Origin of the sequence: Micromonospora sp. CA-244673, assembly GCF_050948395.1 — a bacterium.
Classification (GTDB): domain Bacteria; phylum Actinomycetota; class Actinomycetes; order Mycobacteriales; family Micromonosporaceae; genus Micromonospora.
In genome coordinates this window covers 3,398,591-3,456,261 of the sequence record NZ_CP192019.1, presented here as the reverse complement: position 1 = coordinate 3,456,261, position 57,671 = coordinate 3,398,591, and the positions used below count along the sequence as shown (strand labels likewise).

The 57,671-nt window shown below is 69.5% G+C and carries 51 protein-coding genes and 1 pseudogene (2 of these 52 running past the window's edge); 25 read left to right on the top strand and 27 right to left on the bottom strand.

From position 1 onward, the window contains the following. Window positions 1-101, bottom strand: the 5' end (the start) of a protein-coding gene (locus ACQP12_RS16080; protein ID WP_433288830.1) for a hypothetical protein. Its footprint begins 148 nt before the window's first position; only the first 101 of its 249 coding nucleotides appear in the window; its start codon is at window positions 99-101; its stop codon lies off the left edge, out of view. A 252-nt stretch (window positions 102-353) separates the two neighbouring features. Between ACQP12_RS16080 and ACQP12_RS16075 the strand changes: the two genes are divergently transcribed. The 5 genes from ACQP12_RS16075 (at window position 354) to ACQP12_RS16055 (ending at window position 3,001) form a co-directional block, all read left to right on the top strand. Next, complete coding sequence (locus ACQP12_RS16075; protein WP_357949184.1) at window positions 354-737, top strand: ArsR/SmtB family transcription factor; 384 nt, start codon at window positions 354-356, stop codon at window positions 735-737. A 221-nt stretch (window positions 738-958) separates the two neighbouring features. Then, entirely contained in the window at window positions 959-1,702 is a 744-nt protein-coding gene (locus ACQP12_RS16070; protein WP_433288827.1) for an aquaporin, read from the top strand. Continuing rightward, window positions 1,699-1,887 (top strand): hypothetical protein, encoded by a 189-nt coding sequence (locus tag ACQP12_RS16065; protein ID WP_433288825.1) that lies wholly within the window; start codon window positions 1,699-1,701, stop codon window positions 1,885-1,887. Before ACQP12_RS16070 ends, ACQP12_RS16065 begins: the two co-directional genes overlap by 4 nt. Further along, a complete protein-coding gene (locus ACQP12_RS16060; protein ID WP_433288823.1) occupies window positions 1,884-2,291 on the top strand; it encodes an arsenate reductase ArsC in 408 nt (135 codons plus the stop codon). Before ACQP12_RS16065 ends, ACQP12_RS16060 begins: the two co-directional genes overlap by 4 nt. Before the next feature lie 347 nt (window positions 2,292-2,638). Further along, window positions 2,639-3,001 carry an ArsR/SmtB family transcription factor gene (locus ACQP12_RS16055; protein ID WP_433288821.1) on the top strand — a complete coding sequence of 121 codons (363 nt, stop codon included), beginning with the start codon at window positions 2,639-2,641 and terminating at the stop codon, window positions 2,999-3,001. A 388-nt stretch (window positions 3,002-3,389) separates the two neighbouring features. On the opposite strand, the gene nhaA is transcribed toward ACQP12_RS16055, so the two are convergent. From nhaA to ACQP12_RS16030, 5 genes are all read right to left on the bottom strand, one after another. Then, window positions 3,390-5,282, bottom strand: coding sequence for a Na+/H+ antiporter NhaA (nhaA, locus tag ACQP12_RS16050; protein ID WP_433288819.1), 1,893 nt, complete (start codon window positions 5,280-5,282; stop codon window positions 3,390-3,392). 428 nt (window positions 5,283-5,710) lie between these two features. Next, window positions 5,711-6,139: an OsmC family protein gene (locus tag ACQP12_RS16045; protein WP_357949211.1), complete on the bottom strand. Its 429-nt coding sequence runs from the start codon at window positions 6,137-6,139 to the stop codon at window positions 5,711-5,713. Between the two features lie 483 nt (window positions 6,140-6,622). Beyond that, window positions 6,623-7,279 (bottom strand): TetR/AcrR family transcriptional regulator, encoded by a 657-nt coding sequence (locus ACQP12_RS16040; protein WP_357949214.1) that lies wholly within the window; start codon window positions 7,277-7,279, stop codon window positions 6,623-6,625. Window positions 7,280-7,661: 382 nt separating this feature from the next. Continuing rightward, window positions 7,662-8,168 carry a peptide-methionine (S)-S-oxide reductase MsrA gene (gene msrA / locus ACQP12_RS16035; RefSeq protein ID WP_433288816.1) on the bottom strand — a complete coding sequence of 169 codons (507 nt, stop codon included), beginning with the start codon at window positions 8,166-8,168 and terminating at the stop codon, window positions 7,662-7,664. A 9-nt stretch (window positions 8,169-8,177) separates the two neighbouring features. After that, window positions 8,178-8,402, bottom strand: a complete 225-nt coding sequence (locus tag ACQP12_RS16030) for a hypothetical protein (RefSeq protein WP_433288814.1) — start codon at window positions 8,400-8,402, stop codon at window positions 8,178-8,180. A 349-nt stretch (window positions 8,403-8,751) separates the two neighbouring features. On the opposite strand from ACQP12_RS16030, the gene ACQP12_RS16025 reads away from it, so the two are divergent. The 5 genes from ACQP12_RS16025 (at window position 8,752) to ACQP12_RS16005 (ending at window position 13,263) form a co-directional block, all read left to right on the top strand. Continuing rightward, window positions 8,752-9,669 (top strand): NADP-dependent oxidoreductase, encoded by a 918-nt coding sequence (locus ACQP12_RS16025; RefSeq protein ID WP_433288812.1) that lies wholly within the window; start codon window positions 8,752-8,754, stop codon window positions 9,667-9,669. A 159-nt stretch (window positions 9,670-9,828) separates the two neighbouring features. Beyond that, window positions 9,829-10,272, top strand: coding sequence for a GNAT family N-acetyltransferase (locus tag ACQP12_RS16020; RefSeq protein ID WP_433288810.1), 444 nt, complete (start codon window positions 9,829-9,831; stop codon window positions 10,270-10,272). 358 nt (window positions 10,273-10,630) lie between these two features. After that, a complete protein-coding gene (locus tag ACQP12_RS16015; protein WP_433288808.1) occupies window positions 10,631-11,575 on the top strand; it encodes an NADP-dependent oxidoreductase in 945 nt (314 codons plus the stop codon). 141 nt (window positions 11,576-11,716) lie between these two features. Beyond that, entirely contained in the window at window positions 11,717-12,898 is a 1,182-nt protein-coding gene (locus tag ACQP12_RS16010; RefSeq protein ID WP_433288806.1) for an MFS transporter, read from the top strand. Further along, complete coding sequence (locus ACQP12_RS16005) at window positions 12,895-13,263, top strand: GNAT family N-acetyltransferase (protein WP_433288803.1); 369 nt, start codon at window positions 12,895-12,897, stop codon at window positions 13,261-13,263. Before ACQP12_RS16010 ends, ACQP12_RS16005 begins: the two co-directional genes overlap by 4 nt. Before the next feature lie 78 nt (window positions 13,264-13,341). On the opposite strand, the gene ACQP12_RS16000 is transcribed toward ACQP12_RS16005, so the two are convergent. Next, the gene (locus tag ACQP12_RS16000) at window positions 13,342-14,526 is read right to left on the bottom strand and encodes a low temperature requirement protein A (protein WP_433288801.1); all 1,185 of its coding nucleotides are present in this window, start codon (window positions 14,524-14,526) and stop codon (window positions 13,342-13,344) included. Window positions 14,527-14,797: 271 nt separating this feature from the next. Continuing rightward, window positions 14,798-15,265 carry a YkgB family protein gene (locus ACQP12_RS15995; protein ID WP_357949239.1) on the bottom strand — a complete coding sequence of 156 codons (468 nt, stop codon included), beginning with the start codon at window positions 15,263-15,265 and terminating at the stop codon, window positions 14,798-14,800. A 372-nt stretch (window positions 15,266-15,637) separates the two neighbouring features. On the opposite strand from ACQP12_RS15995, the gene ACQP12_RS15990 reads away from it, so the two are divergent. The 6 genes from ACQP12_RS15990 to ACQP12_RS15965 all read left to right on the top strand — a co-directional run bounded on the left by ACQP12_RS15990 (window position 15,638) and on the right by ACQP12_RS15965 (window position 23,641). Continuing rightward, on the top strand, window positions 15,638-16,588 hold the full coding sequence (locus ACQP12_RS15990; RefSeq protein ID WP_433288799.1) for an NADP-dependent oxidoreductase: 951 nt from the start codon (window positions 15,638-15,640) through the stop codon (window positions 16,586-16,588). A 120-nt stretch (window positions 16,589-16,708) separates the two neighbouring features. Beyond that, window positions 16,709-18,136: a cytochrome ubiquinol oxidase subunit I gene (locus ACQP12_RS15985; RefSeq protein WP_433288797.1), complete on the top strand. Its 1,428-nt coding sequence runs from the start codon at window positions 16,709-16,711 to the stop codon at window positions 18,134-18,136. After that, window positions 18,133-19,128 (top strand): cytochrome d ubiquinol oxidase subunit II, encoded by a 996-nt coding sequence (locus tag ACQP12_RS15980; protein WP_433288795.1) that lies wholly within the window; start codon window positions 18,133-18,135, stop codon window positions 19,126-19,128. Before ACQP12_RS15985 ends, ACQP12_RS15980 begins: the two co-directional genes overlap by 4 nt. A 303-nt stretch (window positions 19,129-19,431) precedes the next feature. Beyond that, window positions 19,432-20,340 (top strand): ferritin-like domain-containing protein, encoded by a 909-nt coding sequence (locus ACQP12_RS15975; protein ID WP_433288793.1) that lies wholly within the window; start codon window positions 19,432-19,434, stop codon window positions 20,338-20,340. Between the two features lie 488 nt (window positions 20,341-20,828). Then, window positions 20,829-23,000, top strand: a complete 2,172-nt coding sequence (locus tag ACQP12_RS15970) for a HelD family protein (RefSeq protein ID WP_433288791.1) — start codon at window positions 20,829-20,831, stop codon at window positions 22,998-23,000. A gap of 128 nt (window positions 23,001-23,128) precedes the next feature. Then, the gene (locus tag ACQP12_RS15965; protein ID WP_433288789.1) at window positions 23,129-23,641 is read left to right on the top strand and encodes a DUF402 domain-containing protein; all 513 of its coding nucleotides are present in this window, start codon (window positions 23,129-23,131) and stop codon (window positions 23,639-23,641) included. Window positions 23,642-23,659: 18 nt separating this feature from the next. Here ACQP12_RS15965 and ACQP12_RS15960 read toward each other — a convergent pair. Both ACQP12_RS15960 and ACQP12_RS15955 read right to left on the bottom strand, forming a co-directional pair. After that, window positions 23,660-23,915, bottom strand: a pseudogene (locus tag ACQP12_RS15960) (IS630 family transposase); the annotation flags it as partial. Between the two features lie 36 nt (window positions 23,916-23,951). Further along, complete coding sequence (locus tag ACQP12_RS15955) at window positions 23,952-24,986, bottom strand: questin oxidase family protein (protein WP_433288787.1); 1,035 nt, start codon at window positions 24,984-24,986, stop codon at window positions 23,952-23,954. Between the two features lie 142 nt (window positions 24,987-25,128). Here ACQP12_RS15955 and ACQP12_RS15950 point away from each other — a divergent pair, with 142 nt between their 5' ends. Continuing rightward, complete coding sequence (locus tag ACQP12_RS15950; protein WP_433288785.1) at window positions 25,129-26,310, top strand: DUF4241 domain-containing protein; 1,182 nt, start codon at window positions 25,129-25,131, stop codon at window positions 26,308-26,310. A 217-nt stretch (window positions 26,311-26,527) separates the two neighbouring features. Here ACQP12_RS15950 and ACQP12_RS15945 read toward each other — a convergent pair whose 3' ends face one another. Then, entirely contained in the window at window positions 26,528-27,391 is an 864-nt protein-coding gene (locus ACQP12_RS15945) for a hypothetical protein (protein WP_433288783.1), read from the bottom strand. After that, window positions 27,391-27,705, bottom strand: coding sequence for a PadR family transcriptional regulator (locus tag ACQP12_RS15940; protein WP_433288781.1), 315 nt, complete (start codon window positions 27,703-27,705; stop codon window positions 27,391-27,393). The genes ACQP12_RS15945 and ACQP12_RS15940 overlap by 1 nt, the downstream gene beginning before the upstream one ends. Window positions 27,706-28,372: 667 nt before the next feature. Here ACQP12_RS15940 and ACQP12_RS15935 point away from each other — a divergent pair. Further along, window positions 28,373-29,404, top strand: a complete 1,032-nt coding sequence (locus tag ACQP12_RS15935) for a glycoside hydrolase family 3 N-terminal domain-containing protein (protein ID WP_433288779.1) — start codon at window positions 28,373-28,375, stop codon at window positions 29,402-29,404. A gap of 615 nt (window positions 29,405-30,019) precedes the next feature. Here ACQP12_RS15935 and ACQP12_RS15930 read toward each other — a convergent pair. Beyond that, a complete protein-coding gene (locus tag ACQP12_RS15930; RefSeq protein WP_433288777.1) occupies window positions 30,020-31,114 on the bottom strand; it encodes a winged helix DNA-binding domain-containing protein in 1,095 nt (364 codons plus the stop codon). Window positions 31,115-31,489: 375 nt separating this feature from the next. Here ACQP12_RS15930 and ACQP12_RS15925 point away from each other — a divergent pair, with 375 nt between their 5' ends. Next, window positions 31,490-34,210, top strand: a complete 2,721-nt coding sequence (locus ACQP12_RS15925; RefSeq protein WP_433288775.1) for a hypothetical protein — start codon at window positions 31,490-31,492, stop codon at window positions 34,208-34,210. A gap of 210 nt (window positions 34,211-34,420) precedes the next feature. On the opposite strand, the gene ACQP12_RS15920 is transcribed toward ACQP12_RS15925, so the two are convergent. After that, a complete protein-coding gene (locus ACQP12_RS15920) occupies window positions 34,421-35,500 on the bottom strand; it encodes a DUF5937 family protein (RefSeq protein ID WP_433288773.1) in 1,080 nt (359 codons plus the stop codon). A gap of 129 nt (window positions 35,501-35,629) precedes the next feature. On the opposite strand from ACQP12_RS15920, the gene ACQP12_RS15915 reads away from it, so the two are divergent. Continuing rightward, window positions 35,630-36,961, top strand: coding sequence for an MFS transporter (locus tag ACQP12_RS15915; protein WP_433288771.1), 1,332 nt, complete (start codon window positions 35,630-35,632; stop codon window positions 36,959-36,961). Window positions 36,962-37,229: 268 nt separating this feature from the next. Here the strand turns inward: ACQP12_RS15915 and ACQP12_RS15910 are convergent, their stop codons facing one another. After that, a complete protein-coding gene (locus ACQP12_RS15910) occupies window positions 37,230-38,210 on the bottom strand; it encodes an MBL fold metallo-hydrolase (RefSeq protein ID WP_433288769.1) in 981 nt (326 codons plus the stop codon). 263 nt (window positions 38,211-38,473) lie between these two features. On the opposite strand from ACQP12_RS15910, the gene ACQP12_RS15905 reads away from it, so the two are divergent. The 4 genes from ACQP12_RS15905 to ACQP12_RS15890 all read left to right on the top strand — a co-directional run bounded on the left by ACQP12_RS15905 (window position 38,474) and on the right by ACQP12_RS15890 (window position 43,265). After that, a complete protein-coding gene (locus ACQP12_RS15905) occupies window positions 38,474-39,445 on the top strand; it encodes a helix-turn-helix domain-containing protein (protein WP_433288767.1) in 972 nt (323 codons plus the stop codon). Window positions 39,446-39,907: 462 nt separating this feature from the next. Continuing rightward, window positions 39,908-41,365 (top strand): SDR family NAD(P)-dependent oxidoreductase, encoded by a 1,458-nt coding sequence (locus tag ACQP12_RS15900; RefSeq protein ID WP_433288765.1) that lies wholly within the window; start codon window positions 39,908-39,910, stop codon window positions 41,363-41,365. A 769-nt stretch (window positions 41,366-42,134) separates the two neighbouring features. Beyond that, window positions 42,135-42,482, top strand: a complete 348-nt coding sequence (locus tag ACQP12_RS15895) for a hypothetical protein (RefSeq protein WP_433288763.1) — start codon at window positions 42,135-42,137, stop codon at window positions 42,480-42,482. Window positions 42,483-42,575: 93 nt separating this feature from the next. Then, on the top strand, window positions 42,576-43,265 hold the full coding sequence (locus ACQP12_RS15890) for a sulfotransferase domain-containing protein (protein WP_433288761.1): 690 nt from the start codon (window positions 42,576-42,578) through the stop codon (window positions 43,263-43,265). 164 nt (window positions 43,266-43,429) lie between these two features. On the opposite strand, the gene ACQP12_RS15885 is transcribed toward ACQP12_RS15890, so the two are convergent. Next, on the bottom strand, window positions 43,430-44,146 hold the full coding sequence (locus tag ACQP12_RS15885; protein ID WP_433288759.1) for a YoaK family protein: 717 nt from the start codon (window positions 44,144-44,146) through the stop codon (window positions 43,430-43,432). A 70-nt stretch (window positions 44,147-44,216) separates the two neighbouring features. Between ACQP12_RS15885 and ACQP12_RS15880 the strand changes: the two genes are divergently transcribed. Then, entirely contained in the window at window positions 44,217-44,897 is a 681-nt protein-coding gene (locus ACQP12_RS15880) for a GntR family transcriptional regulator (protein WP_433288757.1), read from the top strand. Window positions 44,898-44,901: 4 nt separating this feature from the next. Here the strand turns inward: ACQP12_RS15880 and ACQP12_RS15875 are convergent, their stop codons facing one another. The 11 genes from ACQP12_RS15875 to ACQP12_RS15825 all read right to left on the bottom strand — a co-directional run. Then, entirely contained in the window at window positions 44,902-46,689 is a 1,788-nt protein-coding gene (locus ACQP12_RS15875) for a gamma-glutamyltransferase family protein (protein WP_433288755.1), read from the bottom strand. Continuing rightward, entirely contained in the window at window positions 46,686-47,687 is a 1,002-nt protein-coding gene (locus ACQP12_RS15870; protein WP_433288752.1) for an ABC transporter ATP-binding protein, read from the bottom strand. Before ACQP12_RS15870 ends, ACQP12_RS15875 begins: the two co-directional genes overlap by 4 nt. Continuing rightward, window positions 47,684-48,748: an ABC transporter ATP-binding protein gene (locus ACQP12_RS15865; RefSeq protein WP_357945455.1), complete on the bottom strand. Its 1,065-nt coding sequence runs from the start codon at window positions 48,746-48,748 to the stop codon at window positions 47,684-47,686. The genes ACQP12_RS15870 and ACQP12_RS15865 overlap by 4 nt, the downstream gene beginning before the upstream one ends. Next, window positions 48,745-49,632, bottom strand: coding sequence for an ABC transporter permease (locus ACQP12_RS15860; protein ID WP_433288749.1), 888 nt, complete (start codon window positions 49,630-49,632; stop codon window positions 48,745-48,747). Before ACQP12_RS15860 ends, ACQP12_RS15865 begins: the two co-directional genes overlap by 4 nt. Further along, window positions 49,629-50,546 carry an ABC transporter permease gene (locus ACQP12_RS15855; protein ID WP_433288747.1) on the bottom strand — a complete coding sequence of 306 codons (918 nt, stop codon included), beginning with the start codon at window positions 50,544-50,546 and terminating at the stop codon, window positions 49,629-49,631. Before ACQP12_RS15855 ends, ACQP12_RS15860 begins: the two co-directional genes overlap by 4 nt. 47 nt (window positions 50,547-50,593) lie before the next feature. Further along, the gene (locus ACQP12_RS15850; RefSeq protein ID WP_433288745.1) at window positions 50,594-52,210 is read right to left on the bottom strand and encodes an ABC transporter substrate-binding protein; all 1,617 of its coding nucleotides are present in this window, start codon (window positions 52,208-52,210) and stop codon (window positions 50,594-50,596) included. Window positions 52,211-52,989: 779 nt separating this feature from the next. After that, entirely contained in the window at window positions 52,990-53,169 is a 180-nt protein-coding gene (locus ACQP12_RS15845; protein ID WP_433288743.1) for a hypothetical protein, read from the bottom strand. Between the two features lie 617 nt (window positions 53,170-53,786). Beyond that, entirely contained in the window at window positions 53,787-54,203 is a 417-nt protein-coding gene (locus ACQP12_RS15840; protein WP_357945466.1) for a YeeE/YedE thiosulfate transporter family protein, read from the bottom strand. Beyond that, window positions 54,203-54,859 carry a YeeE/YedE family protein gene (locus ACQP12_RS15835; RefSeq protein ID WP_433288741.1) on the bottom strand — a complete coding sequence of 219 codons (657 nt, stop codon included), beginning with the start codon at window positions 54,857-54,859 and terminating at the stop codon, window positions 54,203-54,205. Before ACQP12_RS15835 ends, ACQP12_RS15840 begins: the two co-directional genes overlap by 1 nt. Window positions 54,860-55,708: 849 nt before the next feature. Next, window positions 55,709-56,242, bottom strand: coding sequence for a hypothetical protein (locus tag ACQP12_RS15830; protein ID WP_433288739.1), 534 nt, complete (start codon window positions 56,240-56,242; stop codon window positions 55,709-55,711). Between the two features lie 946 nt (window positions 56,243-57,188). Then, window positions 57,189-57,671 carry the 3' portion of a mechanosensitive ion channel family protein gene (locus ACQP12_RS15825; RefSeq protein ID WP_433288737.1) on the bottom strand. The gene runs 147 nt beyond the window's last position, so the window shows 483 of its 630 coding nt (coding positions 148-630); its start codon lies beyond the right edge, outside the window; its stop codon occupies window positions 57,189-57,191.

Here is a 57,671-nt window from a genome sequence, read left to right as displayed (position 1 = left end):
CCCTGGGCGGGGCTGCCGCAGCAGGCGCCGGAGCCGGTGACCTGCAGGGCGGCGGCGGGGTCGCCGGCGAAGCCGCCGACGGTGGGGGTGTTCTCGGACATGTCGGGTCCTCTCCTCAGCGGGGGCTGACCAGCGTGTAGGCGGCTGTGCGGGCACGGTCGTAGAGGCGATCGACTCGCTGGTCAGGAGTGGACACCCGAGCACAGGAGTCGCAGAACCGGACCCCAGCCACGGCTGAGGGCCGGCGACGCGTAAAGCCGAACATGACGAGCCTCATTTCCACGGGACGCCTGTCTTGACGTCCGTCTAACCAGAGACTTGCACGCTGATTAGAGAGATGTCAACCTAGAGGCATGTCGAAGCAACAGGCCCCGCTCCCCCTCGTCGACCTCAACGCCGACACGCCGTGCTGCCCCCCGCTGGCGCAGCGCCGGGTACCGGCCGAGACGGCCGCTGTGCTCGCGCCCGCGTTCAAGGCCCTCGGCGACCCGGTACGGCTGCAGCTGATGTCGATGATCGCTTCCGCCGAGAACGGCGAGGCGTGCGTGTGCGACCTGACGCCGGCGTTCGACCTGACCGGGCCGACGATCTCCCACCATCTCAAGACGCTGCGCGAGGCGGGCCTGGTGGACGCCGAGCGGCGGGGCACCTGGGTCTACTACCGGGCCCGGCCGCAGATCCTGCGCCAGCTCGCCGGCCTGCTGTCGATCGAGCCGACGGCCGCCTCGCAGCGGTAGGCCGCCGCCGCATCGCGCGGCGCCTTGTGCTTTCGCGCGGCCATCCTGTCAATGCCGGCCCGCGATGTCGGGCCACTGTTGAGCGGCTGCCCGCCCGTGGCCGTGCGGGGCGAGGACGGTCGCTCGCCTGTGCGGCGAGTGCCTCCACGACGTGCGCGGCGTGGTGGCCGACGCCGCGCCCGACCATCCTGGACAGCAACACCATGGGAGAGAACAGACTGATGGCCATCGCACTTCGACGGCGCCTGCTGGCCGAGTTCACCGGCACCGCCCTGCTGGTCACCGCCGTGGTCGGCTCCGGCATCATGGCCACCACCCTCTCCCCCGACGACGTGGGCCTGCAGTTGCTGGAGAACTCCACCGCCACCGCGTTCGCCCTCGGCGCGCTGATCCTGATCTTCGGCCCGGTGTCCGGAGCGCATCTCAACCCGGTCGTGTCCGCCGCCGACTGGTTCCTCGGCCGCCGCGCCGGTACCGGGCTCACCGCCCGCGACCTGGGCGGTTACGTCCTGGCCCAGGTCCTCGGCGCGATCGCGGGGTCGGTGTTGGCGAACCTGATGTTCAACTTGGCCGCCGTCGACTTCGCCAGCAAGGACCGGTCGGCCGGCAACCTGTGGCTCGGGGAGGTCGTCGCCACCACCGGGTTGATCCTGCTGATCTTCGCCCTCGCCCGCTCCGGCCGCGCCGCGGTCGCCCCCGCGGCCGTCGGCGCCTACATCGGGGCCGCGTACTGGTTCACCTCGTCGACCTCGTTCGCCAACCCGGCGGTCACCATCGGTCGCGCCTTCACCGACACCTTCGCCGGAATCGCCCCCACGTCCGTGCCCGGCTTCGTCGTGGCGCAGCTCGTCGGCCTCGCGGTCGGTGTCGGCCTGCTCGCCGCCCTCTACCCCGACGCCGGCGCCGCCGCCGACCAGGTCGTCGTCCCCGCCGACGAGGACGCCACCGTCAACCACCGCTCATGACAGAGAACCCACACGACCCCAGCGCGGCCCAGGTTTCGCCCGGCTTGTTCAACCGCCGCCACGACCCGGGCCGCTACCGGACGCTCGACCGCGACAGCAACCCGGACCACCATCTGTTCCTCGACCTCAACGACGTGCCGGTCAACCGGCCCCGCGACTCGGACTGCACGGAAGGCACCTCATGAACGACAAGCCCAGCGTCCTGTTCGTCTGCGTCCACAACGCCGGCCGCTCCCAGATGGCCGCCGGGTGGCTGCGCCACCTCGCCGGCGACAGCGTCGAGGTCCGCTCCGCCGGCTCCGCCCCGGCCGCGACCGTGAACCCGGCCGCCGTCGAGGCCATGCGGGAGGTCGGCATCGACATCACCGACCAGACCCCCAAGCTCCTCGAGTACGAGACGGCGGAATCCTCGGACATCATCGTCACGATGGGCTGCGGCGACGCCTGCCCCGTCTTCCCTGGGAAGCGGTACGAGGACTGGAAGCTCGAAGACCCCGCCGGCAAGGGCGTCGACGCGGTACGCCCCATCCGGGACGAGATCCGCAACCGGGTGGAGACGCTGCTCGCCGAGCTGCACCCCACCGCCTGACACCCGCCCGCACGGTCGCCCGCCGGCGCCTGCCGGTGGGCGGCTCACCCGCCCTCGACGCCGAGCGGTACCTGGCCGCCCTGCCCTGACCGACGCCGCCCGAGGCCGGCCGAGCCGGCGGGGGCTCGGGTCTACGGCTGTCCGCGCAGTCGGGCGGCGATGTCGGTGACCGTCGCCTTGGCTGTGCGCCGAGTGGTCCAAGATCCGCGACGCGCTGGGCCGGTGCCGACACCGGCACGGCCACGGACATGGCCGGTATGGGCCACCATGGCTCCCTGCCGGCAACTGATGATGACCCGGTCCTGGTTGTACCGGCATGTCCCCGGCGTTGGTGCAACGATGGGAGCGTGGGAACTGCGAAAACTGCCACCCCTGCCATCTCGCCGCTTGCCGGCGAGCCGATCAAGCGTGCGGATGCCGAGCGGCTCGCGGGAGTGCTGAAGGCCTTCGCCGACCCGGCCCGGCTGCGACTGCTCAGTCTGATCCAGTCATCCCCGGAGGGCGAGGCGTCCGTGAGTGACCTCACCGCGCCGCTTGGTCTGTCCCAGCCGACCGTCAGTCATCACCTTCGGATCCTCACCGAAGCGGGCCTGCTCGAGCGCGAGAAGCGGGGCGTGTGGGCGTACTACCGCCTGGTGCCGTCCGCGATCTCGGCGATCGCCGAGCTGTTGACGCCGCCTCGCAAACGGGCGACGAAGAAGGCCCGCTGAGCAGGGGACGGTGGGGCCGCCGGCACCCGATCCTGCGGGTGCCGACGAGCGGCCAGCACCAGGGGCCGCACCGGGTAATGATCGACGAATCACACGGTCGGCGTCGTCTGCCAGCCGCAGCCCACGATCCGCCACCTGGCCCCTGAGGGCCGGCGCTGCCACTGTGGCGCGGGCCCTGGCCTCTCCCCCGGGCTGTCGGCAGCGCAACGGCGTGCCGATCAGTGAGGCGGGGGCCCAGGTGCGGGACGTGGCGGGGCGGCAAGCCCGCGGTTGAGCCCGCCGCTCGTTCCCCACGTCGATCCGACCTGGTGCGTCGCCCGCTCGCCTCGGACACGGGCACGTGTTTCCAACGGCTGCCGATGCCTGAGCGAGAGTCAACGGAACGCGCCTATTTACGGGTCGCTGGTGCCTCGCGGCCGAGGTGGGCGCGGGCTCGGGCCATACGAATGGCGGCGGCCAAGGTCGTGATGTCGTAGGCGCCGTAGTGGCGGCGGCCGTTGATGAAGAACGTCGGGGTGCCGGACACTCCGCTGTTGTCGGCGGAGTCGATGTCGCTTTCGATGCGGGCGGCGTGGGCGTGACTTGTCAGATCGTCGTGGAAACGTTCCTGATCCAGACCGAGGTCGCCGGCGTATCTGATCAGGTCAGTGATGTTCAGCTTGTCCTGGTGGTCGAGCAGCAGGTCGTGCATCTGCCAGAACTTGCCCTGGGCGGCCGCTGCTTCGGCGGCCTCGGCTGCGAGCCGGGCTTGCGGGTGCACGTCTGGCAGCGGCAGGTGACGCCACACGAAACGCAGGTCGGCGTGGCCCAGCAACTGCCGGACGGCTGGCTCGGCCTTCCCGCAGTACGGGCACTGGAAGTCGCCGTACTGCACCAGCGTCACCGACGCATTGGCTGGGCCGCGGACGTGGTCCTGCTTCTCATCGACCTCCGGGATGAGGTCGATCAGCTCCGTCATGTCGCCGAAGAGCGCCCGGATGTGCTTGTCCCTGGGCAACATGTTGGTGACACGGAACGCGGTCCAGGTCAGCGCTGAGCATACGATCGCGGCGCTGAGCACCCCGACTTTGGCCTCGGCCAGTTGGTCGCCGGTGAAGGCCAGGCTCGCGATCAGCAGCGACACCGTGAAACTGACACCGGCGATCGTGCCGCTGCCGAGCACGCCCGCCCAGCCCACGGCCGGACGGATCCGACCGCGGGAGATCCAGGTGAGCCCGGCCGAGGTGCCGATCACGGCGAGCGGCTTGCCGACGACATACCCGAGCAGTACGCCCCAGGTGACCGGCGACGTGAACGCCTGGGCCAGGAACGGGCCGTCGATCCTGATGCCAGCGTTGGCCAGGCCGAACAGCGGCACGATGGCGTAGCTGGACCAGGGGTGGTAGATCCGCTGAAGGCGGTCGTTGGGCGACAGCGTGTTCGCGAGGCCGATCGATGCCGTACGCGCGAGCTTGGGCGTCGGCTGCTCACGGAACGACCGGAACAGCCCGCTGACCTGCTCGAGCTCAGCTCGGCCGGGAGAGTAGGCGAACGCAGTCAACCCGATGGCCAGCCCAGCCACGACCGGGTCGACTCCGCTGACCAACAGCGCGCCCCACATCACGGCGGCGAGCGGCACGTACGCAGCGCCACGTCGGACGCCGGCTGCGCGGATGGCCAGCATGACCGCGAACGCCGCCACGGCCACCACGATCGGCATCATCTTGATGTCGTCGCTGTAGACCAGGGCGATGACGATGAGGGCAATCAAGTCGTCGACCACGAACACGGTGAGCAGGAAAATCCGGACCCGGTCGGGCACGCCCCGGCCGAGCAGTGCCAGCAGGCCCAACGCGAGGGCGGTGTCGGTCGACATAGCCACGCCCCAGCCATGCGCGCCCGGCCCGCCGTGGTTGATCATCAGGAAGATCAGCACCGGGATCAGCATGCCGATCACGCCGGCCACGCTGGGCAGCACGAAACGTCGCCGGTCGCGTAGGTCGCCGAGGTCGAACTCGCGCCGCGTCTCAAGGCCGACGACCAGGAAGAACAGAGTCATCAAACCGCTGTTGATCCAGGTGTGCAGGTCGCGGGAGAGCTCGAGGTGCCCGAGGCGTAGGGACAGTTGGGTACGCCAGACGGCTTCGTAGGAGCCGGGGTCGATGTTGGCCCAGAGCAGTGCGGCGACGATGGCGGCCACGAGCACGCCGGCGCTGCCGGACTCAGTCCGCAGGAAGGCTCGCAGCGGTGCCGCTAGTTCCGGCTTCCAGACCGTTCGGCCGCTCATCTTGGTTTCGGTCACACGTCACCTTCCGGCGCGCTGGCCGGGCCAGCGTGGATAGCTAGATCACGTGCAGCGATGCGGGCACGCGACCCCTCGGTTCAGTACTGATCGCGCTGCCCCGGCCGGGGCCAGCTGCGGACGGTGCGACGAGGCCCGCCGGTCCCTGCAGGCTGCGGACGACTACCCGTGAGCTCATGGTCGGGACGACCGCGCACATCGCCCTGCTCGGCAGACGCTCAAGCGTTACCGAGCCGACCGCACCGGCCCTGTTCTGAGCTGACGGCACGAGTCCGCCGCAGTCCGCCAGGACTCAGGAGCTACGCCGCATGTAAGGCGCCGCATCGCGTTCGAGCTGTCGCCGTCGACGGAAACACCGTCGCCGCCCGGGCGGGAACGACCACTGCTTGCTGCTCGGCCGTGATCGCCGAGCAGCAAGCGGCCTGATTTCAGCGCGGCCCGACGAACTCGGTCCTGACGCTCCAGGCGAACTGGATCAACAGGGTCACCGGGGACTTCTCGGCAATGTCATGCATCACCTTCAAATCGTCGGGGTCAGGTTCTTCGCTCAGCGTGATCGTGCGCTGCAGGTAACGCTCCGCGCCTTCCTGCTCGGGCTCGTGGTAGTCGATCTCGACGGTGATGTCACCGGCGGTGTCGTACTTGTAGTCGACGTACTGCCTGAGCGTCTGAGCAGTGCACGACGCGAGCGCCATCAACAGGTACTCCGTCGGCGTCGGGCCTTCGCCGAGTGCGCCGTTGTGCGGTTCATCGGCGACGAACGTGAAGCCGCGGGTGGTGATGTCCGTGCGCCGGCGCTCAGTGGCCGGAAGGACAGCTCGGGCGGATGCGACGACACGATCCTGATCGGTTTCCATGAGCCGCGCCTTCCTGTAGATCCTGGTAATGACGGTCCAGGTACGCGGATCCAGCAGCAGCCGAGCCGCCGTTTGAGCGGGGGCTGTGGCTGGGCGCATCACCCCGCGACCAAGTACCTCCGCAGGCTAGCTCGCATGGACTCAGTAGTCCAGATAACCGCTAGTTGCCGGAGCCGCTAGGCCCTCACGGACCCATCACCCAGGGTCGCTTTAGCTGCATTGATGGGCGGTTGAGACCATCGAGACACGGCTGGGACCAATCAGCGCCAGGAACCCGATGATGGACCCATCAGTCCGTTAAGGCTGGGATACGCAGTCGTAGTACGAGGCGATCCAACGATGCGTGGAGCGACTTGATGACCGCTTTCTCACCGCGGGTGAAGACGGCCGGCACCTACTGTCGGCCATCGTGTCGCGTTGTCATCGATATCCAGGCTGCTCGCACCCGCCGTGACCAGCCTGATCACGATGACGAGGGCTCGATTAGCGGGTCGGCTCGCCGGACGGCTGCGAGAGGAACGACTTGATGTGTTCCAGTGCCATGTCCAGCGCGACTTCCATGGGTGCGACGTTGTGCGCGGCGTTCGCCAGCAGGTAGCCGCCTTGCAACGCTGCCATCAACCCCGTGGCCAACTTCTCCGGGTCGGCGTCCTGGCGCAGTGCACCGCTGTCCCGCATCCGGTGCAGACCATCACTGATCAGCTTTTCCCATGCCGCGAACGTCTCCAGCAGCATCGATCGAGCCTGCTCATCTTGATCGGACAGCTCGACGGCCATTGACCCGAGGCCGCACCCGTATCTGCCGTTGTTCAGCGAGTTGGCCTGGACCAGCGCGTTACGCCACCGGACCAACCCTGAAAACGATCTCAGTCGTTCGAGCCCTCCGCGCTCGCGCTGAAGCACAAGCGCGCCTCGATATTTGACCAACGCCCGCACGAGTTCCTGCTTGTCGGCGAAGTGGTGGTAGAGCTGAGACTTGCTGGTCTGGCTTGCCTCGCGGACGTCGTCAAGGGTCGTCGCGTTCACTCCGCGCACGAACATCAGCCGGTTCGCCGCCTCGAGGATCCGCTCTCGGGTCGCGATGCCCCGTTGACTGATCCTCCGCCTATTCGTCGGCGCAGCCACCTGCTCGTCGCTCATCGGCCAAGTCTATCCAGCGAGCCAGATCATCTCTGGATAATGAGACTACGGAGTCCATTCGTCGTCATGTCGCTTTCGCGGGATGACGAAGGACGAACGCGTGTGCCGCCAGCCTGGTGGAACGGATGCCATGTCCGCGAGATCATCGACGGGCGGACCTTTCCTGGACCTGTCGGTCCCCGCTGCGCCAGCGCTGCTGCTCAGGAGCTACCCGACGATGGGTCGTGAGCGGCGCGCCGGAGGTCAGCGGGGACCAGCCCGGCCGCACTGAACGGTTGAGATGATCTTCAGGGCGCCACTCTCGGCGTCACGACCCGGCACGGGTATCGCTGACACATCACCGGGGCCGGCGCGCGGACCCGGGGTCCGCGCGCCGGAGGTGTCAGGCCGTCGTCCGCCTGGGGAGCTTCCACCCGGGACGGGGGAAGTGGCAGGTGTAACCGTCGGGGTAGGTCTGCAGGTAATTCTGGTGCTCGGGCTCAGCCTCCCAGAAGTCGCCTGCCGGGGTGACCTCGGTGACGACCTTGCCGGGCCACAGGCCCGAGGCGTCGACATCGGCGATCGTGTCCTCGGCGACCCGCTTCTGCTCGTCGCTGGTGTAGAAGATCGCCGAGCGGTAGCTGCTGCCGATGTCGTTGCCCTGGCGGTTCTTCGTCGAGGGGTCATGGATCTGGAAGAAGAACTCGAGCAGCGCACGGAAGTCGGTCTTCTCGGTGTCGTAGACGACCTCGATGGACTCCGCATGGGTTCCGTGGTTGCGGTAGGTGGCGTTCGGGACGTCGCCGCCGCTGTAGCCGACGCGCGTGGACACGACGCCGGGCTGGCGGCGGAACAGCTCCTCCATTCCCCAGAAGCAGCCGCCGGCGAGGATCGCCTTTTCGGTGGTCACGTCGTCTCCCTAGTTGTCGTCGGTGTCAGTGCTGGTGCCGTCGTTGAAGACGTGTTCGCGCTCGACGACGGTCGTCGTGGCGATCGCCCTCGTGAAGCGGCTTTCGGTTCCTGTGGCACTGGGCACAGCTCTCCCTTCCCGGCCTTCCGGCGCGAAGCTGGGGAACCAGGCGAAACGCACCTGTTCGCGCAAGAGTGCAGACACCCGACGGGCCGGTTTCATTCCCGCGGGCACACTCCACAACCTTACTGGACCATAAGGTCCGGATTAGGAGTTCGGAAGCGGTCCTCCAAGCACCGCCCTCACGGCGGCTGAACTGCTTTAGATTGCTGCTACAGTAGCAGCCGCTTGACCGCGAGATTGGACTTGACAGACCAGTTTAGCCGCGATTAGCTTCGGGGCGTCCGGCGGGGAAGACGGTCATCCGCGTTCGTCGTGAGCGCGCCCATCGATGCACGTAGCGGGTCAGCGCTGTCCGGATCGACCGGCTGCGTCCCATGCCCCCTCACATCAGCTGTCGTAACGGGCTTTCCCATGCCCGCAGCTTTCCGCCAAGGCACACATGACCGAGGAGACAATTCCCATGAAAGCGATCGTGGTGAAGGACCAGGCTGCGGGAATGGCCGGGATGACGCTGGTGGAGCGGCCTGAGCCGACACCGGCGCTGAACGACGTCGTGGTTCAGGTCCATGCATCGGGATTCACTCCGGGTGAGCTGACGTGGCCTTCGACCTGGACCGATCGACTCGGCCGTGACCGGACACCGTCGATCCCCGGACACGAGCTGGCCGGGGTGGTCAGCGCCCTCGGGTATGGCACGACGGGACTGTCGGTGGGACAGCGGGTGTTCGGCCTGACGGACTGGACTCGCGACGGCACCCTCGCGGAGTACGCGGCCGTCGAGGCACGCAACCTCGCGCCGCTGCCCGGCGACGTCGACTTCACGGTGGGCGCGAGCCTCCCGATCTCAGGCCTGACCGCGTGGCAGGGACTGTTCGTGCACGGCCGTTTCCAGGCGGGGCAGAGCGTCCTCGTACACGGTGCGGCCGGTGGGGTCGGTTCGCTGGTGACTCAGCTGGCCAGAGAGGCCGGCGCCTACGTCATCGGCACCGGACGTGCCGCGGACCGCCAGACCGCGCTCGACTTCGGCGCGCAGGAGTTCGTCGACCTCGGCGACGACGCCCTGGAGGACATCGCCGGCGTGGATCTGGTTTTTGACGTGATCGGCGGCGACATCCAGAAGCGTTCTGCGGGTCTGGTCCGAGCCGGAGGAACGCTCGTGACCATTGCCGGCCCGCCCGAAGCACAGCCGGCGGACGGCCTGACGGTTGATTTCGTTGTCGAGGCCGATCGCGCGCAGCTCGGTGAGGTCGTCCAGCGGATCAGGGATGGTCGGCTGCGGACTCACATCGGCAACGTCGCGACCCTCGACGACGCCGTCGCCGCCTTCAACTCGACCGAGCGGATCAAGGGAAAGACGATCATCCGCGTTCGCTCGTGAGGGCTCGGCACACCCCACCACGAGAACGACCCCTGCAGGAGCGCGAAGTACGTCGGTGGCTGGGCCTTGGCCTCCCATCGACGACATGCGACTGGGCGAGTACGACCACCGCCACGACCCGGGAGTGACCTGATGGCCATCAACGAAGGCGCGCCACGCGTGACCGACGCAACCGATCCGACCCGCTACGCCTTCGAGTACCCCGGCGAGAGCGGCACCCTCAGCCGGGACCAGACCGTCCTCATCGACGAGGTGATCGACGATCCCCACGTCCCCGCGTTCGACTTCCAAGTCGTCAACGACGAGAAGCTCGGCATCTACGACGCCATTGCCGGGGGCCAGGAGGTGGCCGGCCTGACCTACAACGTCGCCGGAGACAACCGACTCGTGCTGCTGGCCACCGCGGTGTCCCCCGAGTTCCGCAGACAGGGCATCGCCACCGAGCTGATCCGACGCGTCCTCGACGACGTGCGCGTGCAGGGCAAGAGGGTCACCATCATGTGCCCGATCGTGCGCACCTTCATCGATCACCACCCCGAGTACGCCGACCTCATCGACCCCGAGCACCCGGGAGCAAGCCAGGGTCGCCCCCATTTGTCCTGAATCCAGCTGGGAGCTCGGTGTCATCAACGACGCAGAGCGCGGTCGCTGTTCCGCCGCCCTAGGCGCCGAAGCGATCACTGAGCTCTCGTACCGATTCGTGGGCGGCCGTGTCGTGCTGCTGACGACCTGGGTTGACCCGCCTACCGACGCGATCGGGTGGCCACGGAGCTCGTCGCTCGCGTGCGTCGTGCGGACGAACAGCAGCGGCCTCGCGGCCCTCGACGACGTCGTTGCCGCCTTCAACCCGACCGGGCCGGTCGGGAGCAAGACCATCATCAGCGGCCGCAAGGACGCGGACCCAGCAGACCCCGTTACGTCGTAGCGGGGTAGGCGAGGACTGATACGGAGAGGCATTCAGATGAGAGCGATCGTGGCGACGGACCGGACCGCGGGAACGGCTGGGTTGACGCTGGCGGAGCGGCCCGACCCCGACGCAGCTAGGCTCGCGAGTTTGGAGGGCGCGAACTACGGCGATGTCGTCGTTGACGTTCATGCGTCGGGGTTCACCGGGAACGAGCTGGAGTGGCCGTCGACCTGGATCGAGCGCCGCGGCTTCGACCGCACGCCGTCGATCCCCGGACACGAGGTGGCCGGTGTGGTCACCGCCCTCAGCTATGGCACAACCGGCCTGTCCGTGGGACAGCGGGTGTTCGGCATCACGGACTGGACACGCGACGGCACCCTCGCCGAGTACACAGTCGTCGAGGCACGCAACCTCGCGCCGCTGCCGGGCGACGTCGACTTCACGGTGGGTGCTGGCATCGCGATGGCGGGCCTGACCGCGTGGCAGGGGCTGTTCGATCACGGCCACCTCCTGGCGGGACAGAGCGTTCTGGTGCACGGCGCGGCCGGCGCAGTCGGTTCGATGGCGACCCAGCTCGCCCGTCAGGCCGGCGCCCACGTCATCGGCACCGGACGTGCCAGTGTCCGGCAGATCGCGGTCGATCTCGGCGCGCACGAGTTCGTCGACCTCGACAACGACACCCTGGAAGACGTCGGCGGAGTCGATCTGGTCTTCGATGTCATCGGCGGTGACATCCAGAAGCGGTCCGCGGGTCTGGTTCGAGCCGGAGGAACGCTGGTGACCGTCACCGGGCCGCCGGAGGCACGGCCGGTTGACGGCCTGGCGATCGACTTCGTTGTCGTGTCCGACCGCGCCCAGCTGGGTGAGGTCGTCCGGCGGGTCCGGGACGGACGCGTGCGGGCGAACATCGGCACCGTCGCGGCCCTCGACGACGCCGTCGCCGCCCTCAACCCGACCGAGCGGACCAGTGGGAAGACGGTCATCCGCGTTCGTCCATAGGGGCTCGACGGCTTCCTGAGGCCTCCGGAAACTCCGGGCCGGTTCACGCCACGAGAAGGGCACGTATCGATGCAAAAGACGGCGCCAGTGATCAACCAGGCTCGCCGGGGCCGAACGCTCCGGCTGGCATTCTTGGCTGCGGTGGTCTCCCTGGTGGCCTCGTTTGCCGCGTCGGCCGCGCCGATCCCCCTGTTCAACGTCTATCGGGCTGAGGACAAGTTCACCAACGCCGGCATCTCGATGGCCGTCGTCACCACCTCCGTCGGCACTATTGCCGCACTGTTGGTGCTGGGGCGACTGTCCAATCATCTGGGCCGGCGACTCACCGCGATCGCCAGCCTCGGCCTGCTCCTGGTGGGCTGTCTGCTGCTGCTGAACGTGCACGACATCGGCACCCTGCTGGCCGGTCGGCTACTGATGGGCGTCGGTACCGGCTTGGCCAGCAGCAGCCTCACCTCCTACATCGTTGACGCCGCACCCACCAGGCCGGAGTGGTTGGCCGCCGTCGCCTCCAGCCAGGGACCCATGCTCGGCCTCACCCTCGGTGCCGTCGCCTCCGGCGCCCTGGTCCAGTTCGGCCCCTGGCCACGCAACCTCATCTACCTGGTGTGCGCCGGTCTCCTCGTACTGTCTGCCGCACTCATCGCCATCAGCCCGGAAACCGCCGGGCCGACGCCGGGTGCTTGGCGATCACTGCTGCCGCGGGTCCGCGTACCGGCGCGGGTCAGGCATCTGCTCCCTGTCGCAGCAGCGGTGTTCCTGGCCACCTGGGCGACCGGGGCCTTCTACCAGGCCTTCGTGCCCGCGCTGGTCGAAGATCAGCTCCACACTCATAGCCCGCTCACCCTCGGACTGGTGTTCGCCGCCTACATGGCCTCCAGCGTTCTCGGCGCTCCCCTCGGCGGCCGGGTCACCTCCGCGGCGGCCCAACGCATCGGGATGATCGTCTTCCTGGCTGGCTGGATCGGCATCATCACAGCGATCGCCATCGGCACCCTGGCGTTGTTCATCGCCGCAACCATCGTCGCCGGCGCCGGTCAAGGTATCGCCATCAGCGCCGCCACCCGCGGCCTGCTGCACGACAGCACCCTGGCCGACCGGGCAGCGATCTTCAGCGTCATCTACGTCCTCTGCTACAGCGGCGCCGCCTTCCCCAGCCTCATCTCCGGGGAACTCTCGAACACCTTCTCGCTGCCGCAGATCGTCCTCGGATACGGCGGACTTGCCGTCGTCGCCACCCTGCTCACTGTCCTCGCTGCGCGCAACCCGCACAGCGACACGGGCACGAACAGCCTAACTACACGTGGAAGGGTGAGCCGATGAGCAGTGAAGGACGGGCACTGGTAGCCGAGGAGCTGATCGACAGCCCTGATCATGGCCGCTTTGAGCTCTACCGCGACAGCAAGCTGGTCGGCTGGCTCTACTACACCCACCTGAGGCCCAACCGATACGCCCTCCGGCACACCGAAGTCGAGTCGAGTCATCGACACCAGGGCGTGGCGGGCGCGATGGTCCGGCGAGTACTCGACGAGATCCGCGCACGCGAGGGCACGATCACCGCAATCTGCCCCTTCGTGGTCGACTACCTCTCGCGAACGACCGCCTATGCCGATCTGATCGACGCCCGACACCCCGGCTACTCCGATCGTGCTGCTGCCGAGTCGGCGCGGAGGAAGGCCGGTGGCTGAGACTACGGGCCGCCTGCCGGAAACCCGCGAGTCCTAGGAGGTCGCTGTCGATGCCCCGCTCTTGATCGCGGGCGGCGGTCAGCCGGGCGGCGACGGGACCTCCGGTGGCTTGCCCGCGGCGTTGCGCCAGTCCAGCACGGCGATGAGCAGCAGCACTGCGGCGGCGGTGGTCGCGGTGGCCAGCGGCGAGGCCTGCCCCATCAGCGGTGACGCTGCGGCCAGCAGGGCGATGCCGACGATCCTGCGCCGCGAGACCCGGGCGAAGACCAGGTGCTCCAGGCGGGCCCGGCCGACGAGGAACAGTGCCGGGCCGCCCAGGATTGCCGCCAGCCACGATGGGTGTGTCACCCGGGTGTGGCTGTGCTGCACAATCTCGTATCCAATTGCGGTGGTGACGATGCCCAGCACCATCAGCGCATGCGCGAACGCGACTCGTCGACCCCACACCGCGGGATCGCCTGCCGCGTCGAGGGCCTTGGGCAGCAGCTCTCCGGCCTTGTGGAAGTACACCCGCCACAGCAGTGTCGTGGTGGCGAAAGCGATCACCAGGCCAGCAGTCTTGTAGAGGTCGTGCGGGTGGCTGCTGTAGCTGATCCCGACGGCGAGGATGCTCTCACCGAGGGCGATCATCAACAGCTGTTCGTTGCGGTTCGTCAGGTAGTGCCCGGCGAGCTGCCAGATGGTGTTCTGATGCCGACCCAGCCCGGGCGCTGGCCAGCCCAACCTCGCCGATCCCAGATCCACCACCGCCGCCGCCGTCCACCACACCAGTTGGGCGGCGCCGACGGCCATCCCGCCGCCTACCCAAAACACCCCGGCGAGGCATAACCACGCCGTTACGCGCCAGTACAACCGGCGCAACCGGTGCGACCGAAGACCCAGCGAGATCACGGCCGGGCGGGCCACCCGCGTCGTCACGAACACCACCGCGAACACCAGACCTTCACCGGCGAATGCCCCCGGCACCGCGGTCCCCATGATCATCATGGCGAAGGTGCTGAACAGCAGCATCACCTGGATGCCCGCTCGGTATGGCTCGAACCGGCCGGTGATGTACGCGGTGGTGGTCCACAGGTACATCACCGTTATGAACAGCAACAGCGTCCGGCCGGCATTGCCCCACCGCTGCACCGGGTCGTCGCTGAAGAAGCCGGGCAACGACCCCGCGACCACACGGTCGAGCGCGAACACCACCGCCAGATCGAAGAACAACTCCACGAACGTCGCCTGCTGCGCGCTGCCGCTCATCCGCAGCAAACCCACCGCCCGACCCGCGGCCCGCCGTTGCCCCCCAAACCGGCTGCCCACTGATCCATTCAACTGCCCGGCATGCCCGAACACACCCGATACCGCCAAGTCAACCGCGGCGGCCCGTTACCCCAGGCGGCGCCCCAAGCGCGGGCATGACCCGTGCACGCCAGGCACCAGTGCCGGCGGCAGCCTCGTCCGGTCGCGAGCGCAGCGCTGAACGCGTCGTGGAGGGACGCTCAACGCGACGCAGAACCTCGCGCACCGAGCGCCCTGCCGAACGGGATTATCGGTGGCGGGCGGTGTGCAGCGAGTCGGCAGCTGTCAGGAGGGCGGCACCGAGAAGCACTGTGTCCTTCAAGAGGAATTGCCCCAGCAGAGAAAGGCTCAAGATCCCCTGCCTCTCCTGCCGAGCCTTGGGCGTCGTGGCCAGGAAGCTGAGCGTGGTGAGGAACATCCCGACCGCCGCGACGCTACCGATCGCCGACGCTCTGGGCGCAAGCGGCTTCGCGGCGATCAGAGAGCCCACGGTGATCTCGGTGACCCCGATGAGTCGGTTGAGCCTTTGGGCGCCCAGCTTCTCGCGGATCCGCGAGAACAGCGGACTCGAGGTGACGAGGGGCTCGTCATTCTCGACCTCGTACTGCTTGAACTTGAGCGCACCGATCCACAGGATGTTCGTCGCCAGTGCGGAGCGCAGGACCGAGAGGCCTACGGATGCGAGGTCATCGGCCGAGGCGTGTCGTGTGCCCATCGCTCGCTCCTAGTCGCGGTGTCGACGGTCGGCGTGCTGGGGACCATTACCCGCTTGGGCCCGCCACACGCACCGAGGGCGGGCGCGCTCGTCACCACGTTGACGTCTCATCGGCCGGGGCGGCGGGTGCCTCGTCTTTGAACGTTGATCGGGTAATCCGCACATGCTGGCTTCGGCGGTCGCCGCCGGACGACCGTCGCGTGCTGCCCCGGAGCCCGTGATTCAGCGCGCATCTGAGCCGAAGGGGCAAGGGTTACGGAAGTCCCGCAGGCGCGCTGCCGAACCGCCAGATAATGCGGGAGTTGGCCCGCGGTCTGTCCAGGCGCGGCCGGCGCGCTGATCGACATGCCGTCGGGAGGGAGCAGCAGTCGGATGAGCACGATGCACGCCGTGAGAGCTCACACCAGAGGCGGGCCGGAGCAGCTCGTGTACGAGGAGGCGCCGCGGCCTGAGCCGGGGCCTGGTGAGGTGTTGGTGGCCGTGAAGGCTGCTTCCATGACACCCACTGAGCTCACGTGGCCGCAGACCTGGACGTACAGCTCGGACGGGTCAGGGCCTGAGCGCACGCCGATCATCCCGTCGCACGAGTTCTCCGGAGTCGTCGCCTCGTGCGGGACGGGGGTGCAGAGCCCCGCCGAGGGGGAGGCCGTCTACGGCTTGATCCCTTTCACCCGCGATGGCGCGGCCGCCGAGTACGTCACCCTGCCCGCGGCCGTCCTGGCGGCCAAACCCGCCACCGTTGACCACGACCAGGCCGCAGCGCTCCCACTGGCCGCGTTGAGTGCCTGGCAGGCCCTGGTGGACCACGCCGACCTGCAGGCCGGCCAGCACGTGCTGGTGCAGGGCGGCGCCGGCGGCGTGGGGATCTACGTGGTGCAACTTGCGGCCGGTCTCGGTGCTCGCGTGAGCGCCACGGCGGCCGCGGCCGACCTGGAATTCGTCAAGGGTCTGGGCGCCGAGCAGGTCATCGACTATGCGCACGACCGCTTCGAGGATCACGTCAGCGACGTCGACGTGGTCGTTGACCTTGTCGGAGGAGCCACGCAGTCGCGGTCCTGGTCAGTCCTGAAACCAGGCGGTGTCCTGGTCACCCTCGTCACCCCACCCGACCCGCAGGAAGCAGCCCGGCACGGCGCCCGCGGGGTGTATTTCATCGTCGAGCCCAACCAGGACGCGTTGCGTTCCATCGCCGAGCTCGTCGACAGCGGCCGGTTGAGGCCGGTACTGGACCGCGTGCTGCCTCTCACTGAGACGCGCTCAGGTTACGAGGCGCTCGAGACGGCCAAACGCCGCGGTAAGATCGTCATCCACGTCGCTGACTAGTCACTGCCGCTGCGGGCACCTGCGGCCGCTGTTCGGTGACGGGCTCCGGTCGCTTCCCACTTTGCCTGATCCTCACCCCATCGGTACGTTTCCGGCCGCCGTGACCGGGAAGCACGGGCCATGCCTGGTCTGTCACTGATGACGGTCGGCGCCAGTCTGGCGCCGGCGGATCCGGCGCAGTTGCTGCCGGCGCGCGAGCAGATGGCCTTCACTCTCGGCTTCCACATCATCCTGGTGCCGTTCGGGGTGGCCTTCACCTTCCTGATGCTGATCGCGAACGCCCGGGGCATTCGTCGGAACGACGAGACCGCGCTGCTGCTGGCCCGCCGCTGGTCGCAGGTGGCGGCGGTGCTGTTCGCCGTCGGCGCGGTGTCCGGGACGGTGCTGTCGTTCGAGCTCGGGCTGCTCTGGCCGCGGCTGATGGGCACCTACGGCGCGGCGTTCGGCATCCCGTTCGCGATCGAGGGTCTGTTCTTCTTCCTGGAGGCGATCTTCGTCGCCATCTACGTCTTCGGGTGGCAGCGGATGCGACCATGGCCGCACTTCTGGACCGGTGTGCCGGTGGTGCTGTCCGGGATCGGCGGCACGCTGTCGGTGGTCGCGGCGAACGCGTGGATGAACCAGCCGGGCGGATTCACCATGCGGGACGGCAAGATCGTGGAGGTCCGCCCGCTGGAGGTGATCTTCAACGGGGCATTCTGGTTCGAGGCCATCCACATGCTGCTGGCCGCGTACATGGTCGCCGGGTTCGTCGTCGCCGGCGTGTACGCCGCCGGGATGCTGCGCGGCCGCCGCGACCGGTACCACCGGCTCGGCCTGGCGATACCGCTGACCGTCGCGGCGCTGGTCACCCCGCTGCAGATCTTCGTCGGGGACATCGTCGCGCGCGAGGTCTTCCGGAACGAACCGGCGAAGTTCGCCGCGATCGAGGCCGTCCGGACCACGGGCACCCACGTGCCGGAGGTGCTGGGCGGCTACTACGCGAACGGGGAAGTGCACGGCGGCATCAAGATTCCGTCGGGGGCGTCGCTGTTGTCCGGCTACTCGCCGTCCACCCGTATCCAGGGCCTGGACGCCATACCCGCCGAGGTGCGACCACCGGACCGGCTGGTCGCGATCGTCCACCTGAGCTTCGACGTCATGGTCGGTATCGGCACGGCGCTGCTGGGCCTCTCCGCCTGGTACGCCCTGGCCTGGTGGCGCCGCCGTGACCTGCCGCGCAGCAGGTGGTTCCTGCGGGCGACCGCGTTGAGTGGGGTGCTCGCGGTGGTGGCGCTGGAGGCGGGCTGGGTGGTCACCGAGGTCGGCCGGCAGCCGTGGACGGTCGTGGGTCACCTCCTCACCCGGGACGCGGTCACCACGTCCGGCAACCTGTGGCTGTTCTTCGCCGCCACCGTCGCGCTGTACGTCGCGGTCGGCGCCACCACCGTGTACGTCCTGCGGCTACTGCGCCGCCGCTGGCGCGATCAGGGCGGGGCGACCGAGACGGACGTGCCCTACGGCCCGCCCCGGGACTCGGAGGGCACGCCGGCAGCAGGTCAGGCATGAGTACGTTCGCCGCCGTCGTGTTGTTCATCGGCGTCACCGCCTACGCCGTGCTCGGCGGCGCGGACTACGGTGCCGGCTTCTGGGATCTCACCGCTGGTGGCGCCCGACGAGGGCAGGCTCCCCGACACCTGATCGACCACACGTTGGCGCCGGTGTGGGAGGCCAACCACGTGTGGCTGATCTTCTGCCTGGTGATGCTCTGGACCGGCTTCCCGTCCGCGTTCGCCGCGATCATGACCACGCTCTACGTTCCGCTGGGCCTCGCCGCCCTGGGCATCGTGGTCAGGGGCAGCGGGTTCGCGTTCCGGAAGGTGGTGGTGAAGACCGGCCAGCAGCGGGCGACCGGCGCGGCGTTCGCCACCTCGTCGGTGATCACGCCGTTCTTCCTCGGCACGGTCGCCGGCGGAATCGCCTCCGGGCGGGTGCCCGCCGACGGGCACGGCGATCCCGTGACCAGCTGGGTCAACCCGACATCGCTGCTCGGTGGAGTGCTCGCGGTCGGGGTGTGCGCGTTCGTCGCCGCGGTGTTCCTCACCGCCGAGGCCCGCACCCTCGCCGACACCGGCCTGGAACGCTGGTTCCGCCGTCGAGCCCGGGCCAGCGCCGTGGCGACCGGCGCCGTGGCGCTGGCGGGGATCGCCGTCCTGCACGCAGACGCCGGGCGCCTGTTCGACGGGCTGACCGGCCGCGGCCTGCCGCTGGTGCTGGTCTCCGCGGCATGCGGGCTGGCCAGCATCGCCCTGCTGCACCGGGCGGCGCCCCGGTTGCTGCAGGCGCTCGCCGTCAGCGCGGCCGGCACGGTGGTGGTCGGCTGGGGCGTCGCGCAGTACCCGTACCTGCTGGGCACCCACCTCCGCATCGACGAGGCCGCCGCTCCCGACGCCACCCTGGCGTCGCTCACCCTCGTCGCCGCCGCGGCGCTCCTGCTCGTCGTGCCGGCCATGGCGCTGCTGTTCGTTCTGCACCAGCGCGGTCGTCTGGACACCACCTGATTCGGTTCACGCTGCGCCGTGCCGAACCTCGGTCGGCGTGCCGTCTCATCCGTCGGTCAGCCGAGCGCCCTACGCCCCACCCCGTGGCGGCGTCGACCTCTCGGCCACATCGACGGCCGCCCCATGCATGAGGTGGTGCGGCTGTCCCTGCCGTGCGCCTCCCGCGGATGAACGTTCGGCAAAGGAGTACGGCCGAGACACCGCCGCGCCTAGCGTGAGCACCGACGGCATCAGCGCGCGGCGCACCGGCGACATATCGATGGAGTACCCGGTGGTCGTGGATCGGAACGGGGGTCGACGTCCATGGTGAAGAAGTTCATCAAAGAGGCGGTGTCGCGCAGCGCGGAGTCGGATGACGATCGACGGAAGCTCACGTCGATGACGGACCCGACCAATCCCGCAGCGCAATCGTCGGACGGCTCGGGGCCGAGTGACGCGACGATTCTGAACTTCGCCCTCAACCTCGAATATCTCGAAGCCGAGTTCTACCTTCGCGCCACCACAGGGCAGGGACTGCCGGACGAGATGACCACCGGTACCGGCACCCGGGGTGAGGTGAGCGGCGGGGGCATGGTCAACTTCAGCAACTCGGTGGTGCGCAAGTTCGCCCGGGAAATCGCCTCGGACGAGCAGCAGCATGTGGCCTTCCTGCGGTCCGCCCTCGGTGAGCACGCCGTTTCCCGTCCGGCGATCTCTCTCGACACGAGTTTCACCGCGGCGGCCACCGCCGCCGGGCTCATCAAGTCGGGCGAGGTGTTCGACCCGTACGCCAACGATCTCAACTTCCTGTTCGCCGCGTTCCTGTTCGAGGACGTCGGCGTCTCCGCTTTCAAGGGAGCGGCACCGCTGCTGTCCAACAAGACGTACCTGGACGCTGCCGCGGGTCTGCTCGCCACGGAGGCGTACCACGCCGGGATCGTCCGCTCCGCGCTCTACAACGAAGGCATGATCGACGATGCCGTCTTCGCGGGTGTGCAGAAACTCTCCGACGCCCGCAACAGTCTCGACGGACCGGTCGACGACGACCAGGGTATCGGCACCAGCGCCGAGGCGAACCTCGTTCCCACGGACGCCAACGGCATCGCCTACGGCCGCTCGGCCCAGTCGGTGCTGAACATCGTGTACCTCAACGCGAGGCCGGCGAACTCCGGCGGCTTCTATCCCTCCGGCCTCAACGGCGACCTCGCGATGAGCGGCGGGGCTGCCGGCTGATTCACCCACTTCGCGTGCAGTTCTGGGTGCCGGAGGTCGGCGGACCCACCGACCCGACAACGAGGCTCACGATCTCGTCATGACCGTCTTCGGCCGGATGAGCAAGGGCGAGCGAGATCGGGTCAAGGTGCGGGCCCGCACGGCGATGGATCCCAGACCCGGTTGGAGGGCCGCTCCTCGGGCGGGCGCCCACCGTATGCCCCCATGCTGAAGGACCTCGGACCGCACCCCGAACCCGGGCGAAGGCCGCCGACGGCAACGTCTCGCAGGACCGGCTCACGCTGGCTCGATAGCCGGATCACGGACAAGGACCGAACTTTCGATAGGCGAATCAAGATTGGGTGAGGCCACATTCGGCACCGAACTGCAAGGCATTGAGATTCCCATCTCCGCCGACAGGGTTCCTGGCCGTCGAGGAGAAACCAGCTCTATGCTTGCCGCCGCTGCGGCTCATCCGGGCCGAGGGACACCAGTGCAAGGATTTGCGAATGCGCCGGAATTCTGCTCTGAAAAACGGCATTGCTGGCGTCAGCGAGGTAACAACAGACGGCGAACCGCCATCCTCTACCGCGGAGGGCGTCGCGCGCCGATCCGCGGTCGCCGAGGAACAAGAGTTTCTCGACTTGGCCACGGCCCGGCGCGACAGGCTCGCCGACCACCTACAGGCCGAGCTTTCGTCAGACGCCCTGGATCCGTTGGAACAGGCACGGCGGCGCATGCTCCGCCAGCAGTACGAGGAGCTACGGCGAGCACGGGAAGGGCTGGTCTTCGGCCGCCTCGACGGCCTTGATGGCACCGTGCGACACATCGGCCGTGTCGGTCTCCGCGACGACGGCGAGGACAGTGAGCCGCTGCTGGTGGACTGGCGCGCTCCCGCAGCTCGGCCGTTCTACACCGCGACGGCTGTCGACCCACAGGGTCAGGCTCGGCGCCGTCACATACGCACGACGGGATCGGCCGTTGTCGGCGTGGATGACGAGCCACTGGACGGGACCATGACGGCGGAACTCGTCGGTGAAGGCGCCCTACTGGCCGCCTTGGACCAGCGGCGCACCGGCCGCATGTCGACGGCGATCTCCACGCTGCAACGCGAGCAGGACGACATCATCCGGGCCGAGGCGACCGGCCCGCTGATCGTTCAGGGCGGTCCTGGCACCGGCAAGACCGTCGTTGCCCTGCATCGCGTCGCCTACCTGCTGTTCGCCCACCCGAAGATGGCCGACCAGGCGGTACTGGTCCTCGGCCCCTCGCCGCGGTTCCTCCAGTACATCGCCCAGGTGCTGCCCGCGCTCGGTGAGACCGCCGTCGTCTCGGCGACCTGCGACACTCTGCTGCCCAAGATTCGCGTGGGCCGGGACGAGAGCCGGCGTCTCGCCGAAATCAAGGGCCGCGCCCTCTGGCAACCCGCGCTCGAAAACTACGTCACGTCGCTGCTCCCCCGGCCCCGTGAGCTGAAGCTGCGCTGGGAGGGCGAGTTCTACGTCATCACCGCCGCAACAGTGGCACAGGCGCTCGCCTCGGCGGTGCAGGGACGCCCGTACCACCGCGCCCGCCAGGCGTTCGCCGAGCAGCTGCACCACATCCTCGCCGAAGCCGTCGTCGAGCAGCGCGAGGCGCTGATGAACGAGATGGAGGAGGGCTTCGAGGACATCCTCGCCCGCGTCGACAGGAGCATGCAGCACGACCACCACTTCTGCAGGAGGTCCACCGGCAGTGACGTCGACGGATTGCTCTCCGAGGGGGAGATAGAGGGCCTTCGTTCTCGTATCGCCGAGAGCACGGCCATCGCCCGGTTCATCGAGGCATGGTGGCCCACCCTCGATGCCGAAACCCTACTGGTTGATCTCCTGACCGACCGCACCCTGCTGGCCCGGTTCGCCCCGCAGTTGTCCACGGAGGAGATCACCGCCGTCTCGGCCGAGCCCGCACTGTGGGCATCGAGCGACATCCCCCTGCTCGACGCCCTCGCCGACCTGCTGGGCGAGATCGAGACCCCGCAACCACAGGGCGAGTTCGTCGCCGACCACGCTCGCCGGCAGCGCGACTGGGTGTACGGCCACGTCGTCATCGACGAGGCGCAGGAGCTGTCCGAGATGCAGTGGCAGATGGTCCTACGGCGCTGTCCCAGCCGCTCCATCACCGCCGTCGGCGACATCGACCAGGCGGAGGCAGCACATCGGCACACCAGCTGGGCACAAGCGGTGCAGGCTGTTTTCAGAGACCGCTGGGCCGCTGCGGAACTGACCATCTGCTACCGGACCCCGCGTGAGGTCATGGACCTCACCGAACCCGTCTTGAAAAAAGCTGGCAGCCACAACGCGCCGCCACGGGCGGTACGCTCCGCCGGCATCGCCCCCTGGGTACTCACGGTGACGCCCGCCGAGCTTGCCGGCGCCGCCGCCCAGGCCGTGCGACAGCTACAGCAACGGTGGCATGGCGGCACGGTTGGCGTCATCGCCCCCGCCGACCGCATCGCCGAACTCCTGACCGTGCTGAGCGATGTGCCGGTGCTCACCGCGACCCAGTCCAAGGGACTGGAATGGGACGCGACGCTACTCATTGACCCCCAGGGCATCGCCGCTGAACCGCGCGGCTGGAACGGGCTCTACGTCGCGCTCACCCGATGCACCCAGGAACTCGGACAGCTGGTGCTCAGGTAGCAACCGCCACACCCATGGAGAGAATCGCCGGATGCTGGGCGCGCCCTCGGGACGTGAGGATCGTTCTGTCCGGAGGTGAGCAGGGTGGGCAGCCGTCGCGTTTGCCCGGCCGCCAATAGCCTCCCGTCATGGGAGAAGCCGAGGTCCGGGTCGTGGTCCGTAAGTTCGATGGCAGCCTGCACCGGCACCACTCGATGGTGTGGTTGGGCGAGGATGAGTTCGGGGTCTGGCTCGGCGCTCCGATCGGGACGATCTACAGCAAGGGCGGGGAGGGCGAGGTCTACGCAACCAAGGAGCGACGAGTCATGCTCTTTCCCCGCAACGCCTGGTGGACGGCTCTGTTCCAGGCAGCTCCAGCCCACCTGGACGTCTACTGCGACGTGACCACTCCCTCCGATTGGCCGCATAAGGGGGAAGTGACCACGGTCGACCTGGATCTGGATGTCTGCCGGATACGGCAGGACGGGTCCGTCTTTATGGACGACGAGGATGAGTTCGCCAGTCATCAGAGGCAGTACGGCTATCCACGAGACATCATCACGCGCGCGGAGAGTACCGCCGAGTGGCTGTCAACTGCGCTGCGCGACGGCGCGGAACCCTTCGGACGCCGCTACCGCACATGGCTGGACCAGGTCGATTGAGCTTGGCTCTGGTATTGGTCAGGCTGCGGAAGCGAGGGGGCGTCCGCCCCAGCGGATGCCCTTCTCGCAGCGGATGCGAGCGCGTTCGCGGCGCTCGGCGGCCAGGACGTCCCGGTGGCGGGCGTTGGCGTTGCGCCAGCGCAGGTAGGGCGTGCAGGGCCCGGGTCTGCATCGGGTGGTTGGGGTGGTTCGAGTTCGCGATGGTGAACTGTCGCAGAGGCCCGAAGTGGGCCTCGATCGGGTTGGCCCAGCACGCGTACGTCGGGGTGAAGCACACGTCGCGCCTGGCGCGGCAGAGGGCACATGTTCGTCAGTCGGCGGCGATCTGCTCGATGGATTGCGCGGCGATGGCGAGCAGCGCGGGATCTCCGGAGCGGGTGTACGTGTCGCCTACGGCATCAACGAACTTGATCGCGTGCGCGTCTCCGGTGTCTGTTGCACGGCGCATGACTTCGTCGAGGCTCAGCTCGGTGCCGGCGGGCGGGACCGGCCGCGCCTCGGCCGGGGCGTAGGCGGCGGTAACCGCGGCTGTCGCCGCCCAGGCGGCGGCGAGGCTCGGCGCCCAGAGCGTCGGCGGTAGAGCCGGCAAGGCACGCAGGACCGCGTTCGGCGCGGTGGCGGCGTGGACGAGCATGACAGGGCTGGCGTACCCGTGGGTGCCGTGCCGGATGACCGCGGCGTCGACGATGCCCGCGAGCCGTGTTGGGACGTCGTCCTTGGCGTTGCCGGGCACTGCGCCGGCTAGCGAAGGCCACAGGGCCAGGTCGGCCAGTTGAGCGAGGCGGGCTCGGATGCCGGACCGCTGGTCGGGTATGCGGGGTACTGCGTCGAGCGCGGACCGGGCGTCGGTGGTCGGGTATGGTCCGGCGCCGGGCGGTGCGAGGGGCTGCCACCGGGCGGCCCAGTAGGCCAGCCCCTGACCGAGTTCGGCGACGCGCGGCTGGGTCTCCTCGTCGAGCAGCGCGCGTATGGCGTGGCCGACCCGGATGACTCCGTGGGTCGCGCCAGCGGCTATGCCAGGTAGCAGGCGTGGCCACCACCGGACCAGCACTTCCCGCCACGGTTCGCCGGCCAACTCGCGGTCGAAATAGTTCAGCCAGTCGCCGGTACGGACCGGGTCGCCGAGCGGGTCACGCCACTCATCCCTTGGGATGGGCCGAATACCCCGTGGTCGCTCTTCCAGCTTGTCCGCGTAGCCATCAATCCATCGGTGAACTGCCCGCTCGTGGCCGCGGTGGACCAGGGCCTCCACCGCCATGGGGGCGTGGTTGGACAGCCAACCGTTCCGCTCCGGGCCAGTGTGGCGCACCCGTTCGTATGCCTCGTCGAGGACGGAACTCGTCATGCGCTCGAGTCTTCAATCTGAAGTTCGGTTGAAGTCAATCCAGCAACTTCCCTCGGATCCCGCGACGCTCTGTCCGCGGCGGAAGCGTGGACATGATCTTGGCGCAAGGATGTCGACCGGCGATGATCTGTATGGTCACGGCGTGATCGCGAGGCTTGAGGTCGTGTACTGCGATGGCTGGGACGACGGCGTGGTCAATCCGTTGACCGCGACTGCCGCGCAGGCCCGTGACGCCGCGGGTGAGCCGTACACGGCCGTGCTGTTGATCGATGGTCGACGGCACGCGGTGATGGACGTTACCTGGGCCGACGAGTACTGCCGTGTGTCGCGCTTCGACGCCGCTGGCCGACAGGTGTCCTGCCACGAGCTGCGCGGCACGGGGAGCGGCGACCTGTTCCTGCGCCGGGCCGCTACCTGGGACGGCCCGCCGGATGTGGGCAAACACGAGTTTCCGCATGTCGCGGCGCGGACCAGCACCACCTATCGACTCTCCGGGCAGCGCAGCGACGTCGTCGAGCCGCGTGGCGATCGGGGCGATCGGCACGAGTCCCGTTCGATACAGCCGCCGCCCCGCCTGCCGATTCCGGGCTTTCGCCGATGGCGGGAACTGCTGAGTCTCGCCGGGGACCCGCCCGTGGAGGTCATCGACGCGGTGCACCATCCGCTTCCGGTACGCACCGCGCCCCGGCCACCCTGGCGTCCGCCCCGGCCGCTGCGGCCACACGGCATCGAACTCCTGTTCACCCCCGGTGCGCAGGTCGAGTACAACGATCGGCATCTTCGCCTGTCGGCCCACAGCGCGGGGCGGCTGCAGGTGCCGTCCGGCCGCCTGATCGCCGCTGATCCTTCCTCGTTGGACTTCGACGCCGAGCCCTTCAACGTCACCGTGCCGCCCGGCACGTACCCGGTCTCCATCAGCCTCGCGACCTTCGTCGATGATCCGCGGCATACCCGGGTCGCCGCCGCCCGCCTCGACATCAGCGACCGTCCCGCGGTGCGATGGGAGCTGGCGTTACGCGACGGGCAGGACCCGCTCGACCTGGGCTACCAGCAGTTCTTCGGCTTCGGCGTCGATGCTGGCATGGCCTGCTTCGTCGACGCCGACTCCGCTGACCGCCTGGTGGACGTCTGGCGCACACTCGACGGCCTGGTCGAGCCGCGCTACCGCACGACCGGTTCGGGAGACATGGTCGCCTGGTCCAGCGGCTGGGGCGACGGCGCCTACCCCACGTGGATCGGCTACGACGCCTCCGGTTCCGTGGCGTGCTTCGTCGCGGACATGTTGCTCTTTTCCACCGACTCGGAAGACGAGGACGAGGAGTGACGACACGCCGCAGACGATTTGGGCAGAGTCGGACGACGAGCGCTGACGAACTGTTCGCGGCGCGTCTCGCCTTCCCGGTGGGCCATCGGGTGCGAGGAACCGTGAGCGGCCGAGCGCCTCCGGGTCGACGGCAGGTCGAGGCACTCAACCCGGCAGTTGAGGGGAAAGCGGGCCAGCAGACAGGTTCGACGCTGCCGTCAGGTGACAGTCACACCGATCACGCGGCCAGTCGCGGCCGACGCGCGGTGACGCCGACCACGGCTAGCAGGAACACCGTGCACATAGTCAGCACCGGCGGCAGCATCTTGATCGAGTCCTCGAGCTGCCGGTACGCGCCGTCGACCAGGCCCGGATCCCACCAGCTCATGGCCGACAGGTACCACAGCGGCGCATTGTGCCGTGGGGCACGGTCAGGCGGCAGCGCGGTGAACACATACACGGCGGTGACCGCGTCGAGCAACAGCAGCGCCCCCATCCCGCTGCCGAGCCAGGCAGCGGCGCGGCGGCCGCGGCGCAGCAGGACGCTCACCGCCCAGCCGAGACCGGTAGCGCCGACCGCCCAGCAGGCCACGGCCGCCAGCGAGCCGGCACGGACCTCGCCGAGGACGTCACCGAGATGCGGTACGGCGCTGATGCCCGCGACGCCCAGCGCGAGCGCCGCAGGAACCACGACGGCGGCCCCGACGATCGGCTCGGAGCGTGCCATCCACCGGCCGAACCACCACATCGAGGTCGCGGCGAGCGCCACCGCCAGCGCGTACCCGTAGGGCGCGGCCTCGTGCGCGCCGGTCATGTCGGCCAGCAGACCCGCCGTGGTCAGAAGTAGCAGTAGCAGCACGCCGAACGCGAACGGCGCGACGACCAGCTTGATCAAAGTGATGCCAGCGGTACGCGCCCGAGCCACGGTCATCGTCTCCGCCTGTTGCGTGAGCCGGTCGCGCAGCGCGCAGCGGACGGTGTCGGCCAGGTCCCGGGCCGGGGTGTCACTGGCGGCGAGCAGTTCGGCGATCTCATCGCCGTAGCGCTCGCGGATCGCGGCCGGGTACAGCGCCAGCACGGCGCGGATGATCCGGGCGCGCATCAGGCCACCGCCAGCCGGCGCAGCCCGGTCGCGGCGAGGGACCGCATGCGCTGCAGCTCGGCGCCCAGGGCTGCGCGGCCGGCGTCGGTCAGCCGGTACGGCTTGCGCCGGTCCTGCTCGGGCAGGGCCTCGATGTAGGCGTGCTCCTCCAGTCGCCGGATCGCGCCGTAGAGCGTGCCGGGTCCGGGGCGGGTGCCGGTGAGCTCGCCGATGTCGTCCTGCATGGCGTAGCCGTGCTTGGGCCCCGCGGCGAGGCTGATCAGGATGTGCAGTGCCGGTTCGGAGAACCGGCCGAGGTCGGCGAGCCCGGCCACGAGAACCTCCCTTGCTACGTCCCGCGTAGCATCGCAGTACGTAGCAACTCCGTCAAGCCTGACCGTTCCCTGCCAGATGGACACCGACAGGTCAGGCGTCCCGAGCCGCGGCGCCGGACGCCGAGACGGTGCCCGCCCGCTGAACCGCTGGCGTGCGAAGGCTTAGCCGAATGGCCGCTCAGGGTGATGATGTGGGCGACTATCCACCGACGAATCTCCCGCACATACTGCTGATAGAGCCGCCGCCGCACGGGGTCCGGTGACACCGGGAGACACCCATAGCGGCAGGCGCAGCGCTGGCGATCCCCGCCGGAGCGGCTGCCTTTCCTCAGTGCTGGCGGATGAGATGGGCGCACCGCAGACCGGTCACCGTCGACCGATCGTCGGGTCCCGTCAGGCGCACCGGGATCGGTGCGGCTACCTGGAGGTGGTCATGTACTCAGCGGCGAAGCTTCGCATCGTTCTGGCGGCCGGGACTCTCGGCCTTGCCATGGTCGCCTGCCAGTCCCCGCACGCCCCCACGCTCGGGCCGTCCGCCCCTGATGCGGCGCGCTCGACTTGGTCCGCGCCCGGTGGGTCGGGTGGCGGACGGGTGGCATCGCCGTCCATATCGACCGCGCCGCCGCCCACGAGGTTCCCGGGCACGTCACCCGCGCCGGTGCCGTCCGTGCCGGCGCCGACCATGTCGGCCGGCCTGACCAAGCGGCAACTGGCCGGGCAGCGGATCATCTACTCCTATCCCGGGTTGACACCACCGGCGAGCCTGTTGAGGATCATCCGCGCCGGTGAGGCCGCCGGGGTGATCTTCTTCGGGGAGAACATCGCCGACACCGCCCAGATCCGCTCGGTGATCACCCAGTTGCGACGAGCCCAGGCACAAAGCCCGATCCACGTGCCGCTGCTGCTGATGGTCGACCAGGAGGGTGGCCTGATCCGACGGCTGCCGGGGGCGCCCGCGCTCTCGGAGAAGCGGATCGGCCAGTCCGGCGACCCGGTGGCCGCGGCGGCCGCAGCGGGCACCGGAGCCGGCCGCACCCTCGCCGCAGTTGGCGTGAACGTCAACCTCGCCCCGGTTCTCGACGTCTACTCCACCGCGGGCAACTTCATCGACCAGTACCAGCGCTCCTACAGCGCGGACCCCGGCACCGTCGCGCCCCTGGCGCGGGCGTTCATCACCGCCCAGCAGCGCACCGGCGTAGCCGCCACCGCCAAGCACTTCCCCGGACTGGGACGGGCCGCAACGGACCAGAACACCGACACCCGGCCGGTCACCCTGTCCCAGTCGCTGGCCACGCTGCGCGGCGCCGACGAGTTCCCGTACTCAGCCGCCGTCGCCACCGGCGTCGACCTCGTCATGCTGTCCTGGGCCATCTACCCCGCGCTGGACCCGAACCACCCAGCCGGCCTGTCGCCGACCGTGGTCAGGCAGGAACTGCGCGGGCGCATCGGGTTCACCGGAGTGACCGTCACCGACGCCCTGGAAGCCGGTGCGCTGGCCCACTACGGCAGCACCGGCCAGCGCACGGTCGCCGCCGCAACCGCCGGCATGGACCTCATCCTGTGCTCCGCCCGCGACGTCGGCCAGGGCGAAGCCGCCACCGCTGCCCTGGTCAACGCCCAGACCGCGGGCCAGCTCGACTCCGCCGGCTTCATCGCCGCAGTGGATCGGATCGCCGGCCTGCGGGCCCGTCTCCACTGACCGTCCAGTGCGGCGGCGGTCCGACGCGGCTTCGCTCGCCCGAACCGGCCCGTGAACGACCCGAACACCCTCAGGTCAGCTTGCAGTGCGGGTTATCAGAGGGCAACCAACGGCAGTGCCACGTGCCGAACATCGCCGTCTCGTAACTGGCGGCCAGCAGCAACGACGACAGGGTCGGATGGTCTGCGGGGATCCTGTTGCCTCCGCACGCGTGGTCAACGGCTCCTACACGCCCGCCGGCAGCCGGGAGGGTACCGCCCGGTTGTTCCGCGTCCGGCTGCGTTCGGTGCCATTGGATGCAGTCCAACGGCGTTCATGCTCTCAACCTGCTCCCCCGATCCCCTTCCCCCATGGACCGACCCAACGGTTCGTGACCAGCGTGCCGTCGTCGCTGGAGTGCATGATCAGGTTGATCACCCCTGTTGCGACATGTCCGGTGCGGGTTTCGGCGGCCGCGGTCGCAACGTCGGGCAGCCTGAGATCGGCGAGTATTTGCCGCACCACGACCTGCGCCCTACAGGGTCATCCGGCACCTTCGAAACCGGGCCTGACCTGGCCGGCTTCGACGCTCAGGGCGGAAAGCTCCGCACCCTTGCTACGGCGCCCACACCTTGGTCAAGCGTCCGTGATCGTGACGTGGTTGGCGCGTTGCGGCTCGGGCTGGAACATGGTCAGCAGACTCTCGCCCTCGGCGACGACGGCGTCGCGCTCGTGCTTCGCGAGCGCGCGTAGCGACGTGATCTGCAACGTCGCCGCGCCGTCGTCGAGCGTGATCGCCCAGGTGCCCACGACCCGGCCATCGACCAGCAGGAAGCGGGCGCCCGTGACACTCAGACCGCGATGTTCCGGGTCGATGATGCGGCTGCGGTCGTCGTAGCCGAGCACCGCGTTGTCGAACGCCGGCAGGAAACGCGGCGGCACCGGGGTTTCCGGGTCGGGCAGCGCGCCGTCGGGAACGTCGAGCAACTCGCGGCCGCGCTCGTCGCGGAACGTCCGCAACGACGGTCGCAGCCGTTGGACGGACTCGCGCAGCCCGCTCAGGCCGGACCAGGCCCGGATGTCAGCGCTGGCCGCCGGGCCGTAGGCGGCGAGGTAGCGCAGGACCAACGCGTCGACGGTGACCGGCGACTGCGGCTCCAGCGGGCGGCCCAGCCACGTCTCGATGGTGGTGTTGTACGCGGCGCCGCGCTCGCCCCAGACACCGCGGGGCGGCACCTGCACGAGCGGCACGAGCGTGCTGAGCGCGTCACCCAGCGAGCGCGGCTCCACTCCCGGCCAGCGGTCGGCGATGGCGCGCGCCGCCTCGGTCAGCATGCGCGGCCGCTCCTCGAACAGTGGCCGGCCCAGTCTCGCCAGGTCGTCGAGGTCGACGCCGGGCAGCACCCGGCGCAGGGTCGACCACATGCGTGAGACCAGCATTGCCTGGTGCACGGGCCGCAGCGCGAGGCAGTCGCGCGCGGTCACCAGATGGAGGGTGCGGCGCATCAGCAGTGTGCGGACCGCCCCTCGGCTCAGCAGCAGCTCCACCAGCGCCGGCGGCTGGAAACCCGCCAGCCGGCTCCACAACCCGACGTACGGTTCCAGGGGTTCCTGGGCCTGCAACCCCACCAAGTGCTCAAGGGCGTCAGCGACCGGCATGTCGTGCCGCTGCAGCAGGAGCTGGCGGGCTAGAAGCGCCCGGTTGAGGGCGCGGGGGTTGAGCACGCTCACGGCGATGACCCTATCGCCCACCCGTTTTCCGAGCCGTTGATTGCTTTCGAGGTGGTGCCACCGGCGCGACTGCCACCTTGCTGGTCGTCGCCGGGTCGGAAATCGCCCGACTGTTCGCGAGAACGGTCGTGCGCACGCCACCAGATGGTCCCCCAGCACTCGTCCGAGCGGATCTCGTCCGCGTCGGTGGAGCCGCTTACCGTGAGGACAGGCGACGATGCGGGGGGTAACGTGGGAAAGCCTCACCAGCAAGGGGAATTCGTCGAGCCGGCCCAGGCTGCCCCCACTGATCCTGTCTTGCCGGGCGAGGTCTCGTCGTCACCGCCGCCACCTGAGCCGGCGCCAACGAGCACCCGGGCGGACGCATTTCAGCCCGTGACGGCGGAGGCCTCTGGGGGCGGCGGCTCGGGGCGGCAGGAACGCTCGAAGCCGCGGACGGGCGGCGACCGCGATGGTGCGCTCAACCGCCTGATCATGGTCCGTACCTCGGCCTGGCGCATTCCGGAGGTCGAGCTGCTGCGGCGGGATCCGGACTGCTCCCCGGACGGTCTCACCACCGAGCCAGGCGGTGTGGACTTCGCCGCCCATCGTCGCCTGCTCGACGCCCTGCTCCGACCGGACGGGGTGCTGGACGGCACGGCCTGGCTGGGGCGGGTCCGCCGTGGAGAGGACGCTGTCGACTACAAACGTGCCAACAGTGATGCGGGCCGGTCACTCATGGCCGAGCTGGTCGACGAGGTGCGGCAGGGGTGCCTGGCCGCATTGGACAAGGATCGACAGGCCTGGCGTCAGTTGGCCGAGCTGCGGCATCAGATCTTCCTGGAGCCGCGGCGGATGGGGTCACTGCGCATTCCGGCGGATCCGGATCTGCCCCTGTATGCGGTGGTCGACATTTCTTTCTCCTACCTTGTCGAGCGGCCGCTGTGCCGAGCCAGCATTTCGGTGTGGACGTCGCTGCCTCGTAGCCGTCGGCACGTCCCTGCGGAGCTGCTGGTCCCGGCGGTGGACGGCGCGCAGGACGTGCGGATCCCGGCCGAGCAGGTGCCCGCCTACCGCAGCTATCTGCTGCGGGTCGGGGAGAGCCTGCAGCGGTTGCTCGCCGCGCAGCTCCTGCCGGTCCAGTTCCGGATCTTCGATTGGCAGTACGACTTCCCGACGTTCTGGGTGGCCGTTCCGGCGTCTCTGCGCAGCGACGCCTACCGCTATCTGCAGCGGAGCGAGCGGGTAGGTGATCGGCTCGCGCGCGAGCTGCTGTTGACCGGCACCGCTCGGGATTCGGTGGTGAGCCGCGCCGTGCTCAACGGTGATTTCATGGTGCTGCGCCGGTTTCGGCGGGAGGGCGAGACCTACACCCCGCACTACCTGATCCTGCCGTCCCGCAATGGCTACCCGGCCCGTGACGCCGACGGCCAGCGGGACCCGGACCGGCAGGCGGCCGCGATCCGCCGCCAGGAGGAGGACGCGGCGGGGATCGTCGTCGCCCTCAGTGAACTAGAGGCGAGCAGCGGTAGCGAGCTGTACACGGTGGAGCGTGACCTGGAAATCTGGAAAAACCATCTTCAGGTCTACACCGCGATGGCCGAGCGCGGCGCGTTTCTGTGGGACGCGCTCTCGACCCACCTGCCGATGCGACGCGGTCGAGCGCTCAACGAAGCGCACCGCGCCGTGCAGTTGCTGCACCAGATCCTGCTCCAAGGGGTAGCCGACCTCGGCCACCTGCGCGCGCTGACGCGGGCCTCCAGTGCAAGCATCGACGCGGCGGCCGAGCGGTTGCAGGACGACTTCGACGCGAAACTCACCGAGTTGCACGGGCGGAGTGTGCGCGGACTGCGCGGCGCGATCACCGAGACCGGACTGTTCGCCCGGGTACGCCAGCACGGCGCGGAGATCGTCGAGCAGTCCTCGTGGGTCAAGTCCCGCTACGACGACCTCGTGGCCGCGATCACCTCCGCCTTCGACGAGCGGCGGGTCCGCGAGGCAGACGTGATCCAGAAGGGCGGCGTGGTGATCAGCCTCGCGGTTGGCCTGGTCAGCCTGGTGACGGTGCTGGACGCCACGACGGACATGAGGACCAAGCTGGAGGTGGCGCCGACCCCCGGCGCGCCGGGAGATGCCAACCGGCTGCGCTGGCTGCATGACCAGGCACTGGGGTTGCTGTCCCGGCACGCCAACGAGGCGGCCCTGTTCAGCCTTGCCTGCGGAGTCGCCGTGCTCGGCGTTGCGCTGTACGTCTGGGTCAGGTTCAGGTCCTCGGGCCGGCTGAGCTCGCGGCAGTTTCGCCGGCTCTACGACGGGTCACGCGGCCGGCTCGTCATGCGTAACGGCCACGGGGTGTGGCACTTCCTGAGAGACGCGTCGACCGACAGTCTCGAGGATTTCCTCGGCAGCGCGCGGCGCCAGCCAGCCAAACCCGAGGACGCCCGGGGAAACCGGCAGCGTTGGGCGGAGCTCGATGACGCGCTGGCCGGACGCTTCGCCGACCTGTGGGATCGGGCGGCTCCGATGGGGGTGCGGCGGCAGGGCCGCGTCCGTTCCGACATCAAGGCACTGGCCCGGCGAATCGAGCACTGGGGAATTCACGGCCTGTTACTCACCGAGCGCCCTCGCCAACTACATGAGTACGTGCTGCCCCGGCTCATCTGCCTCTACCGGTTCTGCATCCAGTGGCCGGACTCGTTCATCGAGAAGGTGGGCCGGCAGAACCGCCCGAAGAGCCTTGTGCCGGACAGCGAATTTGTGCGGGCCATGCAGTGGCTCGGCTTTCAGCGCGACCAGGCACTGGAGTTCGACAGGCACCTGCACACCTGGCAGAAGCGCCAGATCGCCGAGAACCAGGGCGCCGGCGGATCCGCCGGTGCCGTACCTGCCCAGTACGCTCGGCGACTACTCGATCTCTTGAACGAGTTGGAACTCTCGGCGCACTGCACGGCGGAGGACGTCGAGCGGCTGCTTGTCCTTTCGGAAGCGGCGGCGGCCGGGAATCCCGTTGCGGCGCCGGAGGCGCCCCCACCCCCACGGGTATGGACCCAGGTCGTGGTGCAGCCGGACGATCTCCGTCCGAACGGCGAGCCGACCGACGAGGCGCTGGAACGCTAGCGCGTACCGGCTCGTGCGTAGTGGCTCCACGCCGAGGGCGCTCCGGAGGGAAGGAAGGGCGAGGGGCGGTGAGCTCGACGACCCGGGGACTGTCGACGGCATCGCACTCCCGCGACACTGCCACCGGCCGCTTCACGCGCGAGCGCCGTGAAACCGGGCGCGAGGGCAGCCAGGTGCTGCGTGGCACAGCTCGCTTCTCATCTTGGCTGGTCAGCGCCCGAGGACGTCCACCAGTTGCTGTCCCAGGCCGGTGCACGCCTCCATGTCCAGGCGGTACGTCACGTAGCGGCCGCGGCGCGCCGAGATCAGCAGCCCGGCCGCCTTCAGCACCGCGAGGTGCCTGGACACCTCCGGCGCCGTCACCTGCCAATAGTCGGCCAGCTCGCCGGTCGTGTGCGGACCTCGGGCGAGCGTACGGCAGAAACGCAGCCGCAGTGGGTGCGCAAGCGCGGTCAGCCGTGCATCCAGCTCGTCCGCCCGCAACACCGGGCGCGGGTTCCAGCCCGGTGCCGGGTACTGCAGCACGGGCAGCCAGCCGGGGGCGTAGACGACGGTCATGTGCGGTGCGCCGTACGCGCTCGGGATGAGCGTCATCCCGTTGCCGCGACCGTCTGCGGTCTGGTCCTGCAGCTTGTCGATCGTCAGAATGCCGCGCTCGGTGTCGACCCCGATTGCGTGCGAGATCCGGCCGAGGGCGCCGATACCCTCGCGGGTCAGGTCGAAGCGTCGACGGTCGGCTTCCTCGGCGAGCGCTGGGCGGACGCGTTTCCAGACCGTGCCGAAGAAGGCGGACTCGCAGGCGAGCAGAAAGCGTCGTACCCGCTCGCGCTCGGCGGTCGGATCGGCGAGCACCCGCTCGGCCCACGCCGCCTGCCGCGGCCCTCGGGCGCGGGCCGCCGCCAGCGCCCGCTGCCGCACGATCGGGTCACGCAGCGGCGACCACATTCGCGGCGCCGGTGAGACGGCCCGATGGGCGGCGAGCGCCGCAGCGACCCAGCGCTCGTCGTCCAGGCGGTCGACGTCGTCCAGTTCCTCGCGCAGGCTCGGCCGTGGATCGGACGGGAAGAGGAAGTCGGCCCGGCCGGAGCGCCAGAGCAGACCGAATTCCTCGAGGCCCGGAGCCAGCTCTGCGGGAAGGGCAGCCGCCATCATCGCAACCGCCGCGGCGGTGTCCGGATGATGCTGCGGCTCCGCGAGCACGTGCAGCACCGCGCCGAGCTCCGCGAGCGGTGACGGCGTTATCCGGATCCGATCGGCTGGTACGCCGGCGATGTCGACCGAGGTGACCACGTACCGATCATGGCAGGGGTTCGCGCCCGGGCGGACCGATTGACGTCGTCTGTCAATCGACGGGCCGTGGATTGACGACGCTGGCCAACCTGAATTCCTTGGCAGCCCTGCGGCCGCACGATCGCAGCCGTGACGACCACCCGTACGACGCTTCGTGAGTTGGTCCGCATCCCGGGCGGCGGCCGCTACGCGCTCAGCGCCACAGTCGAGGCAGCGACCTCCGGGATGCTGCGCCCGTTCATCGTGATCTACGCCGTGCTGATCGGCCTCAGCGCGCCCCAGGCCGGTATGACACTGACCGTCGGCATGCTGGCCGGCCTCGGCGCCGTCCCGCTCTCCGGATGGTGGATCGACCGCGGGGCGCGGCGGGCCCCCGCCGTCGCCGCCCTACTGGTGCGGGCGGTGGGGGCGTTGCTGCTCGCCCTGGTGCCCGGCATCGCCGGATTCGCGATCGGTGCGGTGCTCATCGGCGTCGGCACGCAAATCGCTGCGCCCACCAATTCCGCGCTGGTCGCCGCGCTCGCCGGTCCGGCCCAGCGTGCGGCGGCGCTGGCCGCGGGCCGCTCGCTGCGCAACGCCGGCCTGGGCGCCGGCGCCCTGCTCGGCACGGTTCTGGTCGCGACCGGGCCGGAGGTGCTCCGCTGGCTCGCGCTGGTGACGGCGCTCGGGTGCGCGTTCGGCGCGGCGGTGATCGCCCGGGTGCCGCTGCCCCATCACGATGTTCCGGTCCCCGCCCCGGCCGCGGCAACGAAGGAAGCGCGCGGTGCCGGCCTACGCGCCGTTACCGTCCTGGCCCTGGCCGGGATCCCGTACGCGTTTCACGCCGACATCCTCGAGATCGCCCTGCCGCTGCTGTTGGTGCAGGGCCTGCACGCGTCCCTGGCGTGGTCCTCGGGCATTTTCGTCGCCAACACCGTCATGGTGATCGCGCTGCAACTGGTCGTGGTGGTGCGCCTCGCGAGGTGGCCGCACCGCACTGTGCTGTTCTGGTCCGGGCTGTTACTCGCCGCCTCCTACCTCGCCTTCTGGCTCGGCGGGGCGACCGGCGGCGGCCCCGGCACGGTGCTCGTCGCGCTCGCCATCGCGCCTTACACGCTGGGTGAAATTCTCTACACCGGCAGTGGCGTGCCGCTGGTGATCGAGTCAGCGCCGCCACACCTGATGGGGCGGGCGCTCGCCCGCTGGCAGCTCAGCTACGGCCTGGCCCGGGCCGCCGATTCCATCATCATCACCGGTCTGCTCAGCCTGGGTGCGGCGGCGCTGTGGCTGCCGCTGGCCGCCGCGACCCTGCTGGGCGCAGCGACGCTGCGCCTGGGCACTCGACGGCATCGCCTGCACCGTTCGATTGGGGAGTCCGTGAGTCATGCCGCAGATGGCGGGACCCTGGCCGTCGTTGGTCCCCTCACCAGGAGCGTTCACGGTGGGGCTGGTACGTGCAGAGCTGTGAAAGCCAGAGGTTAGACCTCTCCCGGCAACTCGACCTAAGCGCACCAACGCTTGGTGCCGGCTCACCCGTCCGGCGAGCGCCAATTCGGCCGATGCGTTGACAGGCCGTCTGGACCACTGCGTCTCGTCTCGTCTGCGTGGAGCAGCCGGAAGGTCTCCTCCGGTGCGCGGCCCGGCTGCCGAGGTCGAGCGGCACCGGGCAGCTGGGCTGCCGTTGCGCAGCGAGGGCGTCGCCGTCCCCGGTGGGCAGCAGATCGCCCGCGCCGGTCCCTCGCCGGACGCCTCACCCGACGTCGGTCCAGGGCCGCGTCAGGTGGGCGGTCGCCAGCACGGCACCGCGGGCGCGCGCGTGGGCCAGCAACCACCGACGGCTCCGCCGGGCCGCCTCTGGATCCGCCTCGAACCGGTAACCCACCGCGGGGTCGACCAGCTGCACCGCGTGCACCAGCACGTCGCCGGTGACGATGACCTGCGCGCCGCGCCCGTCCACGACCACCGACTGATGACCGGGGGTGTGGCCCGGTGTCGGCACCACACCGATCCAGCCGCCGGCCCCCCGGCCCGCGGTGGCCAGGCGGGCGGCGCCGTCCGCCTCGTCGAGCTGACCGGTGGCGCGCAGCGGGTTGACGACGTACGTCATCGCGTCCTGGCCAGCGTCCAGGGCCGCCACTTCCCGCCGCTGCACCACGTACCGCGCGTTGGGGAACATGGGCGTCCCGTCCAGCCCGACCGACCAGCCGAAGTGGTCCTCGTGCAGGTGGGTCAGGACCACGGTGTCGACGTCTTCCGGGTCGATGCCCGCCAGGTCGAGTTCGGCGGGCAGCCGTCCCGGTACCGGTGCCCAGCCCGAGGCCGGGCTGCCGGCGGGGCCGACCCCGGCGTCGACCAGCGTCAGCCGGTCCCGTGGTCCACGGACGGCGAAGCAGCGGAAGTCCAGGTTCCACGTCTCCCCCGGGCCGAACGCGCCGGGGTCGACAGTCCGGGCCAGCTCCCAGTCGTGCTCCGTCGCCTCGGGAAACGCCTGCTGCCGGTCGAGGAAGAACGGCCCCGACGCGTCGAGCAGGGCCGTCACCTCGAACGGGCCGGCCGACCGGGAGCCGACCGTCGGCCGGCCGGCCCGGCGTACCGCGCGGGGCCTGGTGGCAGCGCGGCCCGCGTCCGCCGCGCTCGCCTGGCCGGCGACGCTCAGCGAGCCGGCGACCGTCACGGCCGTCGCGGCGAGCAGGAACCTTCTGCGCCCGTACTCTGCGGATGTCTCACTCACTGTTGGCTTCCCTTCCTCGCAGGGTCCCCGGGAACCGGACTGGTCCGTTCCGGCGGGGTCGGCGACGACGCTAGAGCCGGTTCCCGGTAGGCGTGCCCAGCCCGGGACACCACTGACCTGATCCTGTCGATGGCTGTCCAGACTGCGCCGCTGGCGCGGACGGACCCGTTTCTAGAATTGGTTCGCCGATCCGGCGCGGGTCCGGCGAGGCACCAGGCGCCGACCTGGTGGACCGCGCGGCGAACGAGGCGGGGAGATCTGCGATGCCGATCGAGGGGCCGAGCGTGGCGATGCTGGCCTACGCGGGCGCGGGCAGCTTCGACTACATCACGGTCAACGAGATCTTCGGTGTGGACTACTCACACCGGTTCGGATCGTGGTACCGGACCAGGACCTGCGCCATCGAAGCGGGGCAGATCGAGCTGGACGGCGGGGTCACCGTGTCCGCCCCGAGCGGGCTCGCCGAGGCGGAGGCCGCCGACCTGCTCGTCGTACCGGGCTGGACGAGGGAACACGAGGTGCCGCCCCGGCCGCTGCTGGCCACCCTGCGGCAGGCGCACCGGCGCGGGGCCCGCATCATGTCGATCTGCACGGGGGCGTTCATCCTCGGCCACGCCGGCCTCCTCGACCACCGGCGCGTCACCACGCATTGGGCGACCGCACCGCTGCTGGCCTCGCTCTTCCCCGCCGCGACCGTGGACCCGCGGGCGTTGTTCATCGACGACCGCGGGGTCCTCACCGCCGCCGGCATGTCCGCCGGCATGGACCTCGCCCTGCACGTGGTACGCGGCGACTACGGCGCGGACGCGGCCGCCACGCTCGCCCGCAGGCTGGTGCTCGCCGGCTACCGCAGCGGCGGGCAGGCCCAGTTCGTCGATTCGCCGCTCAGCCCCGACCCGGGCGACCCGCTGCCGGCGTTGCTGGACTGGATGCGCGGGCACCTGGACCAGCCATGGTCGCTGCGGTCGCTGGGCGAACGGGTGCACATGAGTCCGCGTACGCTGGCCCGGCACTTCCACCGCCTCACCGGGATGAGTCCGCATCAGTGGCTCACCCGAGAGCGGGTGCTCGCCGCCCAGCGCATGCTGGAGGCCGGCGACGAGCCGATCGGACGGATCGCCACGCGGACCGGGATCGGGTCGACCGCCAACCTGCGGCACACCTTCCGGCGGGAACTCGGAATCTCACCCCAGGCGTACCGTGCCACGTTTCGTGCCCGGCGGACACCGCGGTGACGCGGCGGAATCCGGCCCGGGTCTCCTACGGCAGACGCGGAATGGCCGCCTCTGCCGGCCACGACCGGGCGCCATCAGATCAGTGCCCATGACGAACAGGTCGAACAGCACCTCGGCGATCGCGGCGGGTCGTCCGCGACGGGCTCAAGGGTCTGCCCGAGGTAGCCCGCGAACATGTGGCCGTAGACGATCATGCAGACCTGCATCGTTGGTGGGGCGACACCGCCATCCGCCGGCGAACGTGTCCGACCTTCGCGCCGACGCCCGGACGTTCGTGAGAACGCTCGCTGGGAGCAGGCGCCTCAGCGCGCGGTTGGTACCGGCGGGTGTGACTTCGACGTCGGCGTCGGCCCCGACCGCGACGCGGGGTGCGTCGGAGGCCCTGCGGTGCGTACAGTTCCGGGTCGGACTTGGGGTGGGCCGGGCAGATCCGGCGCAGGAACGGGATGAGACAGCAACGGCATGGCGGCAAACAACGTTACCGAAACCGGTCAATACGGCATCGATCGGAGCCTGCTGGAGACCTGTCTCAGCGTCTTTGAGGCGTTGGAGGACCTGCCTCCCGATCACCCCGACGTGGTGCGGGTGCAGCGGGCCACCGCGAAGTTCTACAAGGTGATCAAGCAGCGGCGACGCGAGGAACGGCGGGATGCCATCGCGGCGGCGGACCGCGCGGTGACGGAGGCCACCGCCACCGGCGCCCCGGGCCGGATCGACGACGAGACCCAGGGCATCCCGCTCGCCTCCCCCACTGTGGGTGCCACGGCCGGCTTCCTGCACAATCCGCGCGGCTGCTACGTCTGCAAGCAGCGCTACCGCGAGGTGGACGCCTTCTACCATCAGCTCTGCCCGCCCTGCGCCGCGCTCAACCGGGAGCGCCGGAACGCCCGCACCGACCTGACCGGCCGGCGGGCGCTGCTCACCGGCGGCCGGGCGAAGATCGGAATGTACATCGCGCTGCGGCTGCTGCGCGACGGCGCGCACACCACGGTGACCACGCGGTTTCCCCACGACGCGGTACGCCGATTCGCCGCGATGCCGGACAGCGGGGACTGGCTCCACCGCCTGCGAATCGTCGGGATCGACCTGCGCGACCCCGCCCAGGTGATCGCCCTCGCTGACTCGGTCAGCGCCCAGGGACCACTCGACATCTTGATCAACAACGCGGCGCAGACCGTCCGCCGCACGCCCGGGGCGTACGCGCAGCTCGTCGCCGCGGAGGCGGCGGCCCTGCCGGACGGCCCGCTGCCGGAGATGATCACGTTCGCCAAGCCGGCCGGCCAGGGCGACCCGGCGGGCCTGATCGCCCCGCCGCAGTCGACCACGGTCACCCCGCAGGCGCTCACCGCGTTGGCGCTGACCAGCGGCTCCGCTTCGCCGGAACGGATCGCGGCCGCCACCGCCATCGACGCCGGCGGTCTGGTCCCGGACCTCGACCCGGTCAACAGCTGGGTGCAGCGGGTGCACGAGGTGGACCCGGTCGAGCTGCTCGAAGTGCAGCTGTGCAACGTGACCGCGCCGTTCGTGCTGGTCAGCCGGCTGCGACCGGCGATGGCCGCAGCGACCGCCCGCCGTAAGTACGTGGTGAACGTGTCGGCGATGGAGGGCCAGTTCGCCCGCGGCTACAAGGGGCCGGGGCACCCGCACACCAACATGGCCAAGGCCGCGCTGAACATGCTGACCCGGACCAGCGCCCAGGAGATGCTGGCCGACGGCATCCTCATGACCAGCGTCGACACCGGCTGGATCACCGACGAGCGGCCCCACCCGACGAAGATGCGGCTGGCGGACGAGGGCTTCCACGCCCCGCTGGACCTGGTCGACGGCGCGGCCCGGGTGTACGACCCGATCGTCCGCGGCGAACAGGGCGAAGACCTTTACGGCTGCTTCCTGAAGGACTACGCGCCCTGCGCTTGGTGATCAGCGCGCCTCGTCGGCCGCCCAGGCTCAGGCGGGGACACGGTCAGCACCGTCGCCCCGTCCACCGCAGGCCCAAGCTGCGGTGGCTCGTACAGTTGGGCGTCCAACGATCGGTGGCACTGCTCGCCGCTTGAAGTCTGGCACCTCAACCTCCCGTCCGCCGGGCAGCGCTTGGGCCGTCGCCCTGAGCACGGACTGGACGACTTCGGGTGCGCCGAAGAGGTCACCGAGCAGGAGGGCCTGGCCCAGAAGGTTAGCCGTGGGAGCCGAGTCTCAACTCCCGGGGTCCGAGGGACAACGGGGTGGCCACCTCCACAGCCTGATATCGACACAGCAGAACCGTTTTGAGCGGCGTCGGTCGGCTCCATGACGATCGCCCGCCCAGGCCATGCAGGAGCAGCGAGGGCTGACCACTTCGGTCTTCCGCAGGATGCCGCACCGACTCGGGCCTGCGAAAACGCGAACCCGGCAGGTCGTGGTGGGTGCGGTGGAATGCCGTTCGGGGCCGTTGGACGCTGTTCAACGCCGTTCAGTGCTGCCAGTTGCTCCCAACCTGCTCCCCGGTCTCGGCCCCGGCGGTAAGGGCGACGTGTTCGTGGTTGGCGAGCTCAACCCAGTCGGGTACGCACCACCAGGTCGTGCAGGGCGTCCACGATTGCCGGGTCTACGTGATCGCGCGGCTTCGCTCCCGGTCAGCCCGTCCGTCGTCGTCGGGCAGCGTCGGCGTCAGCGGTCGGGCTTGGCTGTACGGATGGCTTACCGTCGCTGCGTGAAGCGCGAGGAGTTGATATCGCTGCTTGCCGGCGACGGTCCAGTCAACGAAGCGTGCCGTAGGGCTCTTGAGCGGGGCGCCTCCTTCCACATCTGGGACGGATTGGTCCCGGCGAGCAACCTTGCGCCCGTGTATCGGGCGCGGGAGGCGATCACCAGGGATCGGGGCATCCCGACGCTTGGTTTCGCGGCGGCGGTCGAGACTCTCCACGCGCTCGCCGAACAGCCGGTACGGCTTGGGGGCGTCAGGCAGCCCGAACCTCCGTACTCTTTCCAGCTCTTCCTATCAGCCGATGCGGGCTCAATCCTCGCGTGCATTGGCGTGGATCAACAACATCAGGGGTGAAGCAGCGGATCTCCTCGTCGGGCAGTCGTAAGACCCCCCCGGACGGCAGAGCACCCTGTGACCGCAACGGCGGCCGCGCCTAGGGTGATGCCCATGATCGTGTGGGTGTCCTCGTTTCCACGCTCGGGAAACACGTTCCTCCGCATCCTGCTGCACCGCCTATGCGGCGTACGGACGTCCGTCGTATACGACGTCGACGGCGTCGCCACACGCTTGGGCGAGTCCCTGGTCGGCTTCGAGGAGCGGCCTGCGGCAATCCGCGCGATGCGGGCTGCCGAGCAGATGCACTTTGTCAAGACGCACAGGCAGCGCGATGACGACGTCGACGAGTCGGACCGAGCCATATACCTCGTCCGCGACGGCAGGGACTCGCTGGTCTCATGGGCTCGGCTCAACAGCGAAGGCGAAGGCCGCCAGTTCAAGACCGAACTGAGAGCGATGATCAACCGAGAAGACACGATCGGGACCGGGAGTTGGGGGCAGAACGTCCTTAGCTGGCTGCTGCCACCAGCACCCCATCGCGTCATGCTCAGGTACGAAGACCTGGTACGCGAGCCGAGAGCAGCCGTCGAGCGGGTCATGGCGGAACTACTGCTGCCCGGGATCACGCCTCGCGTCGACGTGGGAATTCCGTCGTTCGAGGAGCTACACGCCATCGATCCGGGTTTCTTTCGGCGAGGACGGGCCGGTACCCATCTCGACGAACTGTCCGACGATCTTCATCAGCTCTTCTGGTCGCGGCCCGACAACCGCGCCGCGATGACGCTCCTGGGCTACCGCTAGGGCACCTGCGGGATATGCGCGGCCGCCCTTGGACGTTCAGGGCGCTGACTCGACCGACTGTGACGTTGCGCGAGCCGCCGTCAGCGGCAGATCAGTGCAGGAGATCGAGGTCGACCTGGAAGGTTGACCTCCACACCCAGCCGGTCCACGAGCCGCGGGCCACGCTATTCCGCGATGCGCGCCGACGCGACGATGACGAGCAGGAGAGGCACGATCACCAGCGCCGGCGACCATGCGGGCAGGTGCCCGGCCATCAGCGCACCGACAACGGCACCGGTGATCAGGGCCAACAGGACGTGGGCCTTGGGCCGCAGGCTGTGCCAGGGGCTTCGGGCAGCCACCCCCGCGATCAGACTCGTGAGCGTGCCGGTCAGGTACGTGGAGGAGAGACCCGGTACGCCGAACCGCTGAATGGCACTGCTCTGGACGCCCAGCGCCGCTGCCGACAGCATCAGGAGCCCGAGATCGACCTGCTCCGAACGACTGGGCAGGTTGACCACCCAGACGACGAGAAAGACCACGAACACCAGGAGTTCCAGGACGAGCGTGTGGGTGACCCGGCGTGGCCAGACAGGGTCGTCCGGCTGCGCCGAGCCGGCGAGGCGGGCGCCGGCGAGGACGCCAGTGATGAAACTGACGATGGCGCAGCCGGAGGTTAGGGCAAGGTCGGCGTCGCCGCTGCCCGCCGAGAGCCCGAGCAGGACCATGTTGCCCGTCATGACGCTCGAGAAGGCTCCGCCGAGGGCCAGGAAGCCGATGGCGTCGGCGCTACCGGTCAGGAAGGTGAGCACGACAACGAGGGCCTGCCGCCGCCGCGCGAGGTTCCGGTTGCCCTTCACTCCGGTGCGAAAGCGCATGACGGTTGGCACTGTTTTCAGCACGGTCGGCTATCCTCCCCAGATTGTTCTTCGTATACGCTTTGCCTGGACGATTCACGGAGAGGAGGTCAGGTTGGCTGCTGACCTGCGAGGCAAGCTCGGCGCTCAACACCTGCCGCTACGCGACCAGGTCCTCGCCGCATTGCGGACCGCCATCATCAACGGCGACTACCTTCCCGGCGAGCGGCTGACCGAGGATCGGCTGGCCGAGGACTTCGCCGTCTCTCGCAACCCGGTCCGGGAGGCACTGCGTGTCGCGGAGGCGGAGGGTTTCGTCGTGATCCTGCCCCGCCGCGGGGCGGTGGTCGCCTCCCCGAGCAGTGCGACCATCGCGGACATGTTCGCCGTCCGCCAACGCCTGGAGTCGCTGGCCGCCCGGCTGGCGGCCGAGCGGGCGACAGCGGCGGACGTGGCTGCCCTGCGGGGCCTGCTGGAGCAGGGCCGCGAAGCGACGCAGCAGCAGGACCTCGGCCGGGTCGCCGAGCTGAACAGCGCCCTGCACCTGCGGATCCTCGAGATCAGCGGCAACCCGTGGCTGTTGTCGATCACCAAGGCGCTCTACCTCCATGTGCAGTGGGTCTTCCGGCTGGGCGCCGCGGAACGGGCACCACACTCGTGGGCCGAGCACATCCAACTGGTCGACGCCATCGAGTCGGGTGACGGTGACCGGGCCGAGCAGGCCGCACTGACCCATCTCGATGCCGCTTCCGCTGCCGCGTACGAGAACGCCGAGGCCGGATACGGAGCCCGCTGAGGCGTCAGCGGCCACAGGCGTAGCCCTGCATGCCACGCGGGTTCGCTCCGGCCGCCAGCACGCCGGTGTCCGGATCGCGGGTCACGGCGCAGAGGCGGCCCAGGCTCCACGCGCCGGACAGCCGCACCTCGTGCCCGTACGCGCGCAGCTCCGCCACGACATCCTCGTCCAGCCGGTCCTCCACCACGAGGACGCCGGGCTCGATGTCGCGCGGGTAGAACGAGGCCGGCAGGCTGATGGTGTGCCACATCGGCGCGTCGATGGCTTCCTGCAGGGACCGACCTCCGGCGAGATGGCGCAACAGGAACAGCAGCTGCCACTGGTCCTGCTGGTCACCACCGGGAGTGCCGAACGCCAGGACGGGTTTCCCGTCGCGGTGCACCATCGTCGGGCTCAGTGTGGTGCGCGGCCGGCGTCCCGGTGCCAGCGACGACGCGAGACCTTCCTCCAGCCAGAACATCTGAAGCCGGCTGCCGAGGGGGAAGCCGAGGTCCGGAATGGTGGGAGAGCTCTGCAGCCAGCCGCCGCTCGGCGTGGCGGAGATCATGTTGCCCCAGCGGTCAACCACGTCGACGTGACAGGTGTCGCCCCGGGTCACGCCGTCCGACTGCACCGTCGGCTCCCCCGTTGTGGGGTCCGCCAGGTCGACCCGGCGTCCGGCACTGCGTCGCACGTGAGCCGGGAGGCGTGGCTCGGCGCCCTCGGGGCGGCCCGGTCGCAGCTCCGCTGACGCACGGTCCCAGATGAGGCCGGCCCGCTCCCGCGCGTACTCGCGGGACAGGAGCGCCTTCGCGGGCACGGGACCGTCGCCGTACCAGGCCTCACGGTCGGCGAACCCGAGTTTGAGGGCCTCGGCCTGGGCATGGATTCCGGCCGCGGTCGACGAGTCGTACACCTGAGAGTCGTCGAGCGCGTCGAGGACCGCCAGGGTCTGCAACAGCACCGGGCCCTGGCCCCAGAAACCGGTCTTGGCCACCGAATAGCCGCGCCAGTCGAGGGTGGTCGGTTCCTCCCAGGTGGCCCGGTAGGCGGCCATGTCCGCGCCGGTGACGAGACCGGCGTGCGCGCGTCCGCTGGAGTCCTGGAAGGGTTCCCGGCTGAAGCGGTCGACCGCCTCGGCGACGAAGCCTTCACCCCAGGCGCGACGTGCGGCCTCGATCTGCGCCTCCCGGTCCGAGCCCGCTGCCCGGCCGGCGTCGACCAGTCGCTGCAGGGTCTGCGCGTACGCCCGGTTGGTGAACAGCTCCCCCGCCGCCGGCGGTCTGCCGTCGCGGAGCCAGAGCTGGGCGGAGGTGGGCCAGTGTTCCTCGAACAGCGACTGCACGGCGGCCACGGTGTCGCCGACCCGACCGACCAGCGGGTGGCCCGCGCCGGCGTAGCCGATCGCCGGCTCCAGCACCTCCTCGAGGGAAAGCGTGCCGTGGTCGCGCAGCAGCAGGAGCCAGGCGTCCACGGCGCCGGGGACGGCCGCGGCGAGCGGGCCGGACCCGGGGATGAGGTCCATCCCGAGGGAGCGGAAGTGCGCGATGGTGGCGCCGGCCGGCGCCGGCCCCTGCCCACACAGCACCCTGGGGGTCGGGTCCTGCGCGGTGGCCACGATGGCGGGCACCTCACCGCCGGGCCCGTTCAGGTGTGGTTCGACGACGTGCAGGACGAACCCGGCGGTGACCGCGGCGTCGAAGGCGTTCCCACCGCGCTCGAGGATCCCCATGGCGGACTGGCTCGCGAGCCAGTGCGTCGAGGACACCATCCCGAAGGTTCCCTGCAGGGTCGGCCTGGTGGTAAAGGTCATGACAACACCTCACTCGGGTCGGCGGCCCGGACGTCGGGACGGGTGCCGTCGGGCTGGACCAGGTGGCAGGCCGCCATGCCGCCGCCGAACTCCACCTGTGCGGGTACCTCCGTGGCGCACAGGTCGAACGCGAGCGGGCACCGGGTGCGGAAGCGGCAGCCGGACGGCGGGTCCAGCGCGGACGGCAGGTCGTCGCCGAGCAGCACCGGTTGACGCTGCCGTTGGCGGACCGGGTCGGCCACCGGCGCGGCCGCCAGCAGCGCCTGAGTGTAGGGGTGGGCCGGGCGCGTGAAGATCCGCTCGCGCGGGCCCTTCTCCACGAGTTGACCGAGGTACATGACGGCGATGTCGTCGGCCAGGTACTCGACCGCGGACAGGTCGTGGGTGATGAAGAGGCAGGCGAACCCGATGTCCCGTTGCAGGTCGGCGAGGAGGTTGAGCACCGACGCCTGCACCGACACGTCGAGTGCGCTCGTGGGCTCGTCGGCGATGAGCAGCTTGGGCTCGGAGATCAGAGCCCGGGCGATGCTGACCCGCTGACGTTGGCCTCCGGAGAGCTCGTGCGGATACCGGCGCGCGACTTCCGTCCGCAGGCCCACCCTGCCGAGCCCCTCGGCGACGCGGGCCTCCCGGTCGCGGCGGGTGATCCGCTCACCGGACAGCCGCAACGGCTCGGCCACGATCTCGCCGACCAGCATGCGCGGGTCCAGCGAGCCGGCGGGGTCCTGAAAGACGATCGACACGTCACTGCGGTGCCGGCGTAGCTGTCGCCGGGTCAGCTGGGTGACATCGGTCCCGGCGATTCGGACCACGCCCGCGGTGGGCTTCTCGAGCCGCACCACGCACCGGCCCACGGTCGACTTTCCCGAGCCGCTCTCCCCCACCAGCGCCGTGACCCGGCCCTTGGGAATCGTGAGGGACACCCCGTCCACGGCCCGTACCGGCCCGAAGTGCATCACCAGGTCCTCGAGTTCGAGGGCGTTTGGTTGCGGCGTCATGCGGTTGTCTCCTGGGGCTGCGTCCGCGGCGCCGGGCAGGGATGCCAACAGGCCGCGAGGTGGTCCGTCACCGGGACCGCGGACCCGGTCCTGACCACCTGCAGGGGCGGGGCGGAGTCGAGGCACTGTTCATCGGCGGCCGGGCAACGGTCGGCGAAGGTGCAGGCGTCGGGCTGGGCGGACAGGACCGGCACGAGACCGGGAATCTCCTGCAGCCGCTCGGTACCGGCATGCTTGCCCGGCGTCGGTGAAGCCGCCAGGAGCCCGGCCGTGTACCGGTGGTACGGATGCGCGAACAGGTCGGTGACCGGCGCCCGCTCCACCACCCGCCCGGCGTACATGACGACGACGCGGTCCGCGATGTCGGCGATCACGCCGAGATCGTGCGTAATGATGAGGATGGTCGTGCCGAGCCGGTCCCGCAGATCCCGGAGCACCTGCAGGATGCCGGCCTGCACCGTGACGTCCAGGGCGGTGGTGGGTTCGTCGGCCACCAGCACCTTCGGGCCGCAGGCCACCGCCATCGCGATCATCACGCGCTGGCGCATACCTCCGGAGAGCTGGTGCGGGTAGTTGTCGATGCGCTTCCCGGCGGACGGGATTCCGACGAGCGTGAGCAGCTCGACGGCGCGGGCCTGGGCGGCCCGCCGGGACATCCGCTCGTGTACCTGCAGGACCTCCCCGATCTGCCGCCCCACGGTGAGCACCGGGTTCAGCGAGGTCATCGGCTCCTGGAAGATGTAGGCGATCTCCTTGCCACGCACCCGGCGCAGCACCGACTCCCGGGCGCCGACCAGCTCGGCGCCCTCCAGCCGGACGGAGCCGGAGACCCGGGCGCTGTCGGGCAGCAGGCCGGCGATGCTCATCGCCGTGACACTCTTACCGCAGCCCGACTCGCCCACCATCCCGACGATCTCTCCGGACGCGAGATCCAGGTTCACCCGGTCCACCGCCGAAACGGTCCCGCCCTCCGTGGTGAACGAGACCGAGAGATCGCGTACTTCCAGGACGGGCGTCCCCACCGCGGCGGAGGATGCGGCCGCCCGTTCGACCGTGGTCATCGCCGGTCTCCCTTCGGGTCGAGGGCGTCCCGAAGGGCGTCGCCGAAGACGTTGAACGCGAGCGCCAGGCCCATGATCACAACACCGGGCAGGACGGCTGCCCAGGGGGCGCGGGCGGCGAACTGCTGGGCGGTGGCCAGCATGGTGCCCAGGCTGGGGGATGGGGGCTGGATGCCGAGGCCCAGGAACGAGAGCACCGCCTCGCCCAGGATCGCGGCCGGGATCGCGACGGTGGCCTGCACCAGGATCACCGACGTCGCGTTCGGCAGGATGTGCCGGGCCAGCACCCACAGGTCGCTCGCCCCGTCCACCACGGCCGCGGCGACGAAGTCCAGGGACTTGAGCCGCAGGGCGTCCGAGCGGACCACCCGGATGACGCCTGGGATCTGGGCGATTCCGATGGCCACGGCCGCGTTGGTGAGGCTCGCGCCCCGGATGGCCGCCAGCCCCACTGCCATGATCAGGAACGGGAACGCGAGTAGCAGGTCGGTGAAGCGCGAGATCACCGCGTCCCAGGACCGGAAGTAGCCCGCGGCCAGTCCGAGCGGCACCCCGATGATCAACGAGGTGGCCACCGCCAGGAGTGCCACCTGCAGGGAGGCCCGCGCCCCCAGCATGATGCGGGACAGGACGTCCCGGCCCAGGTCGTCGGTCCCCAGGAGGTGACCGGGGGTGCCCGGCGGCGAGAACGTGTGGGCGAAATCGGTCTGCTGGACCTCGTGCGGAGCGATCCAGGGCGAGAGCAGGGCGACGACGGCCGCGAGCGCGAGCACGACGAAGCTCACGATGGCGAGCGGGTTCCGGCGCAGTCGCCGGAGGACCCGGGTGCGCCGGCTGGTGCCGGCGGGGCCGGCCTCCGCCATCGGCACGGTGAGGACCGTCATGCCGGCTCCCCCGTCACCCGGATACGTGGGTCGATGACCGAGTAGAGCAGGTCCACCAGGAAATTGATCACGATGTACGCCGTCGCGGTGAGCAGGACGACCGCCTGGATCACCGGATAGTCCCGTTGGAACACCGCGTCGATGGTCATCTTGCCGAAGCCCGGCAGCCCGAAGATCTGCTCGGTGACGACCGCTCCGGAGATCAGGCCGCCGAGCTGCAGGCCCACGATCGTCACCACCACGATGAGGCTGTTCCGGAGGGCATGCCGGGTGATCACGGCCCGTGGCCGGAGACCCTTCGCCTTCGCCGTACGGACGTGGTCCGAGGAGAGCGCCTCCAGCATCGCCGAACGCGTCTGCCGCATGATGATGGCGGCGAGGCCGGTGCCGAGAATGACGGCCGGCAGGATGATGTGGTGCAGGTTGCCCGCCGGGTCCTGCAGCAGTGGCACGAATCCGGAGGCCGGGAAGAGCCCCGCTGCCACGGAGAGGTAGAGGATCGCCAGCAGTCCGAGCCAGAAGTGCGGCACCGACAGTCCCACCAGGGCCAGTCCGTTGGCCAGCCACTCGGCGGGACGCCCGCGGCGGACAGCCGCGAGCACCCCGGCCCCGACACCCAGCGCGGTGGCGAGGAGGATCGCCAGGAGGGACAGCTCGACCGTGACGGGCAGGGCGGTCGTGAGCATCGACGAGACCGGTATCCCGGTTCGGATCGAGACCCCGAAGTCGCCCTGCACGACGCGCTCCACGTACTGCGCGAACTGGATGGGAAGCGGCTGGTCGAGTCCGTAGTGGTGCCGGATGGCCTCCAGTGCCTCCGGGGACCGGTCCTCGCCGGCGAGGGCGAGGGCCGGGTCCCCGGGCAGTGCCCGCACCCCGAGGAACACCACGACCGTCGACAACAGCAGCGTCAACGCTGAGTGCCAAGCGCGTGTGAGTAGATACCGAGCCACGGGGCGACCTACTTGGTGAATCCGGCGAAGGCCGCGCGGATCACGCCGTCGGGGAAGACCTGCAGGCCCTGGATCTTCTTGGAGACGGCGGTCAGGTTCCGCTGCCGGTAGAGGTAGATGAGTGCGTCGTCCTGCTGGAGGATCGTCACCGCCTGCCCGTACAGCTTCTTGCGCTCGTCGAGGTCGTTGGACTGCCGAGCCTGGGTCAGCGCGGCGTCGAGCTGCGGGTTGCTGTAGCCGGAGACGTTCTGGCTGCCGCCGGTGCCGACGAAGTTGGTGATGTTGGCGTCCGGGTCGATCCGCCCGCTCCAGCCCAGCTGCAGCAGCTCGAAGTTGCCGCGGTCCTGCTCGTCGAGGAGAGAGGAGTACTCCACCGGGTTGATCTTGAGGTCGAATCCGCCGTCCTTGACCATGGCCTGCAGCGCCTGCGCGAGGCGCAGCGAGTCGGGCGTGTTCGAGATGAGCATCGCCACCGGGTAGGGCGTCTTAACGCCGGCTTCGGACAGCAACTGCTTGGCCTTGGCGGGATCGTGCTGGGGGCACGCCTGCGCTTCCTCGGACGAGAACGGGCTCGCGGGCGAGATCGGCGAGCAGGCGGGGGCGAAGAGTCCGTTGAAGACGGCCTGGACCAGTGCCTTCCGGTCGAGGGCGTACTCGAAGGCTTGCCGGACCTTGGCGTTCTGCGCGATCGGGCGGTTGATCGGCTTCGGTGTGGTGCCGACGCCGTCGACATTGCCGATGTTGAAGGTCAGACCCTGGTACCCGAGTGACTGGGACTGCAGGACGCTGAGCGAGGAGTCTCCGCGCAACGCGCCGTAGTCCTGCGTGGAGATGCTGTCGGCGACCTGAGCGTCGCCGGAACGCAGGTTGGCGGCCCGAATGCTCGCGTCGCTGAGGATGTGCCACGAGATGGCGTCGAGGTTGACCTTGGTGGCGTCGTAGAAGTTCGGGTCTCGCTCCACGTCGATGGAGTTCTGCGGCACCCGCTTGGCGAACTTGAAGGGCCCGACGCAGACGGGCGCGCTGGCGAAGTTGTCGCCCAGGCTCTGCAGCGCCTTCGGGCTCATGATCATGCCGGCCCGGTCCGCCAATGCCCCGACCAGGGGTGCGAACGGCTGCTTCAGATGGATCACGACCGTGTTGGCATCGGGCGTGTCGACGGTGTCGATCGGACCGAGCTCGCTCTTTCGCGCGGACCGGGCGTTGGTCAGGTGCCGTTGCAGGGTGGCCTTGACCGCTGCGGAGTCGAACTGCGTTCCGTCCGCGAAGCGCGCGCCCTGGCGCAGCGGAATGGTGACCGTCTTGCCGTCACTGCTGGTGGTGGGGAGTTCGGTGGCCAGCTGCGGCACGACCTGCGCCTGCTCGTTCACGTCGTAGAGCTTCTGGCAGATCGCCTGGAAGACGTAGCGCGAGTAGAGGCTGCGCGACAGCGTCGGGTCCAGCGCGTCGGGCTCCGCGGAGAGGGCGATGACGAGCTTGCCGCCCTTCTTCACCGCAGAAGGGTCTGCCGGCGTACCGAAGTTGTCCTGTCCTGCCGCCTGGTCCTCGCCGGACTTGGCGCCGCCCTCGTCGTTCGACACCGGCGAGCACGCTACGACGGTGCAGGCGACGGCGACCGCCGCCACAGCTGCCCGGAACGGACGGAGCCGTTGCCGGCTCGGTTCACTGAGGTTCGTCATTGGGGGCTCCTCGAGTGGGCGATTCGGGGAGCGTATGTTGTATACGAAGGGCTCCGCAAGACCTCAGTGAGCGGCCATCTCCGTCGCACGTTGCGAGCCGATTGGCCGGCCGATCAGGAGCGGAGCCGGCGGCCGGCGCACCGCGAGTGCAGGGCCCACAACGCGAGACGCGAGACGCGAGTCAGCGGCGCAGGGGGTCGTGGTCGGTGCCCAGCCGGTCGACGGCTTGAAGCCGCCGCGGCAGCACAGCGACGCCGGCGGCTTCGCTGTGCAGTGGGGCGGAAGCGGAGCTTATTGCCGGTGTCCCGCGATCAGCGGGACCAGTGCCGGCACTTGCTGGCACGGCTTTTTAGGCCGCCATGGTCGATCGTTGCTTGACGGCGTTTGACGTGTCTTGTGCCCCTGTGTCCCACAAGACCCCGGCCCGCTCCGGCCACAGCCCGAGGCAGAGGCGGCCCGGCTACCGGCGCTCGCCGGCGTCCGTCTCCTTCCATAGCGCCTCAAGGTCAATCGGCTGGTCGCTGTCCTGCGCGGGTATTGGGGCGGACTCAACAGGAGGGCCAGCAAACCACCGCCGTGACGATCGTGGAACCAGCAGCAACGCGACGATGAGCAGGGCTGTCATCATGTTGGCTGTCCGCAACCACCCGATCTCCGAGTGGTGGACAAGGCCGAGTGCCAGGTTGCCAGCCATCGCCAGGACGACGACGCCCTGGGCCAACGGGTTACCCCGCCACAGGGCCATACAGCAGAGCGGCGGCAACGGCTGCGGCGATCAAGCTAGCCATGACACTGCCGGCGTTGGTCCAAGGACCATAAGCGATGACGGTGACGTAGCCCGCGATCAGGAACGCCAGCACCGCCAACACCGGGCGCGGCGGGCGGCGCGTTGTCTGCGGGATCACCGGCGCATCGTACGGTCGCAACCTGACCTCCGCTGTACCCACCCGCAGCCCTGACGGCCATCGCAGCCGGCCGCCGACCAGCCCTCCCGGCCTGCGGATACGGGCTCGTGCCCGCGCTCGCCGGGCTGCTTGTGCTGGTTGCGGCCGCCGGGCTCGCGGGGTTCACAACTGCTATGAGCGTCGGCTCAGCGACACGGCGGTCGCGCGTCAGCCGGTGGAAATCCGGCTGCGGGTCCGTCGATTCTTCTACGACACCGCATGCTCTCCGGTTCGCACGTTCGCTGAGCAGGTCGCGGGGCTCTATGAGCCCGGGGCTTGGTTTCGTTGATCAGATTGCCGCGACCACCGGGTGAGCCTGGCGGATCTGCTCGTCGGGACGTCGTAGACCGGCCAGCCTCCCGGACGGGAACAAGGTGGAGCGCCCTACCGGACGAACGACCTGATCCCCGTCCGCGGAGGGTGGTAGCCCTCTTGGTGCTCGGCGAGGTAATCCGCGAAGTGTGGAAGGTCGAAGATCACGGCCGATAAGGAGCCTGGTGGGGCGGGTCAGCCGCAGGACGTGAGGACCGTTTGTGCCCGCCGGTGACCGCCCGAGGCACGGGCTACCGCCACTTCGGCTACCGCTCACAGGAACCGCTGTCGAGGTGGAAGTACCTCATGTTGGCCCAGCGGCAGAGCCGGATGCCGACGACTATGCCGGCGATCGTGACCAAGGCAGGCAGGTACCCGCTGGCGACTTGCACGATAGGGATCGCCGGGCAGCCACCCGAGATCGCCCAGCCCCCGCCGAACAAGATTGCGCCGGGGATTACGCCGGCGTGGATGCGACCCGGGGTGCGGCGGACGCGCAATACGGCGAATACCAGGACGATGATCGCTACGGCGCCGGCGAAGGCCAGGAACATGCGCAGATCCTGGAAGGTGAACATATGGTTCAGTTCGCCGTAGTCACCGAACCCGATGTTCGCGACGGTATAGCCGAGAGCCAGCCCAGCGATGATGTTGGCGACGACTATTCCGCCCCGGGTACGCATCAGATCACCTTCCACAGCAGGAACGACACCAGGACGCCGGTGGCGAAGAAGACGGCAGTCGCGACGATGCTGACGGGCTGCAGCCGGCCACAGCCATTGAGCCCGTGACCGCTGCTGCACCCTCCGGCGAGACGGGTACCGAAGCCGACGAGTACGCCGCCGACGAACAACGCGCCAATCATTTCGATCGGTTTGTCGGTCACGATCTGGCCGAAGGCGTCGCCCATGTCGAGCCGGAGTTGGAAGCGGCCGGCGGTAACCGCCGCTACCCACCCGCCGACGAAGATTGACAGGAGCAGGGCGACCTGGCTGACCAAGGGGGCCGGGAGCAGGCTCGCCAGTGAGGGGCTCGGCGACGCGGGTGGTCGCACGTCCTGTCGTGGTGCTCGCGCGTCGCCGTGCGGGGCGGGATGCGCAGCAGGTGCCGCCGACCCGGCTCCGAACTGGTCGGCGGCGGCCACGGCGAGAGCCTCGGCGAGAACACGATCGTCGGCGAACTGCTCGTTCACCCGTTCGACCCGGCGTTCGGCGCGCCAGTGCAGCACGCGGTCCCAGGCACCGGACACCCCGAAGGACCGATCGGTTGTGACGGCGTAGGTGATGGTGGTGAGGGCGAGCCCGGAAGCCCCCGCCCACCAGGGCCAGTATCCAGTCATGCGGGACCTGCAATCCAATCTACGAGTCGGGTCCTCCACGGGACCTGCCGAGGCGCCGGTGGGGTTCTGGAGGGTGCGGACCCGGCGCGGACGAGCCTGGGTTGAACCCGTGCGCGGGTGCCGGTACCGGGTTGAGCGCCCTGGCCGGCACCGGCGCCGTTCGGCAAGAGCCTGATCGGAACGAGCTCGCCTGTCCTGTACAGCTGGTACCGAGCGCACGTTCGCCCGCACTGGGCACTGTCGCAGTGGTGGTTACACCAGGCGTTCAAGCTTGCGTTGAGCAGCGGGAAGTGGGGGCAGGCCTGAGCGGGTGAGCAGCCCATGTCACTCCGATCTGGCCAGCGTCACCCGGCGAACGGGTGAGATGGCATGAGTTGGAGGGCAGGTCTCGGTCAGGAAGCATACCTATCGCATGGACAACTGGCGATGAGGTAGCGATTATGTCGCGTTCCAGTTCCTGATCCGCGATCGGGGACATCGACGTTCCGGCGATGCTTCGACCGGGGGTTCGCCGGCGACGGCGTCGACTGGTGAAATCCCTCCCCGAGGCCTCGGGGAAACTGCAACACAGAACGATCATCCGTGAGATTCAGCACGGGCGCACCCACAGACTCCTGATCGACAACGAGCGTCGCGCCCCGCGCCGTGCTCGACGGATACACAACGGCGTCGTCAACGAGTACGAGCGGTCGGCATTGTCGGATCGCCGGAACCCGAGTTCACACACCCTGCACGGGGTTCGGCACCGTATGGCCTCACCACGTGAACATGTCTTCAGCACCCGCATACCGCGGACGAGGACCGCGGGATCCGGCACGCTTACCGGGTAACGGGTGAGGCCTCGGCCTGTCACTTGAGCAGTGGTACCCATGCGGCGGCGACGGTTCCGTCGCGTCGCGCCTCGGTGAGCCGTTGAGCCGGAAGCGGCTCGGGGTGCTCTGCCTGTTGCGGGGGACCAACTCCGTAGATGACGGCGACGGCACCGAGCGCCCGTGCGGCGGTCGTCCACCTGGACCGTATGTCGGCGATGCCGTAGGCGAATACATGGCCGGTCGGGTCATGCAACGCGAGACCTGTGGCGCCCAGAGCCACGCCCCAGGTGGTGACCCTCGCCGGATGTGTCGCCGAGGGCCAGCGCGGCAGGCCCAACAGGACCGCCGCCTCCACCTGCGCCTCGCACCGCGAGCCAGCGAGGGTTTCGGTCCACGCGGCGCTGGTTGGCTCGAACCAGGCGACGGCGACCACCACCGGTCCGTCGGCGTGAGAAGGTTCCCCTGGCTGCGGCACGCGAGCAGGAGCAGACCACGGCTGTTCCTGGCTCGTCACCCAGACGTGCAGCCGTTCACCGCCGCGTCGTTTCGCATCATCGGCGACGGCAAGCACCCATGAATCGCTGACCTTGTCTCGCCCGCCTGAGTGATCCGGATGGTCTACCGGTGGAATCGGCTCTGTAGCACCTGCGCTTTCCGCAGCCGGCAACCTGTCCGACACCTCTCGCGCTGTTGCTGACGTCCACGGGCGCCGTGCATTCACTGGTTGAGTGGACCTGGGTACTGCCGCAGGTACGGGCCTGAACGCGTCGACTCCATTCGGCAGGAGCGTGATCGGTACGAGCTGGCCCGTCCTGTACAGCTGGTACCGAGCACATGTCCCCCAGCCCTGGGCACTGTCGCAGTAGTGGTTACGCCAGGCGTTCAAGCTTGCGTTGAGCAGCGGGAAGAGGGGGCAGGTCTGAGCGTGTGAGCAGCCCAAGTCACTCCGATCTGGCCAGCCCCACCCGGTGGATGGGTGAGATGGCATGGGTTGGAGGCCAGGCCTGGAAGCATACCTATCGTATGGACGACCAGCGATGAGGAGGCGGTTATGTCGAAGGCCGCCTTCATCAACGGCCTGACCACGCCCTACGGCCTGGTCGCGGTCGGACGGCCGATACCGGGTCCGCGTCGGCCGTCTGGTTCGCCCGCCTGGCGCGGTGGCCGATCCCGCGCCCCGGTCGCCGGTACGCACCGAGCGTTCGCGCCGCGCGGCAAGCCAACCCAACGCCGGCGCGCCCTATGCCCCCGGCCACCGGAAGTGATCTTCGGGTACATCAGCAACGCCCCGGCTGCTGTGAGCCCTACAGCCGAGGCGCGGAGGACCGCCGCGAGTAACCCTTTGCTACAGGGGCGCGAGACCCCTCGCCATCCGAGGCGCCACCTTATCGAACGTATGCACGATCGCGAGATGCGGGACGTGGCACGGCGGTGTCTGGGGGCGGCGGGCCCGGCGCGACGTGCGGCTGGTTTGCCACCTAGCGGCACTCGAGGCCGGCGCCGACCCGGGACGCCTGTCAGGGCTGGTACTGGCTGCGAGTGCGCGGCAGCCGTTGGGGGTGCTGGTCGCGCAGGTAGCTGATCAGTCCCTCTCGCAGGTCGCACCGTAGGTCCCAGGCGCTGGCGCCGTCCGCGGCCGAGGCCTGCACCTGGGTGACCACGGTCTGCGGGGTGGCGTCGACCATCTGGAGCACCCACCGGTCTCGATCCCACAGGGGTGAGGCCTCGATCAGTCGGCGTGCCTCCCGGCGCATCTCGTTCAGGTCGGCGGTGTGGTCGACATGGATCTGGATCTTGCCGATCACCCGCGACTGGTCCCGGGTCCAGTTCTGGAACGGCCGCTCGGTGAAGTACGTGGTCGGCAGGATGAGTATCCGCTCGTCCCAGAGCCGGATCACCACGTTGGTCAGCTTCACCTCCTCGACCCGGCCCCACTCGCCGTCCACCACCAGCACGTCGCCGACGTGCAGCCCGTCGGCGAAGGCGACCTGGATGCCGGC

What these genes read in the sequence shown, in the direction of transcription:
- ACQP12_RS16025 (WP_433288812.1), top strand. Translation starts at nt 8,752, where the DNA reads ATGAAAGCGATCGTGGTGAAGGACCAGGCTGCGGGAATGGCCGGGATG.
- ACQP12_RS15865 (WP_357945455.1), bottom strand. Translation starts at nt 48,748, where the DNA reads ATGACCACGGTCGAACGGGCGGCCGCATCCTCCGCCGCGGTGGGGACG.
- ACQP12_RS15965 (WP_433288789.1), top strand. Translation starts at nt 23,129, where the DNA reads ATGGGAGAAGCCGAGGTCCGGGTCGTGGTCCGTAAGTTCGATGGCAGC.
- ACQP12_RS15970 (WP_433288791.1), top strand. Translation starts at nt 20,829, where the DNA reads ATGCGCCGGAATTCTGCTCTGAAAAACGGCATTGCTGGCGTCAGCGAG.
- ACQP12_RS15905 (WP_433288767.1), top strand. Translation starts at nt 38,474, where the DNA reads ATGCCGATCGAGGGGCCGAGCGTGGCGATGCTGGCCTACGCGGGCGCG.
- ACQP12_RS15875 (WP_433288755.1), bottom strand. Translation starts at nt 46,689, where the DNA reads ATGACCTTTACCACCAGGCCGACCCTGCAGGGAACCTTCGGGATGGTG.
- ACQP12_RS15995 (WP_357949239.1), bottom strand. Translation starts at nt 15,265, where the DNA reads ATGGGCACACGACACGCCTCGGCCGATGACCTCGCATCCGTAGGCCTC.
- ACQP12_RS15975 (WP_433288793.1), top strand. Translation starts at nt 19,432, where the DNA reads ATGGTGAAGAAGTTCATCAAAGAGGCGGTGTCGCGCAGCGCGGAGTCG.
- ACQP12_RS16040 (WP_357949214.1), bottom strand. Translation starts at nt 7,279, where the DNA reads ATGAGCGACGAGCAGGTGGCTGCGCCGACGAATAGGCGGAGGATCAGT.
- ACQP12_RS15945 (WP_433288783.1), bottom strand. Translation starts at nt 27,391, where the DNA reads ATGCGCGCCCGGATCATCCGCGCCGTGCTGGCGCTGTACCCGGCCGCG.
- ACQP12_RS15870 (WP_433288752.1), bottom strand. Translation starts at nt 47,687, where the DNA reads ATGACGCCGCAACCAAACGCCCTCGAACTCGAGGACCTGGTGATGCAC.
- ACQP12_RS15860 (WP_433288749.1), bottom strand. Translation starts at nt 49,632, where the DNA reads ATGACGGTCCTCACCGTGCCGATGGCGGAGGCCGGCCCCGCCGGCACC.
- ACQP12_RS15955 (WP_433288787.1), bottom strand. Translation starts at nt 24,986, where the DNA reads ATGACGAGTTCCGTCCTCGACGAGGCATACGAACGGGTGCGCCACACT.
- ACQP12_RS16065 (WP_433288825.1), top strand. Translation starts at nt 1,699, where the DNA reads ATGACAGAGAACCCACACGACCCCAGCGCGGCCCAGGTTTCGCCCGGC.
- ACQP12_RS16060 (WP_433288823.1), top strand. Translation starts at nt 1,884, where the DNA reads ATGAACGACAAGCCCAGCGTCCTGTTCGTCTGCGTCCACAACGCCGGC.
- ACQP12_RS16075 (WP_357949184.1), top strand. Translation starts at nt 354, where the DNA reads ATGTCGAAGCAACAGGCCCCGCTCCCCCTCGTCGACCTCAACGCCGAC.
- ACQP12_RS15900 (WP_433288765.1), top strand. Translation starts at nt 39,908, where the DNA reads ATGGCGGCAAACAACGTTACCGAAACCGGTCAATACGGCATCGATCGG.
- ACQP12_RS15890 (WP_433288761.1), top strand. Translation starts at nt 42,576, where the DNA reads ATGATCGTGTGGGTGTCCTCGTTTCCACGCTCGGGAAACACGTTCCTC.
- ACQP12_RS15980 (WP_433288795.1), top strand. Translation starts at nt 18,133, where the DNA reads ATGAGTACGTTCGCCGCCGTCGTGTTGTTCATCGGCGTCACCGCCTAC.
- ACQP12_RS16005 (WP_433288803.1), top strand. Translation starts at nt 12,895, where the DNA reads ATGAGCAGTGAAGGACGGGCACTGGTAGCCGAGGAGCTGATCGACAGC.
- ACQP12_RS15990 (WP_433288799.1), top strand. Translation starts at nt 15,638, where the DNA reads ATGAGCACGATGCACGCCGTGAGAGCTCACACCAGAGGCGGGCCGGAG.
- ACQP12_RS15835 (WP_433288741.1), bottom strand. Translation starts at nt 54,859, where the DNA reads ATGACTGGATACTGGCCCTGGTGGGCGGGGGCTTCCGGGCTCGCCCTC.
- ACQP12_RS15985 (WP_433288797.1), top strand. Translation starts at nt 16,709, where the DNA reads ATGCCTGGTCTGTCACTGATGACGGTCGGCGCCAGTCTGGCGCCGGCG.
- ACQP12_RS15840 (WP_357945466.1), bottom strand. Translation starts at nt 54,203, where the DNA reads ATGCGTACCCGGGGCGGAATAGTCGTCGCCAACATCATCGCTGGGCTG.
- ACQP12_RS16015 (WP_433288808.1), top strand. Translation starts at nt 10,631, where the DNA reads ATGAGAGCGATCGTGGCGACGGACCGGACCGCGGGAACGGCTGGGTTG.
- ACQP12_RS16070 (WP_433288827.1), top strand. Translation starts at nt 959, where the DNA reads ATGGCCATCGCACTTCGACGGCGCCTGCTGGCCGAGTTCACCGGCACC.
- ACQP12_RS16045 (WP_357949211.1), bottom strand. Translation starts at nt 6,139, where the DNA reads ATGGAAACCGATCAGGATCGTGTCGTCGCATCCGCCCGAGCTGTCCTT.